Origin of the sequence: Campylobacter sp. RM12642, assembly GCF_020137635.1 — a bacterium.
Classification (GTDB): Bacteria; Campylobacterota; Campylobacteria; order Campylobacterales; family Campylobacteraceae; genus Campylobacter_E.
The window spans coordinates 1-56,046 of sequence record NZ_JACGAT010000008.1; the positions used below are offsets into that span (position 1 = coordinate 1).

Here is a 56,046-nt window from a genome sequence, read left to right on the forward strand (position 1 = left end):
CGAACCTACGACCAAGCGGTTAACAGCCGCCTACTCTACCGCTGAGCTAATCCGGAATAAGTAGTAATCGTTAAGTAAAAGCGTAATAATAGCCAAGAAAATTTTGTTTGTCAAGAGTTTTTTGAAAAAAATATAAAAAAATGTGAAATTTAATAAAAAATGCTTTTAGTCAAAATGATTTATTGACTTAAAAGCACTTATAAATTATAAGTTTTTAAATAGTTTATAAGCAGGATTTATAAGCAATGCAGCACAAAATGCTTTTGCAATATCAGTTACTATGAAAGGATATAACCCTATACTAAGTATTTTATCCTTAGGAACATAAAAGCTTAAAATAAATAAGCCACAAATATAAAGCACCGCAGTAGCTACTAGAGCATATAAACTTAACGCAAAGACATTGTTTATATCATGGTCTTTAGCTTTTCCCATAATATAACCCATAGCAATCAAACCAAAAATATACCCACCACTAGGGCTTAAAATTGCGTGCAAACCACCACCGCTAGCAAACACAGGAAAGCCACACAAACCTTCTAAAAACCATAAAATCAAACTAAATAAAGCTAGTCTTGAGCCTAAAGCATAAGATATAGTTAAAACCACCATAGTTTGCATAGTAAAGGGTATGATGTCTATGCTTATTTTTAAATTAGCAGCAAATGCTATTAAAATACTTGCTAGTAATACTTTAGCTGTATTGCTTGCGGTATTTTTCTTTAAGCAAAAACTTTTTAAAGCTGCTAACATAATCCCTCCTTTGTAAAATTAAAAAATGATTATATACTAAAAATAATATTTATAAAGGAAGAATTATGAAAAAACATTTAATAGCCACTAGAGTAGGGGCGTTTTATTTAGAAGATGATAAAATTACGCCTTTTATTTACGATGAAGCCCCGACTGATTTGATTAATCATTACACAAGCAGAATAAATCATAGCTCAAGAATTAAAAATCCTTGCGTTAGGCGTGGATTTTTAGATGGTTCTAAGGATAGATTAGATGATGAGTTTATAGAGATTTCTTGGGATAAGGCCTTTGAATTAATTGCAAATAATCTTAAAAAATATTATGAAGAATACGGCTCTAGCAGTATTTATGCTGAAAGTTACGAATGGGGTGGGGTAGGTAAAATCGGCTGGGGTAGAATGCTAATTCATAGACTTATCAATGCTCTTGGTGGCGGGGTCTTTGAGTTAGGAGATTATTCAACCGGCTCTGCAATAGCTAGTATGCCTTATGTTTTTGGCTCATCTTGTGTTTATGAAAGAGCAACTGATTATAAAGAAATAATCAAACACGCTAAAGTAGTCGTGTTTTGGGGAGCTAATCCTATTATTACAAGTAAAATTGCTCACGATGTTCCTATGCACGAACACGAAAAATATCTAAAACAAATGGCTGAAAATAAAGATATTGAAGTAATTTTTATAGATATTAGAGCTAATGAGAGTGCAAAAATGATGAATGCAACAACTCTAACTCCTAATTCAAATTCTGATATGGCAATGGCTATTGGAATGTGTAATTATCTTTATACTAATAATCTTTATGATAAAGAATTTATAGAGAGTAAAACCACAGGATTTGATACATTTAAAGACTATTTTCTAGGTATAAACGACGGGGTAAATAAGGACTTAGAATGGGCTAGTAAGATTTGTGGTATTAGCAAAACTGATTTAGAAAATCTAGCCTTAAAGCTTAAAAATAATCCTAGTAATATTTTATTAGGTAGGTCAATTCAAAGACAATTAAACGGAGAATTTAACTACCTAGCAATAATTTGCTTAGCTGCTATGTGCGGACATATAGGCAAAGATGGTTTAGGGATTGAGTTTAATTTAAGTAGTGGTTGCAAGGGTGAGAGTGCAAAAAATACAGAAAAATTAAGCGATATAAATGCACTTTTAGGCGAAATAAAAGGCAAAAATCATTATATCCCAAGCTCAAGGCTTAGCGAGTGCTTATTAAAGCCTAATACAAAAAGCACTTATAAAGATGAAGAAATCATCTATCCTGATATAAAATTAATGATAAATGCTTGTGGCTCATATCTTACCCATCAGCCAAATAGCAATGAGAGTTTAAAGGCTTTAAATAATCTTGAGTGCATTATCACACTTGAGCCTTTTTGGACGGCTCAAGCTAAGATGAGTGATATTGTTTTGCCTATTGCTATTGAAGGGGAGCGTTATGATATAGAGCAAAGCACGAATAAAGAAATAATTTTTGCACTAAAACCTATAAAAGAGCCTTTTTATAACGCAAAAAGTGATTTTGAAATATGCAAAGAAATAGCAAAAAGATTTAATAAATCTTATGAATTTTGCCGTGATTTAGATGAATTAGACCTAGTAAAATTGGCTTATTTAGATATTAAAGAAAGATATTTTAAAAAAGGAATAATTTTAAGTGAGTTTGATGAGTTTTTAGAAAAATCTTATGAAAAAGTGCAGGGCTTAAGCGAGTTAGAGCCTTTTACAAGATTTAAAAACATAAAAAATATTAATTTAAGTATAAAAAACAATATCGCAAAATACGAGCAAAAAGATGAGCTTTTAAGCGAATATCCTTTATTTTTAACTTCTGCACATAGTCCTTATAGACTTCATTCACAACTACATAATAGCGATATAAGAGATAGTGAAAATGATTTAGAGCCTGTTTATTTGCATAAAGATTTAGCTATTAAAAAGGGCATTAAGCAAGGAGATATTGTAAGAGTTTTTAATGATAGGGGCGAGATTTTAGTGGGGGCTAGAATAATTTGTGATATTAATCCTAATAATATTTTGATTTTTCAAGGTGCTTGGTGGCAAATTGATGGTAAAAGGTGCCTAAATGGAAATGTAAATGTGCTAACAAGCTCAAGCCCAAGTTCAGCAGTATCAAATAGCAACACAGCTCACACTTGTAAAGTAGATATAGAAAAATTTAATGGCATTAAAAACTGGGAGAAAGACTGCTTTAAAACTCCGAAAATTATTAAGAATTTATAATTTAAATTCTTATTTTAATTATCCTAAAAACTAGGATAATTAAAATTCTTTTTTGTTTAAATCATCTAAAATATTGCTAGCTAGACTATCTACGCTATTTGCAGCTTTATTTGTATCATTTGCAATATTATCATTTTCTTTACTTAGCTCATCAATTTCGCTTATGGTTGTATTGATTAGATTAATTGCTTGAGTTTGCTCATCTATACTCATACCAATATCGTGAATTTGTTGGACTAATAATTTTACATTAGCTTCTACTTGATTTAATGATGAGCTAGTGTTATTAGCTAATTTGCCAACTTCACTTGCAACCACGCTAAATCCACGCCCGTGCTCACCTGCACGCGCTGCTTCAATAGCAGCATTTAAAGCTAATAAATTTGTATCTTCTGCAATGCCTCTAATAACATCAATTACGCTTTTTATGCTATCGCTTTGTTGGATTATTTCTTGGCTTTTTTGAGCTACTGCAGTCATTGAACTTGACATTTGATTGATTGCTACTGCACTTTCTTCAAGGTTGTTTTTAGCCTTTTTGCTACCATCTAATAAAAGTTTCATATTTTCTTTTAAATTATTAGAATTTGATTTTAAAGTATTGCTTATATTTTCTTGAGAATAAAGCATATTTTTAATTTCTTGTTGCAAGGTATTTAGGCTATTTTCTATTTCTCCTATTGGGTTTTTTATATTATTTTTAAATTTCATATTTGAGTATTCTTTTAATAGCTCATCAATTTGGTTAATATCTTTTCCTATTTTTAGTTTTAGAGTTTGCAACATTTCTTTTAGAATTTCTTTTAATTCTTTTATTTTTGGATTGTAAGGTTCGCTGGTGATTTCATTATTTAAATTACCTTGTTTGATAGAATTTGTAATATTTGTAATTTCATTTATACAGGTTTGGTCTTTTTCATAATTTTGTTTTAGTTCTAATACGGTTGCATTTATTTGCATAGCCATTTTGCCAAATTCATCTTTATTATTTGTGATTATTTTATCTACATCATTGCTTTTATATCTTAAAAAATCAAAAAAGCTATTAAGACCAGTATTAATTAAGCTAAGATTTTTAATGATATTTTTAGATATTATATAAGCTAAAAACATATTTAAAATCTGTGCTAATAAGGCTATTATTATTTGAATAATTATTTCTTGTTGAGCTTCAGACTTATTTACATTTGCTTTATTTAGAATTTGATTTGTTATTTCGTTTTCTAATTTTTTATAATCTTCTATCACATTAGTAGCTACTTGGAAAAATTCATTTGCATTTATATTAAAATTACCATTTATATTATTATTCATAGCAGTTGATATAAATTCTTGAAGTTTTTTATAGCTTTCAAGATTTGAAAGATTTTTTAAATATTCATCAATAAAATTAATCTTTAGTTCTTTTAATTCTTGTAATTTTCCAGTAATGCTTGTATTTAGATAACTAATATTTGAAAAAGTATTAATATCCATAGTATTTGCATTAAATACTCCGTTTAAAGTCCCTCTTAATAATCCATATCTTTCTTTAGTAGTAGATACTAAATTAAGAGCATCGCTTAAACTAGCATAGCTTTCATCAAGACTTTGAGAAATATCTTTTACTTTTTTGATTTGTTGATTTATTAAATTGGTATAATTTTGTAATACTATAGCTCTATTGGCTTTATTATCAACCATATTTCTTAGATTATCAACTTCATTTTTTAATTCATTATTTAAAACAAATTTATTTCTATGTTCTATTAGTGCTTGCTTATTAGCACCAGCTAAAAATCCTACGCTAAGACCACGCTCTACTTGTAATAAATGAATTATTTCACTATTTGTTGATATGATTTTTACGCTATCTTGAGCAATTATTGAAGAATTATATGTTTCATAACTCTTTTTAATTAGCAAAATATTATAAATTAATAATATAATTAAAAATGTGCTTGTAAGCAATAAAAGTTTTTTAGAAATAGATATTTTAGAAATCATAAGTCCCCTTAATTAATAGATTTAGATTTTTATTTTAAAGTTTTTTAAAGAATTATATAAATTTTAGGAGAACGGATGAAATTTTTTTTAATTTTTTGTATGTTTTTTTCAACTTTACTTGGTAATTCATTTAAGGGTAGTGATTTTGATGAATTAAAAAGTATTGATGTAAGAGATTATTATGTGAGTGAATATCTTGATGGTATGGGTGCTAATTGGGATGGTAAAAAGTTATATAATAATCATAATCAAACTTATGAAATTAGCAAAGATTTTACAAAGGATTTTCCACCTTTTGAGATAAAAGGTCTTTTATTTTGTGGGACTGATTATTATGATACCTTTAATGATGTTATGTTAAATAAGCTTAAATGTGCTAAGTTTTATGTGGTTGATGTCCCTAATCAAAAGGGAGATTTAAAAGATAGGTTAAATTATTTAAGAGATTATTTAAAAGAACATCCTAATAAAAATATTACATTTGTAGTTCAAAATGAATTTAATAGCGAAGATGAGTTTATAGATTTTTTTAACGAAGTTATTTTAAAAGAATCAGAAGGTGTGTATTTACACAAAAAGAATACTGATTATGATGTTCCAAGACAAGATAAAATAGTGCAAATTAGAAAGTTTTATAAAGATAATTGCGTTATATCAAAAACTAATTTAAACAATGAAGGTAAGCTAATTAATTATGAATGCCAATGGAAAAAGATTAACGCTTTAAGAGCCCTTACTAAATTTACTGATGAAAAATTAAATAATAACGAACTTACAACTATTACTATAGGCAGTGGTTTTAATATTAACGAAATAAATAAACCATTAAACATAGGAACCAAAATTACATTTAAGTATTACAAACTTGATAAAGATGGAAAACCTATGCATAGCGTATTTATTAGAAGTTTTTAAGGAGTGGGTATGAAAAAATTATTATTTGTTGCTAGTTTTATTGCTTTATTTTTTAGTGCTTGCAACGATGAAGCTAAAACTACAAGTATTAAAACTGGAGATATATTAACTTTAAAAAGTTGGGATAATCAAGAAATAAAAATCAAAAGAGAAGAAAATGGCTTTAGTTTGGTTGATAGCAATAAAATTTTAATTATTGATATATTTGGGACTTTTTGTCAGCCTTGTAGAGCCGAAGCTCCAATGCTTTTTGATATACAATCAAAGCATTTAGATGATTTAGTGTTTGTTGGATTATCTTATGCAGAAGAAGCTGATAATGAAAAATTAAAAGAATTTGCAAAGAACTATAATGCGTATTATTTTTTAACAAATGATAAAAGAGCAGATTTGATAGTAGAAGCAATAACCGATGATATAAAATATAATACTCAGGTTCAATTACCTTTTAAGGTAATGTTAAAAGATGGTAAGTATCAAAAACTAGGCAATGAGTATTTTATTTTAGGTAAAGCTGATGAGGGATTACTAAGAGAGAGTATAAATAAAGCAAAGGAAAATAAATGAAAAAATCTTTAATATTATTAAGCGTATTAGCTTTTTTTGGTTGTGCGAATACTAACAATGTTGAGGTAGCAAAAGAAGTGAAAAAATTAGAAAATAAAGAATATAAAATATCAAAAATTATAGTTAAAGACACAAATAAAGAATATAGCAATTCTAGTAATTGGTCTTTAATAATTGAAGATAATAAATTAGGAATGTTTGTAGGTTGCAATAGAATTTTTAGTGCTATAAAACAAGAAAATAATAATATTTATTATAAAAATCCAGCAAGCACAAAAATGATGTGTCCTAATCAAGTAATGGAAGTAGAAAACGCAGTTGCTAGTAGTCTTACAAGTATGCAAATAATAGAAAATGGCTTAGAAAACGATAAAGTAAAAATTATTTTTGAATAATGATTTTTCTAGCAAACAAACCAATTAATATTAGCTCTAATTCTTACGCTTTAAAATTAGGTAAAAAATTAGGGCTAAAACTAGGATATTCAGGCACACTTGACCCATTTGCTAGCGGGGCATTACTCTGTGCTGATAAAAAACACGCAAAATTATTTCGCTTTTTAAATCTTGAGCCAAAAGTCTATGAAGCAACGATTTGGCTTGGTGCAGTTAGTCCTAGCTTAGATAATGAAAACATAAGCTTTTGTAGTGTTAAAGAGCCTAGTTTAGAGCAAATTATGCAAGCATTTGCTAAGTATCAAGGAGATATAACTTACACTCCGCCTATATTTTGTGCTAAAAAAATCAATGGTAAAAGAGCATATGAGTTAGCTAGAAATGGCGAAAAGGTTGAGCTAAATGAGTGTGTAATGAGTGTGAGAGCTAAGTTTTTGCATTATAATTTCCCATTTATAAGCTTTAGATTAAGTGCTAGTAAAGGCACTTATGTTCGTTCATACGCTAAGCTAATTTGCGATGAATTAGGCGTAAAAGGGACTTTAAGTGCTTTAAGAAGACTTAGTGAAGGCGGCTTTAAAGAATTTAAAAATTATGATGCTTTTAATAGTGTTGATTTAGAAGAAAATTTTTATTTAGGCGATATAAACGACTTGCTATTAGGCAAAAAATTAAGCTTAAGTGATTTTAAAAAACAAGATTATAAAACCTATAAAATAGATTTAGGAGATTGTTTTAGCATTATTAGGTTAGATGAAAAAATAGAATATATTTTAAATAAGGTGGAAAAATGTTAGTAGTATCAAGAAATGCAGGCGAAGGAATAGTTATTGATGGTGGGATTAAAATTAAGATTTTTGAAATAAAGGGCGATTCGGTAAAAATCGGTATAGAAGCTCCTAAACAAACTTTAATTTTAAGAGATGAATTAGTAGATTCTATAAAAGATGAAAATATCCAATCAGCTGCATCTTCAAGTGAATTGCTAGATAGTTTAGTAAGCTCACTTTCAATGTATAAAAAAGATAAATAATGAAAGCTTTTGCAAAGATTAATATCTTTTTAAAAATTACAGGCAAAAAAGATAATTATCATCAATTAATTTCAAGATTTTATAGAATTGATAATTTATATGATGAGCTTTATTTTATACCTAAAAGCGAAGCTAGGAATTTAGATAAAACTTTAATTCCTAATTCAAATTCTTTATTAAAAATCAATGGAATTACTTATGAAAATGAGTTTAAACAAGATGTTTTGATGGATAAATTTTATTTGATAAATGATAATTTAGTAAGTAATTTTTATTCTAAAAGCGATATTTTTTCAAAAGTTTTAAGTTTGATTGATGAGAATTTAAAACAAGAATTTCAAAATAATTTTGCTTTAGTTTTACACAAAAATATCCCTACTTTTGCAGGACTTGGCGGTGCTAGTTCTAATGCTGCTTGTTTTATAAAACTATTAAATGATATAAAGCCTTTTGATACTAAAGCAATTGCTAGGCTTAGTGGGGCTGATGTGAGCTTTTTTGAAAGTGGGTTAAAGAGTGCTAATGTTAGTGGATATGGTGAGATAATTGATGATTTTAGCGATGATTTATGTGATTTTTCATTAGAATTTAGCACACCTTGTAGCACAAAAGATGTTTTTAGTGAATTTGCAAAAGAGCCAAAATATTATGCAAATGATGAATTAAGTAAATTAAAGACAAAAGAGCTTTTAAATAATTTTACAAATTATGATTTAAACGATTTGCTAAAACCTTGCAATGCTTTATATTCTATTACTTTAGATTATGCTAATAAGGGCTTATTTTTAAGTGGTAGTGGTGGTAGTTTCTTTAAACTTAAATCATAATTTATCTAATTTGTTTTAGTTTAGAATTGTTTATTCTAAACATTTTTGATGAACTTTTTTGAGCTAAATCCAAATCCACAATCACATTAGCTATATTTTTTGCATAATTTATATCAAATTCATATCCGTGCAAATTTGCACTACTTGAGTATAAATATTTAAAATCTTTTAAAAATATACTATGTTTATTATCATTTACTAGCCTAAATGATATTTGGTTTTTATATATAAAGGTTGTTTTTTTAGCTTTTCTTACTTGATTTTTAAATTTATTTGGAACTCTTGCAAGGTTTTTAAGGCTAGTTAGATATGTGCTTGTGATTATGCAAGGTTTATTGATTTCTCTTTTTTTAGCTAAATTAATTTCTTTATAATCTTTACTTAAAAATCCAGCTGTAGTATCGGTTTGTGCTAGATAAATCATTTAACAAAACTTGGAATTTTATTTAATATCATAGTTGTAAAATCTATCATTTGATTCATCATCCAAGGCATTAAGAATATTATTATTACAACAACCAAAATGATTTTTGGTACAAAACTTAAAGTCATTTCGTTAATTTGCGTAGTCGCTTGGAATATACTTATTAAAAGTCCTGCAATAAGTCCAGCTAAGAGCATCGGAAGTGATAATAAAAGTGCTATTTTAAAAGTTGATACCCCAAGTGCAACTAAAGTGCTTTCCATATTAATCCTTATCATCAAAGTGTTAAACAATTTTAGGCAAAATTACTTAACTATAATTAAAACAAGGAAAAACAATTAAAAACGACTTTATTAAATTATTAAAAGAAATAGACATAAACCTTTGGCTACTTGTTTCTATATTTATTACACATTGTGTTTATTGTTTTTTGTTTTTAATTAATGGTATTTTTCCTATGGCTATTTTTAATATTTACTCAATAACGAGTTATTTTGTAGCAATTTGCTTTTATTTAAAAGACAAAATAACAGCAGCGTTTTTTGTAGCATTTGCCGAAATATTTTTACACCAAATTATGGGTTCTTATTATTTAGGGTTTGAAAGTGGATTTAGCACTATTATGATGTGCTTATTTTTCTTGCAATTTACATTTTTTAGCAAGTGGCTTTATAGAATATCAGTAAGTTTATTTTTGCTTTTTAGCATATATGGTTTATATTATTTTAGACATTATTTAGTAGGTGAATATAGTAATAGTCAAGATTTGTTTTTCTATATCAATACATTTTCAAGCTCTGTTTTTATGTTAATTTATGGTGGTCTTGCAACGGTTACTTCAAATAAAAAATTATCCGACTTAACTTATTTGGTTTATAGAGATTTTCTAACAGGTCTTTTTAATAGAAAATACTTTGAAGAAAAGATAATTCCTAACTTCAATAAAGATGAATCACTTTTAATAGCAATTTGTGATATAGATAATTTCAAAAGAATTAATGATACTTATGGTCATGATATAGGCGATATAGTTTTAAAAAGTGTAGCATCAGCAATTCATTATGAAATGTTAGGATTAAATGGTGTTGTTGCTAGATGGGGTGGTGAAGAATTTGTAGTGAAATTAAATGTAAAAAACAATCAAGAAGCAGAATACTATATGAATGTAGTAAAAAATTCGGTTTCAAAACAAGAATTGAAAAAATATAACATAAAACCAACTATAACAATTGGTGGTATTTTTATTAAAAATCCTTGTAAAGATAGTTTTGAGCATTATTTCAAAATTGCCGACCAAGAATTATATTTTGGTAAAAAAAGTGGCAAAAATTGTGTAAATATACAAGCTTCATAATTTTTTTTATAATTAAGTTTAATTTAAGAAAAAAAATATATAATTCTGTCTTTATTTCATAAGTGCGGGAATAGCTCAGTGGTAGAGCACAACCTTGCCAAGGTTGGGGTCGCGAGTTCGAACCTCGTTTCCCGCTCCATTATTTTACATATTTTGCCCAGATGGCGGAAATGGTAGACGCAAGGGACTTAAAATCCCTCGGTAGTTTTTACCGTGCCGGTTCAAGTCCGGCTCTGGGCACCATAAGGTGATATAGCCAAGCGGTAAGGCATGGGCCTGCAAAGCCTTGATCCTCGGTTCAAATCCGAGTATCACCTCCAATAAGGCTTTTGCAAAAAATCTTTTATCGCTTGTTTGATAATTTTTCGGGAGATGGCTGAGTGGTCGAAAGCGGCGGTCTTGAAAACCGTTGAGGTGCAAGCCTCCAGGGGTTCGAATCCCTTTCTCCCGGCCACTTCATTTTTAACAATCTTTTTCATTTTATATTTTTTTAAAAAAGTATTTTGTTCTAGCTTTTTTTAGCTCCTTTGTTAGAAGAAAATATTTTAATTGAGTGTTGAAAAACACTCAATATATTTTAATTAGAATTTAATTCCAAATTGATTTATTAATAAACCTTCAAGCATTCCATTAAATTGGTCTAAAAATCCCATTTCTTTTACTATTGTAAGTGCAAAATAAGATGAAGTGATAGGTCCAGCACTTGTGATTATGTTTTTACGAACCACTACAGGCTCATTTAATCTTGTTCCTTTAATTCCTTCTTCGCAACCTGGATAGCAAGTAAATTCATCACTTAAAACTCCAGCATTTGCTAAAACTATTGGAGAAGCACAAATTGCTGCTATTAATTTGTTTTGAGAATTTAAATCTTGCAAAATTGATTTGATTTTTTCACTATTTTTAAGGTTTGTCATACCACCAAAACCACCTGCTAATGCAATTGCATCAATGTTTTTAGTATCAACTTCGCTTAGTTTTACCTTAGCTTTTAAAACCATACCAGTATCTAGTGTAACTTCTAAATTATCATCTAAACTAGCACAAATTACATTTATATTAGCTCCATAATTTTTCGCCCTTAGAAGAATATCAATAATGCTAATTAATTCAATATCTTCAGCTCCATTTGCCATAGGCACTAAAATATTTTTCATTTTTACTCCTTTTAATTAGATTAGAGAATAATATTAATTAAAATTAAGTAATTAATTGTTAATATTCATTTTCAAATTTTTTAAAAAGGATATTGATGGATACAACAATTCAAGATGTAAAAGCCACAACCACAGAAACTCTGAATAAACTAATTGATTTGCAAAGTGCAGGTTTTGATTTTGAAGGATTTTTCTTAAAATATGGTTTTAAGATTTTAGGTTCAATTCTTATTATTGTTTTAGCATTGTTTTTAATGAAAGTTGTAGGAAAAATTTTAAGAGTTACTTTAATTAAAATTAGCACAGATGAGACTTTAACCAATTTCTTAGTTAAGCTTGTAAAAATTATAATTTTAGTTGTTGGAATTCTAGCAGCACTTAATAATGTTGGTGTTGATACGACTTCATTCGTTGCTTTATTTACAGCTACATCTTTTGCTATATCTTTTGCATTTAAAGAAACTTTATCAAATATAGCTGCGGGTGTTTTGGTTGTAGTGTTTAGACCTTTTAAAATAGGTGATTATGTAAAATTTGGTGCAGGAGAAGGATTTGTATCTGATATATGTTTATTTTCAGTTACGCTTAGAACATACGATAATACAAATATAATAGTTCCAAACTCAAAAGTTATAAGCGATAATATTTATAATTATTCTCGTGAAAAAACAAGAAGAATTGATTATTCTAAAGTAATTGACCCATCAACTTTATGTGATGTTAGAAAAGAAGTTGAAACAGCATTAGGTCAAAATGAATTAATTTTAAAAAATCCAGCAATTTATGTAGGGGTTAAAAATGTAAATGATGCTAATATAGAAATAGCAATTCAACTATGGGTAAAAAATGAAAATTACGAAAAAGCTTCAATGCAGGTAAATGAAGCACTTGCAAAGATATTTATAAAATAATTTTAGAATTTGAAATGAGCTTTATCTTATTTCAAATTCTTTTTTTCACAATAAAACTTAAAACATAAGCAATCATAAAGCAAAAACAAGCAAGTAAAATTATACAAGCTCCGCTACTTAATTCATAAGCAATACTTAAAATTAATCCACCTAAGCAAAAAAATAGCGATAATAATACAGAAATAATCATCATAGATGAGAGCTTGGTGCAAAACATAGAAGAAATATAGCTAGGAATACAAAGCAAAGCTAGTATTAAAACCATTCCAACTACTCTTAAACTAATCACTATACAAATAGCGGCTGCAATTATTAGCATATAATAAATTAGATTTGCATTAACACCATTTGCCTTGCAAAACTCACTATCAACGCTAACTCCTATTAATTGTCTATAAAATACAAAAGCCATTATGATAAAAGCTATATCAGCACCTAGCATAATATAAATATCACTTAATTCAACTGCCAAAATAGCTCCAAATAAATAGCTAAAAACTATGGAATTTGAATTAGGACTTAAATCGCTAAGCAATATCCCAACACTCATTCCAAAAGCCCATACTACACCAATTACAGCATCTTGATTTTTGTAATTTCTTGATAAATATGCAATCAAAACAGCACAAGCAATAACAAAGGCTAAAGTACTAAGCATAGTGCTAACTCCAAAATAAAGCGAAATCCCAAGCCCACCATAAGCTGCGTGAGAGATACCACCTACCATTGCTACAAGGCGATTTGTAAGAACAAGCGCTCCTATAATCCCACAAGCAATGCTTACTAAAACCGCTGCTAAAATTGCATTTTGAATAAAATTATAATTTAGATATTCCATAATTTTCCCATATATCAACTTCGCATAAATTATTTTTATGCGTTGCTAAGTGTAATAATTTGTTGCTATCAAGACCTTTTGTGATTTTGTGTAAATGTGCAGTCTTGCTAATATGAATTAATTTATTTGCATACGAAGAAATTAAAGCTATATCGTGGCAAACACAAATTATGCTAATTCCTTGATTATTAAGGCTTTTTAATAATTCAAACACTTCTATTTGTCCTTTTGCATCAATACTAGCAGTAGGCTCATCAAGTAATAATAATTCACAGCCACTAAGTATTGCTCTAGCTATTAAAACTCTTTGCTTTTGCCCGCCACTTAAACTTGCAAATCTTTTATTTGCATAATCTTTTAAGCCCAATTTTTCAAGTGCTAAAAGTGCATTTAATTTATCTTGTTTTGAATTAAAAAAGAATGAATTTCTTTTTAAAGTTCCCATCAAAACTACATCTAAAACATTGATAGGGAAACTAGGATTTATATTAGCAACTTGCGGAACATAACTTAATTTATTTGTATTTATAATAATTTCGCCTTTACTTGGTTTTAACAAACCCAATAAAAGCTTTAAAGTTGTGCTTTTGCCACCGCCGTTTGCTCCTATAATTCCTACGAATTCATTTTTTTCTACATTAAAACTAATATTGCTTAAAATCTCTTCCGTATCGTAAGAAAAGCTTACATTTTTTACTTCAATCATCCAAAAAATCCTATAAATAATCCAACGCATATTACAAATACAAGGCTTAAAATCTCTATTTTTGAGTTAAATTTAAATCTTGTTATTATAAATGCACTTAAAAATATAGCCAAACTCATACCTAATGCGATTAATAAAGCCGCTATAAAAGCTCTAGCACCTAAGCTACTTATAAAACCAATTACTAAAATAAGTCCAGGACAAGGTAATAAACCTATGCTAAATGCTAAGAAATTATCAAGAACTTTTTCTTTATTTACTACATTTAAAATTCTATTCTCATTAGCCACACTAAAGCTTTTTATATTATTTGGTGTTTTTGCAATTTGTGAAATTTGTGGTTTTTTTAGTTTTAAATAAAGCAAAATAAGTGCTAAGAAACTTATTAAAAATCCTGAAATTTTATTAAGATTTAAAAGATTAAATAAAGAGAAAAAACTAGCAATTATAAAGGCATTTACTAAGTGAATAAAACCTACTTTTAGACTAAAAAATAATATTTTTTTCTTAGAGTTCATAAAATAAGCTGCGGTTATGCTTTTTCCATGACTTGGTAATAAAGCGTGAAAAAAGCCATAAATTAGTGCAATAGGATATAAATATATGCTATTGTCTTTTAATAATTCAAGCATTTTGCTCTGTAATTTTGCTAATTTTTCTAATAAAATATCATAAAAAGATTTTGAAGTGTTGGTTTCAAATTCTTTTGATTTTTCTACTTTTTCATCTACTTTTTGAGCTATTTTTTCTATTACATTTGCTTTTTGAAATTCATAATAAACTGCATTTAGATTAATATTTTCATTAATGCTAAAACCATCTATTTTATAGGTATTTTCTTTTATTTTAAAATTAAAAAACCCATCTAAATCCTCTACCGAAAACATTAAAACTCTATCAATTTTAGGACTAAAATCATAATCTATAAAGTATTCTAAAAAAAGCTCCTTATCAAAACTTACTTTAATATCTTTAACAATAAATTTGATTTTTTTGCTTTCTCCGAATGGCAAATCATAATATTTTAAAGTAGTTAAAAAATCTCTAGGTAGTAAATAATCAAGCAAAGCAGCACGAACGGCTACTAATTCTTTTTCATCTAAATTCTTGTCATTATTTAAATCATAGCCGTCTAATAGTGTTTGTGAAAAATTAGAAGAAAATTCCCATGAAATGGAATTTCCTTTAAAGCTAACATGAGCAGTTGGCGTATATAAAGCACATAAAGCACAAGCGTATATATTAATGCTTAGAACAATTATCGTTAATAATTTTCGCAAAGTTTAAAAGCTCCTTAGATAATTCATTAGAAAGTTGATTAATTTCTACTAATTTTAATCCACTTTCCTTGTGAATGGTTTTTGCCAATTTATCATTAAATTGCGGTGCTTTTAAAACAAGGCAAGCTTTTTTATCTTTTGCAATTTCTATGATTTTTGCTAATTCACTAGGTTTTATTTCTTTACCTTCAAATTCTAAAGTATATTCAACAAGATTATATCTTTTAGCAAAATATCCCCACGATGGATGAGCGCTTATAAAACCTTTTACATTCACATTTTTCGTTAAATCATATATTTTTAAGTTTAATTCATCTAATTCTTTTTCATAATTTTTTAGATTTTCATCAATTGTTTTGCTTTCATTAGGAAAAGCTTCTTTTAAAGCATTAGCTGAATTTTGTGCAATTTGTTTTAATAAAATAGGGTCAGTCCAAATATGCACATCTAAGCCTGAATGCTCGTGATGATGTTCGTGATGATGGTGCTCTTCTTTATGATTTGAGCCTATGTGATGAATTAAGTCTTTTTTAATATCTTTTACGCTCATATTTTTAGGATAATAAGTTGGCCAATTATCCATTTCTTTTAGCAATTCTTCTTGACTAGAGTTGCCAAAAAATATATGAAAATGTTCTAAATCTTTTGTAGGAGCGATATTGTGGTCGCTAAATTGCACATATTTAAAAGCTGCATCTTTATTGGTAGCTTCAAATAAATATCTAACGCCTTTTTTACCTGATTCATAGGTTAATATTTTGTATCCAATATACTTATAATTTGATTTTTTACTTATACCATTTTGTATAAATTCCATACTATCTTTTGTAATGATTATGCTTTCTACATCGGTTTTATAGCCATTTAGATAATATTCTTTATATTCTTGCTCGGTTTTATCTTTTTTTGCCTTTGATTTTAATTTGTAATATTCATCAAAATCTCCATTTTTAGCGTAAGGATAAATTGATTTCCAATCACCAATCCAATCACTTAAATCTCTATTTTTTACATCATTATCATCAAAAATCCCATTATACACATCATCATTATGTTCGTGATGGTGCTCGTTTAATTCTTTATGAGAATAATTATTTTTTTGGATATTTTCATCAGTGTGAATTATTTTTATATTAGTATTTTCAGCAAGTCTTTTAAGCCATATATCTTCAATTTCAACCCCGATACCTAAAAATACTTTAGCCTTACTAAGCTCCATCATTTGCTTTGGTTTTGGCTCATAAGTATGTGGGTCAGCTCCTGCTGGCATAAGAGTTGTAATATTTGCATTTGGTAATAGTTTTTTAACAATTTCAACTTGTGGTAATATGCTAACTCCTACATTATTAGCTAATAAATATACGCTAGCTAATGAACTTAATAATATCTTTTTCATTGCAATTCCTTTTCATAAATGATTTATAGTTGCAAGTGTAGTAAATTGTTGCTTAAATGCAACTTAGTTGCAAAAAATAAATTAGGTTTAAATTTTAATTTTTTTTGCTATTATTAGCAGAATGAATTCAGTTAAATTATTAAAAAAGCACGATATCGGTATTACAGAACTTAGAATTTTATTATTAGATGAGCTTTTAGCTGCTAAAGAGCCTAAATGTTTTGATGATTTTAAAACAAAGGCAAATAAAACTACATTTTATAGGACGATGGAGCAGTTTCAAAAGGTTAAATTAGTAACTAAAATTGATTTAGATGGTAAAGGATATTATCAGATAAATAAAGGTAATCATGCTCTTTTTGTTTGTGATATTTGTCATCATACTAAAGATTTAGAATTTCCAAATATTGAAAAAATTCAAGTTAGCTCGGTTTTAGTAAAAGGAGTTTGTGAGGAATGCAAAGAAAATGATGAATAAGATTATATTTTTAATTACATTTGTTATTTGTGTTTTTGCAGAAGATAATATGTATAAACCTTTAGCTACCATACCTTATGATAAAAACTTAGCTTCAGTTGGTAAAAGATTATATTTTGATGTTAATTTAAGCCCTAATAAAGTATCTTGCAATACTTGCCATAATTTAAATTTAACAGGTAGCGGCTCAAATGATTCCGGTATAAATTCTGATAATTTGACAAATCCACCAACAATTTTAAATATTGCATATTCTAATTTATTTTTTAAAGACGCAAATATTACCGATTTAAAAGAACAAATTAAAAAGACATTAAGAGATGATATGAATATTACTCCTGATGAGTTTGATGATTGGGTTAAATTCAATGTAACATATCAAAGATGGTTTAATAATATAGGATTAGCTGCTAATTATGATAATTTAGTTAATGTGCTAGTGGAATTTGAAAAAGCATTAGTTACTCTGGATTCTCCTTTTGATTTATATTTAAAAGGAGATAAAGATGCTATTAGCATAAGAGCTAAAAGAGGGCTGAAATTATTTAATTTTTATGGCTGTTCGTCGTGTCATAATGGTAGTAATTTTGGAAGCAATATAATTGCTGATATAAATACTAGCTTTTCAGAAGGCTGTAAATTAGAAGATGGTAAAGTAAAAGTGCCTACTTTAAGAAATATTACAATAACTCAACCATATACTTATAAAGGAGCTTTTAAAAATTTAGAAGATATTGTTAGGTCTATGGCTGCTTGTCAGCTAGGAATAGTTATGCCAGATAAAGATGTTGATGATATAATAGAATTTTTAAAAACCCTTGAAGGAAAAAGACCTAAGATTTTGGAAGAAAGATGAATAGAGAATATAAAAACATAGAAATAAAAACATTCGTTCAAAAAATTTTACAAATATTTATTGCTGCTATGATGATTGGTATATTTGTTTGTACTGGTATATTTTTTACCAAACTTCATCAAATAGATATTAATTACGATATAAACAACCATATACACGAAATTATGTTAGATAATCAAGAATTAATGCTAAATATAGAAAGACCAAGTATTTATGCAAATTTTGAAAGTAGTGGTAAAAAATTAAGCGAAATTGATATTAAAACTAGTGAATTAATTCAAATTCTTAAAAACAATAATCAGTTGAGTATGGCTGAAGAAGAAAAAATTAAAAAAAGTATAGAACAATTAAAGCAATATATAAAAGATTTTAATAGTTTATTAGGAACTAGTGGAAGTGATTTTAAAAGCTTTAATGTGCTTTATTCTCAATCAAAATTGGTTGATGTAAAACAAAATGTTTTAGAGTATATATTTGCTACTAAAATTAGCGTGAGTTCAATAAAAGGATATATTGAATTTTTAGACTCATTAATAGAAAATAATACAAAACAAATTATTGATTATAAAACACAATTAATTGAACTAAAACAAAATTATGCAAAAACCAAATTAGATAAAGATAAAGAATATATAGAGCTTTTAGAAGATAAAATTGCAACTATTGATGATGAAAAAACATATTTAATTTTAAGTAGAAAATTATTAAGTGATGTGAAGCAATTGCACGAAGAAAAGAATGAGATTAAGAATTTTACAGATTTTGAAAATATTCTAACTCAATTAAAATTACAAATTCTAACGAAAATTGAATGCTTAGAAAAAACAAATGACCAATTAGTATTAGTTGGTGCAATTTTTGCAGTTTTATTAATATTTACTACTTTTATTATTTTTAAATATAGCTCTGATTTAACAAATGCTTTAAATATTTTATATAAAGCATTTTTAAATTCTCCAATTCAACAAGTTTTAATTAATACAAAAAATAAAAAGAATTTATATGCTGAATATGTAAATGATACCTTTACATTTAATGTCCATGCACCAACCGAACAAAGTGAAAGCATAAGAAAAGCACAAGCTGTGAATTTTTATGATTCGTTAGATGGGATTATTGATTTAAGTGATAGTGCTAAGGGGTTTGATTATGGAACTTTAATTCAAGAAAGTCATAGTAAAATCCAAGCTTATAATGAAAATGATATTACAAGTAGAAAAGAAACTAGATTTTTCTCTGTGTTTAGAAAAAATTTAGGTGATAATATTGAGCTGATTAATAAGGTTGATGTAACTAAAAAAATCTTACAAATTAAAGATTATAAAACCAAGCTTGATAATATGCAAAAGAAATTAGATACAGATAGCTTAACAGGTTTATTATCTTTACAGGCTTTACAAGATAGGGAATTAAAAGACGATAAAGCTAATAAAAATAATATTTTCTTATATTTAAAAATTGATAATTTCAATGATTTAAGGCTAAATTATTCAACTATTATGATTGATGAAATTATAAAGATTTTTGCAAATTCTTTAAAAAATGCTTTAAATGTGAAAAATAACGATGAGGTATTAAAAAGCACCAGTATTTATCATTTGCAACTAGACGAGTTTTGTATAGTTTATAAAAACCACGAAGAAGCTATGGCAGCAGCTGATTTGATACAAAATCATTTTAAAACTCAAACAATCAACTCTACAAGGGGTAAAAAAAATAAATTTGAGTTAAAAATAAATTCTGGTATGGAACTTAAAGACTTAGAATTAAATATCGGAATTTCAAGTGAGCGTGATATTAGAAAGTCAAATCAAGAGATTATTAATAGACTTGCACAAGCAATCTTAGCAAGTTATGAGACTATTAAAACAAAAGAGCCTTATTGTGTTTATAAAGAAGGTTTAAGTATAGAAAAACAACACGCAGAGCAACAAAGAGTAGTAGGTCAGATAAGATATGCTTTAGAAAATGATAAAATATTTGTGGTTTGTCAAGGTGTGCATAATTCTATTACAAAAGAAGTTTCTTATTATGAAGTATTAGTTAGGTTAAGAGATGAACATAATAATATAGTATCACCGGGACTTTTCTTAGATGTAGCAAGAAAAGTGGGTCTTTATAAAGATATTCAAGAAGTAGTAATTAATAAGGTTTTTGATTTGATAGAGCAATATCCTAATGCGAATTTTAGTATAAACCTAGCTAACTCTGATATTATCAATAAAGAAACTAGAGATGTATTTGAAGGTAGATTAGAAAAATGCTCTCGCCCAGAAGCTTTATGTGTTGAGATATTAGAAAGCGAAAGTATTGATAAATACGATGATTTATCAAATTTCTTAAAATCAATTTCGTTTAGGGGTTGTAAGATAGCAATAGATGATTTTGGTAGTGGATATTCAAATTTTTATAGATTATTAAAAATTAAGTTTGATTATTTAAAAATTGATGGCTCAATTATTGAAAGTTTAGTAATTGATAATAATGCTAGAACCGTTCTTGAAACTCTAGTAGGATTTGCTCATAAGCAAGGTTATGAAGTTGTGGCTGAGTTTGTAAAAAATCAAGAAATTTTAAAAATAGTTCAAGATTATGGAATAGAAAAAGCTCAAGGGTATGAGCTAAGCAAACCTGAAGAACCACATAATATTTTTATTTAGAATTTAAAATAGGAATTTGAAAATCTATTAATATATAAAAAGGAGCAATAATGAGAAGTGATACTATTAAAAAAGGTTATACAAAAGCACCAAGTAGGTCATTATTAAGAGCCGTTGGGCTAAAAGATGAAGATTTTGCAAAGCCATTTATTGGGGTTTGTAATAGTTTTATAGAGATTATTCCAGGGCATTTTTATCTAAACAAATATGCTGAAATTATCAAAGATGAAATACGCAAAAACGGCTGTGTGCCATTTGAGTTTAACTGCATTGGTGTTGATGATGGTATTGCTATGGGACATAGTGGAATGCTTTATTCGTTGCCAAGTCGTGAATTAATAGCAAGTAGTGTTGAGACGGTTATGAACGCACATAGCCTAGATGCAATGATAGCTATTCCAAACTGCGATAAAATTACTCCAGGTATGATTATGGGGGCTTTAAGAGTGAATGTGCCTACTATTTTTGTAAGTGGTGGAGCGATGGCTGCAGGTAAGCTTAAAGATGGTTCTCAAATTGATTTAAATACAGCGTTTGAAGCGGTTGGCGAATACGAAGTTGGTAAAATTGATGAAGCGAAATTAAAAGAAATTGAATGTGCCGCATGTCCTGGAGCTGGAAGTTGCAGTGGAATGTTTACTGCAAATTCAATGAATTCTTTAATGGAAAGCCTTGGTATTGCACTTAAAGGAAATGGAACTATTTTAGCTTTAACTTCTGAAAGAGAAGAATTATTAAGAAGTGCTGCAAGAAGAATTTGTGAGATTGCAAAGAGCGAAGAGCTAAGCGAAAAATACAAAATTAGAAATATTTTAAATAATAAGAGTTTAAAAAATGCTCTTGTTTGTGATATGGCAATGGGTGGTAGCACGAATACAATTTTACACACTTTAGCAATTGCAAAAGAAGCTTATGCTTATGAGATTGATTTAAAATTAATGCACGAAATCGCTCAAGATACACCACATATAGCTAAGGTTAGCCCAAGTCTGCCAGGAACTCATATGCAAGATGTAGGAAGTAGTGGTGGAATATATGCAATAATGAATGAAGTTAGCAAAAAAAGTAAATTCTTTAGCAAAGATGCACTTACTATTAGTGGAGATAGCATAGGAGAACTGATTAAAGATAGTAATCCTGATGGAAAGGCTATAAAAACTTTAAATAATCCATACTCTGAGCGTGGTGGATTATGCGTATTATTTGGCAATATCGCAAGAGAAGGTGCGGTAATAAAGGTAGCCGGTATCGTTGGTGATAAGGTTTTCCGTGGTAAATGTGTTTGCTTTAATTCTCAAGATGAAGCAATAGCAGGGATTAGCAGTGGAAAAGTGGTTGCTGGAGATTGTGTAGTAATTCGCTATGAAGGTCCAAAAGGTGGTCCTGGAATGCAAGAAATGTTAAGCCCAACAAGTCTTATTATGGGTAGGGGCTTAGGTGTGTCTGTTGCATTGCTTACTGATGGTAGATTTAGCGGGGCGACTCGTGGTTTTAGTGTAGGGCATTGCTCACCTGAAGCTGCTGAAGGTGGCGAAATAGGGCTTATTAAAGATGGAGATTTAATAGAAATTGACACTATTAAATGCACTATAAATCTATTAATTGATGATGAAGAAATGGCTAGAAGAAGAGCAGAATTTAAGCCTATTAAAAAAGAGCTTAATTCAAGATGGCTTAGAATGTATCAAAAGCTAGTTAGTAATGCTAGTAGTGGCGGTGTTTTAGACCTTGATGGTTTGAATGAAATTAAATAATTTTTAGGGATTTCTTAAGGAAATTCCTAGTTTTATATTTGAAATTTTTGTAGAATTTGAAATTGCTTTTTTACTTTAAATAAATTAATAAAAATCTCTTATTTTATTAGACTTGGTACGGAAAACCTAGAAAATCAAGTACAAAAAGGTGCAATTGATTTAGATATAGCTAGACAAACTAAAGATGATAAAATCGCACAAGAGCAAATAAAAACTGCAAACGATATGGAAACCCTAAAGCAAAATCAATTCGCTACAAAAACACAACCTGAAAATTTAAAATGCAACAACAAAGCCATAAAGCAAATATAAACAATATTTATTCAACGATAGCCGAGCGTAAGCAAAATATGTTCTTTAAAGACCAAGTTTATAAAGAACAAGAAGAAGCTAAAAAAGTAATGAGTGATTTTAATGAGTTTTCACTCAAGTTTCCTAACTTAAAAGGAGATGATTTAAAGAATGCTTATTTTAAAAACTTAGATTATAAGATGATATCATCTTTTAATGACCCACTAGCTGATAATACTACTCAAATAGCAAACGCTCAAAAATATTTAGATATGAAAACCCAAGCTACGAAACATTTAGGTTATGTATCTTCAGGCTATAATGCAATAGAAAGTAATTTTAACCCTATTCCTAAAGGTAGTGGTAATGGTGCAAATAGCGTGAGAAATAATGGCGTTTCTAATGTAGATTTAGCTATGTTTAATAAAGCACAAGAGCAAAATAAAGCTATAGAGCAGGAGTTTCTAAATAATGCAAGTAAGATAAAACAATTAGCCACTAGTTTAACAACTGCCGCATCAAACCTAGAAGACCCAGAAATAATTAGGCAAGAATTAGCAAAGCTACAAGAAAGACAAAAAGAACTAGAAAATATAAAAAATCAAAATAAAGCTTATATTAATAGCAATACTTCAGGTATTTATACTATGCTTAAGGATACTTTAGCAAGACAAGGATTTTCTAAACCTGAAGAAGAAATACAAGAAATACAAGATTTATTATTGTTATCTAAAGGCTTAAATGATATATATGATGTATTAGAAAATGGCAAAGGTAAGGATTTTAATGTAGGCTATACAGGTAATATTGGTAGATTTTTTACTAGAGTTGGTGGTAATTCTCATCCTGTAGACTTGCTAGAAAATAGAACAAAAACATTTATGAAGATATATCAAAATTCAGGCACTAAGCTAAAATCACAATATGAAGATATAAGGTCAGTATTCCCTGATTATACAGGTTTTTGGCAAAGTAAAGGCAAAGTAGCAAGTGATTTAAGAGATATTGAAGAGAGTATAAGAAATCAAATAAATAATAAATTATCAGCTTATAATAATGAGAGTAAAGAATTAATTAAGTCTTTAGTGGATAATATCTATACGAGTAAATATTCACTAAAGGCAACACAATAATGAAAAAAATATTAATTATTATAATGAGCCTTGTATATTCACAAGGCTTACAAATTAATCTAAGCGATGAAGAACTAATAAAGCAATTACCACAAGAATGGCACAATGATTATAAAATTAAAACAATTGAAAATTATAAAAAGTATGGCAAAGCAAATCAGAGCATAAAAGACTATTCAGAAAAAGTTGTTAATAATCTTCAAGCTATAAAAATACCTTTAAGTGAAAGTAATATAAAAAAATATTTTAATACCACTAAAGGTTATACACCTTTTACAAGTGATTATATAGATAAAGAAATGGAAAGGCATAAATTATTATCTAAAGCTAGTGAAGAGTATTTTAAATATGTAGATGAAGTAGCACCTACAGGAGAAAGAATATTAAGTGAAGATGAATGGATAGAAAAAAGAGCTTATAAGTTAGAGAATTTAGGTTCAAAATTGCAAAGTTATTATACAATGCTTAATGCGATAGATACGAAACAAAGCTATGAAAAAAATGCAAAAGAGCTAGGGCTTGAACTAACAAAAGAAAGTTTTATAAATACAATGCTATCATCTCATTTTAATGAATATGAATTAAGTAAAAATAACGATAATGAAACAATAGTAAAGGATAAAATACTTAATATTAATAAAAATGTAGGCGATATAGAAAGCTTTAATTACTACACCCTAAAGGCATTTATTCTAAACTATCTAGTAAGTTTTTTAGGATTAATCACAGGTATAATTCTATGCATAAAATATAAGGATAAGACATTAGTATATATAAGTCCGTTTGTATTATTAGCTTTAGGTTTAGTGATTGATTATTTTGTAATCGGAATAAAATTACTTAAATATGTATAAACCCTAGCAAAACACGGCTAATTTGCTAGGGTTAGGTGAATTGCTTTAAGCTTAGGCTAAGCCGTGCTTTACTATAATTTAGTTAGTTTGAAAAAATAAATGGTTTTACTAGAACTTTTTTAAAGTTCTTAGTAAAGCTATGATTAAAACGATTAAAATAATTGTTTCTCCCATATTACCACCTTTCCACCCTAACAAGCCTAAGGCAAAAAGCAAATCATATTATAAATTAATTTTTATTAAAAACATTTTAAATAATTATTTAAATTAAATAATTTTAAAACTATATTAATTTATAATTTTCATAAAACTACTTAAAATCTTGATTTAAATTATTTTAGGATAATTTTTGTATGATTAACATTTCTATTAACTTTTAACATTTATAATTTTTTAACAAATAAAAATTATTAATAAGGAGACAAATTATGTTAGTTACAAAAAAAGCACCAGATTTTACAGCTCCAGCTGTATTAGGAAACAATACAATAGATAACAATTTTAATCTATACAAAAATATGGGTAAAAAAGGAACAGTAGTATTCTTTTATCCAAAAGATTTTACATTCGTATGTCCAAGTGAAATTATCGCATTTGATAAAAGATTTAAAGATTTCCAAGATAGAGGAATTAATGTAATCGGAATTAGCGGTGATAACGAATTCTGCCATTTTGCTTGGAAAAACACTCCAGTGAATCAAGGTGGTATTGGCAATGTACAATTTCCTTTAGTAGCAGACCTTACAAAAGAAATCGCTCGTGGTTTTGATGTATTATTTGATGAAGCAGTAGCTTTAAGAGGTTCATTCTTATTAGATGCTGATGGCACAGTTCGCCACGCAGTAATTAATGACCTACCATTAGGAAGAAATATTGATGAAATGATTAGAATGGTAGATACAATGCTATTTACAAATGAGCATGGTGAAGTATGTCCAGCAGGCTGGCATAAAGGCGAAAAAGGTATGAAAGCTGATCCAAAAGGTGTTGCTGATTACCTAGCTAACAATAGCGAAAAACTATAATTTAAAGGCTAGGATTTTCCTAGCCTACTTAAAATTAAATAATTTTTTAAATATTGATTTTTTCACTTCTGTTTTCTTACTTATAAAATTTACTTTTATATTATTTATATTATTTGGTATAAAGTCTTTGTTGATTTTGTGATTATTTATATAAAAATATTTTTTGCTAATATTATTTGCGAATGGAATTTCGTTAAAAGATACATTGCCATCTCCAAGTGCTTTAAAAATCTCATCTTTTCTACTTTTTCTAAAATCATAAAACCTAAAGCCTTGCTTAATGCAGTTTAAATAAAATTCCACTTCTTTATCTATATCAAAATCTAACTCATTTGGGCTAAAAATACTATGATTTTTGGGTTTGAAATTATATAAAAACTCACAATTTTGATTAAATATTTTTATAAAATCTTGAGTGTATATAAATCTTAAAAATCTAGTTTTTTTACCCTTGAAATATCTTAAATCAGATTTTAAAAATCCGTTTGCAATAATTTTTGCATTTTTTGGAAAATTTATATTTTTTAAAAATGATAAATTTTCAATGAAAATATAATCAAAATATTTCAATTTTTTAACTTGTAAAATCGCTAAATCATTAAAAATATCTATGTGATAAATATTTTTATTTAAGCCTTTTGTATCAGTATTACAAATATATAAAACTAGATTATTTTTGCTTAGATTATTTGCTAATTCTTTTAAAAGAATTTCAATTTCGCTATTTTTAGAATATATATAAAATCCATCAAAATTCTGTGAAAACACATTATTAAGTGATGGATTTTTAAACATTTTAAAGCTTTAAAACGCCTTCTTCAATTAAAGAAATTGAGTGCGGCTCAACCACTCTTGTATGCACTTCTTCTCCATTTTTTAAAAAAAGTATCGTAGGAATATGGCGAATACCCAAATCAGCTCTTATATTTTCATCTTTATCAACATTTACATGGTAAAAATTTATATTAGTATATTTTTGACTAAGCTCTACCAAAAACGGCTCAGCAATCTTACAATCCCTACACCAAGGTGCTCCAAAAGCTATAACACAAGTTGCATTATCTTTAATATTTAAATATTCTTGATAATTAATCTCTTTCATTGTTTAAATCCTTATATTCATCTTTATTTAATGTTTTTAACTCGCTATCAGTCGCAATCGCTGCAATCATAGCACCATTTACATTGCTCATAGTTCTTACCATATCTATAATAGGGTCAATTGCAAAAATTACACCTAGTAAATAAAACTTATCCCCAAGTCCAAGCCCTGTAATCATAATAGAAGCTGCTACAATTGAAATTCCAGGAATTCCTGCGATGCTTAAAGACCCAACAATAGTAATTATGATAATTAAAACCGCACTAGATAAATCAATGCTAAGCCCTGCACTATGCATAATAAATGCAGCCACAAGCCCTACATAATACCCAGCACAGCCACTCATTCCTATAGTAGCACCTAGCCCTGCTACGAAGTTTGCATTGTTTTCACTAACGCCTAATTTAGTATGAAGTGTACGAATGGTAATCGGTAAAACACCCGCTGAACTTCTTGAAGTAAAAGCTAATAATAGCACTTCAAACGCTTTTTTATAATACACCATAGGAGATAAGCCGTGAAATGCTAAAATGATAGAAAATACAACAATCATTAAAATTCCACTTGCATAAGTTAATATTATAAATAACCCAGCTTCTTTCATAGCTGCAACTCCATTTGCTATTAGCACATTTGCAATCATTGCGACAACAGCATAAGGCATTAGTTGGATTATATTTGTAATTACATTCATAATAATTTTGTTTATAAAAATTACTAGGTTTTTATAGGTGCTAAATATTTCTTTATTTTCTTCTTTTGTGCCTATTTTTCTTGCACCAAGAGTGAATAAAAATGCTACTAAAATTACTCCTAAAATATTATTATTTGCAAAAGAATCTATGATATTATTTGGCATTAAACCTAATAAAATTGAGCTTAGAGTTCTAGCTTCTTTTATAGTTTTTGAAGTTTGCACTACAACATCACTTCCTAGATTAAATATTACACCTAAACTAAGACCTATAGCACTTGCAATTGCAGTAGTTATTAAAAGCCAAAAAATACTTCTACTAAGAATTGATGAAATCTTTACTCCACCTTCAAGCTTTAATAAAGATGATGAAATTCCAAAAAATACAATAGGAACTATCATAAGTTTTAACAAGCTAATAAAAATACTTACAACGAAAGAATACCAAATTCTAGTTTGCTCAAGCCATAAAATTTCTTTAGAATTTGCAGGATAATTTGCCAAATATTGAGCTAATACACCCAAAATAACACCTAAAAATAGTGCCAATGTCATTCTTTTTGCAAAACTTATAGTATATGCTAAGCGGTTTAGCCAAAAGCATAATATTAGATAAACTAATACAAAAGTAATTGATAAAGGCTCTGAAAGTGTAAAAAAGTTAATGAAAAAATCTTTCATAATTCTCCTTTAATATTTTTTTTAAGAGATAGATTTTATCCTAAATAAATTAAGAAATAAAAATATTAAAGGAGAGAACTATTGTTTAAATTTTTAAAAGAAAGGGAAATGGCGCGGCGGACGGGGCTCGAACCCGCGACCTCCGGCGTGACAGGCCGATATTCTAACCAGCTGAACTACCGCCGCAACCTAGTTTAAGAAATGGTGGTCGCTATAAGACTCGAACTTATGACATCCACCTTGTAAGGGTGGCGCTCTACCAACTGAGCTAAGCGACCAAGATTGATGGTGTCCTGTGCTGGATTCGAACCAGCGGCCCCCTCATTAAAAGTGAGATGCTCTACCTGCTGAGCTAACAAGACATTAAAATATTTGTGAAAGGTTGAATAATACAAAAAAAATTTTTAATTGTCAAGAAAAATCTAAAAAATTATATTTTAATTCAAGAATTTGGCATAAAAAATAAAAAGAATTTAAATTCCGATAATTTAAAATAAAATATATTATAATTTTATAATTTAATTAAAATTTTTAAGTATAATTTAATTAAATACTTTGAAAGTATTTGTATTTTAAGGAGTATTAATGCAAAGAAGGGAATTTTTAAAAGGCTCTGCATTTTTAGGTTCATTAGCCTGTATTAATCCAGTTTTGAGTGCTAATGCCTTTACAAACGGGGATAAAAAAAGTGTTTTTTCGGTTTGCGAGATGTGTTCTACTCGCTGTCCTATTGAAATAAGCGTTAAAGATAATAAAGGTGTATTTATTAATGGTAATCCAAAATTTAGCACAAATAAAACTAGCGTATGTGCAAGGGGTGGAGCAGGAATTAATCAATTATATGATAAAAACCGCCTTATTAAGCCTTTAATTCGTGTAGGTAAGCGTGGGGAAAACAAATGGCGTGAAGCTAGTTGGGACGAAGCTTTAAACCTAGTTGCAACAAAGTTAAACGAAATAAAAGAAAAGCACGGAGCTAGTAGCGTAATATTTACAAGCAAAGCCGGAGAATCTCACACTCATATGAGTAATTTTGCCTGTGCTTACGGCAGTCCTAATATATTTTCACATTATTCAAGCTGTCCGATTACTTATAATATGGTTTTAGAGCATACTTATGGTGGCGGCTTATCAAGAGATTTTGCTAATGCAAAATATATTGTAAATTTCGGACATAATTTATTTGAAGGTATAGTAATAAGTGATGCTAAAAAACTAGCTAAATTTGCAGCTGCAAGTGATACAAAACTACTTGTCCTTGAGCCTAGATTTAGCGTAGTTGCTGCTAAGGCTGATGAGTGGCTACCTATTAAGCCAGGAACTGATGTGGCGTTTTTAATGGCATTAATTCATATTTGGCTAAGAGATGAAAAATACGATAAAGAATTTGTAAATGAATATTGCATAGGACTTGATGAACTTAAAGCTAGTGTAAAAGATACAAGCCCTAAATGGCAAGAAAGTATCACTGGAATTAGTGCTGATACTATTGAGCGAATTGCCGATGAAATCTATAAAGCTGCTCCTAAAGTAGTAATTGATTGGGGACATAAAACCACTACTACTTATGCAGAATATCAACGCACAAGAGCTATTGCAATAGCAAACGCTTTAATGGGAAATTACGAGAAAAAAGGTGGCATTCACACTAGCAAAAATACAAATACTTTAAATAAAATCATAGGCGAAGATATTTTCCCTACTCTTGATAATCCTAGCAATGTTTTTAAGGTTCCTAACACTCCTAGAATTGATGGTGCAGGTGAAGTTGGAAATAAAAATTATTTTGTATCCAGAAAACACGGAGTTTTAATGGATATTGCCCCTGCAATACTTAGCAAAAAGCCATATCCTATTAAAGCTTGGGTAAATACTAGGTTTAATCACTTAGTAAATGTAGCAAATGTAAATGAGAGTTTAAAGGCTATAAATGAGCTAGATTTTATAGTAAGTATTGATATATATTTAAATGATTTTAGCAATTTAGCTGATGTGGTATTACCAGAAAGCTCATATTTAGAGCGAGATGAGAGCATTGCAACTATAGGAAATGGCTATTATATGAGAAATAAAGCCGTAGAAGTTATAGGCGATACAAAAAGTGGTTTTGATATTTTTAGAAAACTAGCAAGTATGATGAAAATTGATGAGCTTTATACTTATACGACAATAGATGAGTATAGAATGCAGCAAGCTAAAGGCAATGTAGATTTACTAGCAAATCTTAAAAAAGATGGCATAGTAACTTATAAAGTCCCTAGTCTTTATTTAAGAGAGCCAAAAACCATAAAAGAATTTGCTAAAACTTATCCGCAAATTAAAGATAAAATTAATAGTAACGGCGAACTTAGTTCGCTAATTAGTTTTAAGACACCTAGTAAAAAAATAGAGCTTTTCATAGAAAAAGTTGAAAACTTATTCCCAACTCACGGCTGTTTAAATACAACTGATTATGATGTGTTTAAAAATCATGAATTTTGTCTAACGAGTGGTAAAACTCCAATTCATACAAACGCTCATACTCAAAATATCCCAATTTTAAATGAATTAATGAGTGAAAGTCCTGTGTGGATAAATGAAACTAAGGCTAAAGAATTAGGCTTTAAAGATGGCGATTTAGTATATTTAGAAAATGAATTTGGCAAAATCCAAGTAAAACTTATGCTAACTCAAGGAATTCGTCCTGATACATTGTTTATTTATCACGGATTTGGTCGTAATACTCCAGCACTTAAAAACATTCACGAAATAGGTGCAAATGATAGCATAGTGCTAGGTTCAAGAAGTGGTTATGTTTGTAGCACAATGGTTACAAATATAGGCGTAGATATTAAAAGGGCTTAAAGATGAAAAAGTTTGTAATGATTCACGATGAAAATTTATGTATAGGTTGCGAGGCTTGTAGCGTAGCTTGTAAAAACGAAAATCAAATTCCAAGTGGGGTTTTTAGAGTGCAAGTTCATGCGAAAATGAAGGGAGTTTTTCCAAATCTTCAAACAGATTTTACAAGGGCAAGTTGTGTAATGTGCGAAGATAGCCCGTGTGTAAGCGTATGTCCTACGGGAGCTAGTTTTAAACTAGCAAATGGAATAACATTAATTGATGAAAATTTATGTGTATCTTGCAAATACTGCATATTAGCCTGTCCTTATAATGCAAGATTTCTTAATCCTATCACAAAAGCAATTGATAAATGCACTTTTTGTTATCCAAATAGAGTAAGCGATGGTTTAACCCCTGCTTGTGTTAGCGTATGTCCTACTGATGCACTAATTTTTGGGGATATAAATGATAGCAATTCAGAAGTTAATAAAGTCTTAGCAAGTAAAAGCGTTGAATATCCTAAAGCTCATTTAGGCACTAAACCAAAACTAGGTTTTATAAAAAATACAAAAGGAGGACGCTATGAATAATATGGCAGGGAGTTTAATGCAATATAATGAGATTTATTGGCCTTGGCCTATTGCACTATATTTGTTTTTAGCAGGGCTTAGTGCTGGGTGTTTGATGGTTTCATTAATAGTAAAATTTAATAGATTTACACATAATACTAATAGTATTTGGGACGCAACGATTAAAGCAGGAGCGTTAATTTCTCCACTTGCTATTAGCTTGGGGCTTTTGCTTTTGATAATTGATTTAGGCAAACCACTTACATTTTATTTATTGCTAATAAAATACAATTTTACTTCGGTTATGACTTTAGGTGTTTTATTTTTATTAGTTTATACACCTTTAGCATTTTTATACGCATTAATTATTTTTGAGCGTGAAATAGGGCTTTATTTTAGGTTCTTAATTCCTATTACAAATTCCATAAGAAAAATGGCTAATTTTGCAAAGATGATTGAATATGTATTGTTTTTCTTAGCTTTATGTGTTGGTGCTTATACGGGATTTTTATTAAGTGCGATTTCTAAAATCCCTTTATGGAATACTCCTATTTTACCATTGCTTTTTGTGGTTTCTGCGTTTTCTTGTGGAATAGCTGCAAATATACTTGTGGGAATTTTATTTTTTAAAGCTCACTTAAATAAAGAAAACATAAAGTATTTATTAGTTTTAGATTTAAGAGCAATAATGCTTGAAATCCCTATCTTGCTTTTACTTTTTGTAGGAATGTATTATAGCGGGGGCGAGAGTTTAATATCGCTTAAGGCTATTTTTTCTCATGAGTTTTATTCAAAATTATTTTGGTTTGGAGTGTTAGGAACGGGGCTTGTTTTACCTATTTTAATAGCCCTAACCGCACTTAAAAACCACGCCTATAAACCTGCATTCATAATAATAAACTCTCTTGCTGTGCTAGTTGGTGTAGTAATGTTAAGATTTTTTATCGTTTATGCAGGACAAGTTTGCATTAGCTAAAGGTTTTTCCTTTAGCTAATAATAGATTTTGGAATTTATCTAAGATAAATTCCAATAAACCTTAAGCCGTAATCATTAAAATTACTTATTATATACATACATATACCAATTATTACCTACTTTTTTAAGTTCGTTTGTTAATTTATGAATTTCACCATTATTAGCCGTCATTATCGCTTGAATCTCAGCAGTTTGAATTCCATTATCATCTTTAAATTCACGCAATATACTTGCTTCTACTGATTTAATGCCACCTACTCCAGCAATCATTTTTCTACTCCTATTAATATTGGAGATTAGGTCTTCCATATGTTTTTGTTTTACATCTTCTGATTTAAAATAAAAACATTGGGTATATTTATTTAAATCTCCTTCAAAATATGCTTTATGACAATTTTTAGCCACAACATCAGGGGTATTACTTCCGCAAGCAACAAACATAGTAGCAACAGCTACAAAACTAAATAATTTTTTCATATTTTCTCCTTTTGATTTGGTTTAAAGCCTAATGCTTTGCATTATGCTTTTTGTAAAATCAGTATAATACCCCCCCCCATTCTTAAGTTTTACTTAATTTGTATTAGCTACATATAATTTATTTAGCTAAGCTAATTGTTTAATGAGTGTTTTTATACTATTTGCTGAATATTTTTTAAGGAGAATTTATGAATAAGTTAATTTTAAGTGTTGCTTTAGCTTCATCGCTTTTTGCTGCTACATCGTGTGATAAGGTTTTAAATAAACTTGATGAGCAAATCACAAAAGTTCAAAATCAAAAAAAGGCAAATCCAGAAAGGTTAGAATATTTAAAAACACAAAAACAAGAAATCAGCAAAAATTGTGTAGATGGTAAAATAGATAATGAAAAATTAAAAACCATCAAAGCTGAAACTAAATATGATTACGAGAGTAAAAAATTAGAAAAAAGCCAAGCAAAACTAAATGCTAAAAAAGAAAAAGTTGAAGATAAATACAAAGATGATTTAGAAAAAATCAAAGCTAAAAAAGATAAAGAAGCTAAAAAATTAGCTGATAAAGAAGAAAAAGAATTAAAAAATAAAGCTAAAAAAGAAGCTAAAGAATTAGAAAATAAAGTTGATGATAAAGTAGAAAAAGTTGAAAAAGAGCATAAAAAATCAGAAAAAAAGCTTAAAAAACTTGAAGAAAAACTAAAAGAACAAACAAATAATTAAAACTTTTCCTAAATACTATTAAGTATTTAGGTTTAACTAATTATTGTAAAAACACTAATTGCCAAGCTAAACAATTAAAATAGCTAATTAGAATATTTTGTAGTTGATTAGGCAAGGCAGATTATTAAAATAATTTATTTTTTATAAGATTTTGCTATGTATTGATTAAATATCTTATCGTTTTCTTACTTTCAAGTCTTTTAAATACTATTAAATCTATCTATATAGTTTTTATAATTTAAACTCACTAATTAGCTTAATATTTCTTAAAATATTACAAATTTATTAGCAAAATAATTTAGCCTAATTTCCTTAATTTTGCTATGAAAAAGCCAGAATGTGTGTTGCTTGGCTTTATGCGATAAGTTTTAGCAAGTCTAATATCGCTATATTTTTCATCGTAATTACTTAGTCCTTGTAAATATTCGCAAGGCAAATGAATTTCTAAAAGTTCTATATTAAATTTAGAATTAAGCGCATTATAAATCACTGCTTCGTTTTCATAAAAATTATGCGTGCAAGTGCTATAAACTAGCTCCCCACCAACCTGTAAAGCTGTTAGGGCAGAGTTTAAAAGCTTTTTTTGAGTAGTGGCGATTTGCTTTATTTCTTTATGGCTTTTTGTGATAGAAAAATCGTGCATAAATGTGCTACAAGGAGCATCAAGCAATATTTTGCTAAATCTCTCGGGTGTCTTGCGACCTATCAAAACGCCATCGTGATTATATGTTTTTGCCTTTACGCCGTAGTTTGCTAGGATTGTTTTAAGCTTATGAAATCTTTTGCTATTTAGCTCATTTGAGCTTAGATTTTCACAATTGTCGCTAAAATTAGCTAGATTTATACTCTTACCCCCTGGAGCAGCACACATATCCAAAATAATATCGCTTGAGCTAACATTTAAAGCCTTAGCGCATAAATAACTTGAATAATCTTGTATATAAATACCGCCATTTATTGCTAAATCGTGAGTTGAAATTCTTATTTTAAATTCTTGATTAAAAATATAAAAACTATCATCTAACTTTGTAGGCGAATACTTACTAAATACACTTAAAAACTCTTCTTCACCATATTTAATAGAGTTTATAAATACTCCGAAATACTCCAAATCAATTGGCTTTTTAAAGCCATAAATCTCGTTAAAATGCTCGGTATGATTAAATATCATTAATATCCTTGTTCATTTAGTTTTCTATACTCATCGCAACCGCCCTGATAACCTAAATCACAAGCTTTGTTAAAGTATTCTTGAGCTTTTATTTTGTCTTTTTTCACACCTTTGCCATTACTATATAAAGCCCCTACCATAGAACAACTTACACCGAATTTATTATTACAAGATTTGATATATAGATTGATAGCTTTTGTATAATTTTGTGTAACTCCAAATCCTTGTTCATATAAAAATCCTAAAACAAAGCAACCTAAGGCATCTCCACCATCACAAGCTTTAGTGTAAAGTTCGCTTGCTTTTACCAAGTCTTGTTTAACACCTCTTCCATCTGCATAAAATTTTCCTAGACCGGTACATCCCAAAGCATAACCACCATCGCAAGCTTTTTTAAAAAATTCAATAGATTTTTGATAGTTTTGTTCGTTAAAATATATTTCACCTAATTTTACACAAGCTACCAAATCGCCTTTATTACATTTACTCTCAAGCTCATTCGCACCTAAAATACCAGCGCCTAAAAACACTAAAAATAATAATTTTTTCATTTTACTTCCTGATTAAAGATTTCTTCTTCATTTATTTCTAATTCTTCGCAGTACTTAGGGCTATAACGACAAACATCGGCTAAATATTTTTTTGCTAAATTTAAATCTTGCTTTACCCTATCGCCATTTTTATACATCAAAAACAAACGCTCACAGCTTGGGAAATATCCGTTATCACAGGTTTTTTTATAAATCTTAATCGCTTCTTTATAATCTTTTATTTTTTCATATTCGTATATTAATTCCTCACATTGATATGGTCGGTCATATTCACAAGCTTTTTTATAATATTCAATCGCTTTTTTATGATCTTGCTTAACCCAAAAACCTGTAGAATACTTATTGCCTAAACTTTTGCAAGCATTCGCTACTCTATTGTCACAAGCTATTTCATAAAACTGCATAGCTTTTTTAATATCTCGCTTTATACCACGAGCTTGTTCATAAAAAAAACCTAAATAATCACAGCTTGAAAAATACCCACCATCGCATGCTTTTGTGTGTAGTTTAAAGGCTTTTTTATATTTTTTATGATCTTCATACTGCCCAGCTAGTTCGTAGCAACTTTCTAAATCATTTTGAGCGCATAATTTTTCATATTTTAGCGTATCTAAAAGATAGCAAGATGGGTGATCTTTTTTATCACATTTGCTTTTTAATTCGGCTTCATTAAGTTTAAAGCAGGTTTTATAATCTATATTTAAGCATTCGTTATTGTTTTCATTTGCAACTAAAATACTTATACTAAAAAATACCAAAGATAATAATTTTTTCATATTTTATCCTACATATTTATTTTATAATTTCTTGTTGGTTTAACATTTCTAGTTTATCACAAGTTATGCCGCCTTTATATCGGCATGTAAGACTATAATATTTTTTTGCCATATTTATATCCTGCTCTATATTTTCGCCGTTTTCATACATTATTCCTAAGCGTAAGCAGGCATTATTATTTTTAGCATCACAAGAAATTTCATAAGCCTTAATAGCATTTTTGAAATCATCTATTTTTTCATATTGCCAAGCTAATTTTTCACATCTTCCTTTATTATACTCGCAAGCTTTTTTATAATATTCAATCGCTTTTTTATGATTTTGCATAAGCCAAAAACCTTCAGAATATATATAACCTATGCTTTCACATGCTAAATATCCCTTGTTATCACAAGCTATTTTATAAAAATGTATCGCCTTAGCAATATCTCGCTTTACCCCACGAGCATGTTCATAAAAAAAGCCTAAAAAATCACAACTTTGAAAATATCCACCATTACACGCCTTTGTATGCAATTCTATAGCTTTTTTAAATTTCCAATCACTCTCATATTCGTTAGCTAGTTTATGACAAGATTCATAATCGTTTTTGTTGCAATTGTTATCTAACTCAATTAGTGTTAATAAAAAACAAGCATGATAATCTTTATTGTCACATTTAATTTCTAAATTCTTATCATTTATCTCGTAGCAAGTTTTATAATCCATATTTAAACATTCTTTATTGGTTTTATTTGCAAATAAACTCATACCTACAAGCACTAAACATAATAATTTTTTCATAAAATTTCCTTAAAATTTCTTATTATTAATACCCTTGCTCGTTTAATTTTCTATACCAATAACAACTATTCTGACCGCCTAAATCACAAGCTTTGCCAAAATATTCCTTAGCCTTTGTTTTATCTTGTTTTACACCTTTGCCTTTATAATACAAACTGCCTAAATTAAAACAACCATTAGGTAACCCATCTTCACAGGCTTTAGTAAAAAGCTCTTTTGCCTTAATAGGATCTTGTTTTACTCCATACCCACTGCTATATAAAACACCTAAATTATAACAACCAACACTTTCTCCACCATCACAAGATTTAGTATAAAATTCGCTTGCCTTTAAATAATCTTCGCTTGTTCTAATCACCCCTTTGCTATATAATAATCCTAAACCATAACAACCTTCAGTAAATTCATCATTACAAGCTTTAGTAAAAAGCTCTTTTGCTTTATCATTATCTTGCTTTACACCATTTCCGTTAGCATATAAATTTCCTAAATTAACACAGCCAACAACACTTCCTGCATCACAAGCTTTGGTAAATAACTCTTTTGCTTTTATATAATCTTGTCTTACTCCAAACCCTTCACTATATAACAACCCTAGATCAGAGCAAGTCGTAGCATCTTCATCACAAGCCTTAATAAAATATTCTTTTGCTTTAGCATAATCTTGATTTATAAAAAAGTAAAATTCACCCAAGCTAAGGCAACTAAGAATTTGTCCGTTATCACAAGCCTTAGTAAAATATTCTTTTGCTTCAGCATAATCTTGATTTTTAGCATATTCTACTCCTAAATTAAAACAAGCTTCCAAATCCCCTTGATTACACTTATTCTCAAGCTCATTTGCACTTAAAATACCAGCACCTAAAAGCATTAAACATAATAATTTTTTCACTTTACTTCCTTTAAATTTATCATTGTTATTTATCAAAACCCTTGCTCATCTAATATTTCATAATGACTACAGCCGTTGTGTTCGCCTAAATTACAAGCTTTTCTTAAGTATTCTTTAGCTTTTATTTTATTTTCTCTAACGCCTTGCCCGTTATTATATAAAGCTCCCAAATTATAACAACCCATAGCATCGTTACCATCACAACCTTTAGCATAAAGTTCTATTGCTTTTGCATAATCTTGTTTTGCTCCAAATCCGTTTGCATACACAACCCCTAAATTAGAGCAACCACTAGCGTTTTCACCATCGCAAGCTTTAGTAAAATATTCTTTTGCTTTTATGTAATCTTTTTTTACTCCAAATCCATTTGCATATAAAATTCCTAAATTAAAGCAACCCGTAGCATTTCCGTTATTGCAAGCTTTGGCATAAAACTCTCTTGCTTTAAAATAATCTTGCTTTATTCCAAGTCCTTTTTCGTATAAAAACCCTAAATTAGAGCAACCCATAGTATCCCCATTATCACAAGCTTTAGCATAAAACTCTCTTGCTTTTGTATAGTCTTGTTTTACTCCAAATTCATTCGCATAAACAACCCCTAAATTATTGCAACCCGTAGCATTTCCGCTATCACAAGCCTTAGTAAAATATTCTTTTGCTTTAGCATAATCTTGATTTTTAGCATATTCTACTCCTAAATCTGAACAAGCTTCAAAATCCCCTTGATTACACTGACTTTCAAGCTCATTTGCACCTAAAATACCAGCACCTAAAAGTGCTAAACATAATAATTTTTTCATTTTACTTCCTTTAATGTCATTGCTTGTTTATTTTTTTATACAGCAAACAACTAGTATGTTCTCCATAATCACAAGCTTTTTTAATTAATTCAATAGACTTTTTAATATCATTTTCATATAAACTTGATAAAGCTAAACAGCTTTCTCCATTTTTATTATCGCAAGCTTTAGTCCATAATTCTTTTGTTTTTTCAATATCTTTTGCAACGCCAATTCCAGAATAATACATAAAGCCTAAAAATCCACAAGCACCAAAATCTTGTAGTTCGCAACTTTTAGTATAAAATTCTCTCGCCTTATTTAAATCTTGTTTTATGCCATCTCCTTCAAAATACATAGAACCTAAATTTGTGCAAGCAAAAGTATGTCCACCATCACAAGCTTTTGTGTAAAACTCACTTGCTTTTTTTAAATCTTGTTTTACTCCGTTTCCTTGTTCGTAAGATAATCCTATATTAAAACAAGAAGAAGCATCTTTACCTTTACAAGCCTTAATCCATAATTTATTTGCTTTTTTAAAATCCTGCTCTACATCTTCGCCACTTGCATATAAATATCCAAGAGCATCACAAGCTTTATAATCGTTTTTATTGCAAGCTTTTTCTAATTCCTTAATATCAACTGCACCTAAAACACTTGCACCTAAAAGTGCTAAACATAATAATTTTTTCACCTTACTTCCTTTAAATTTCTAATTTAATTTTTTAAATTCTCAATACTTTTACAAGCTCTTTCATCACCTAAATCACAAGCTTTTTTTAAATATTCTTTAGCTTTTTTATCCTTATATAAAAATGATAAAAAATAACACCCAACAGCATAATTATGATTACAAGATTTAGTATAGAATTTAATAGCTTTTTTCTTGTTTTGTTGCGTTCTAATCCCATAAGCATTCATAAAACCTACTGCATAACAAGCTTCATATAAGTTATTTTCACAAGCTTTAGTATAAAGATTTATGGCTTTAGTATAATTTTGCTTAGTTCCTATTCCGCTCTCATATAAAAACCCTAAATCATAACAAGCTTGCATATTTTTATTCTTACAAGCTTTAGACCATAAATTATAAACTTGTTTTAAATCATTTTCGTATTCAATTGGCTCTTTTGTAAAATCAATATTTTTAAAAATCTCAAATCCTAAGTCATAATCATTTGCTAACAAAACTTTAAATATAAGCAAACAAACGAGCTTTTTCAATTTAAATTCCTAAATAATCCTTAAGCAATAAAAATGCTGCAATGCTATCTTGTTTGCCATCTTTTTTTTTGCTACTAATAATTTTTGCTGCTTGTTTGCTTGTAAAACTTTCATCGTGATAGACTATATTACTAAACTCAATTAGTTTTGAAAAATGCTCCACTCTTCTTCTCATCTCATCTTCAGCACTACCACCCATTGGAATGCCTATTACAATTTTAGTGATTTTGTGCTTTTTGATTAGTTCTTTTACTTCTGTGGCTGCTTGGTTGCGATTTATTCTAATTATTGCAGGTTGTGGCATAGGAATTTTCATTATGCTAATTGCAACGCCAATTCGTTTAAGCCCTAAATCAAGTGCAAGTATATTTTCCATTAAACACTCCTAACTAAAACTCCATCAATTATTATTTTTCCATCAAGTTCATAATCATATACTAATTCGCCGTATCGCTCTAAGGCTTCATCAAGATTTGCTCCGTTTTTACAAAATTCTAAAAACTCATCGTAGTTTTGAGTGTAGCATTTTTGAACGCTGAAGTATTCTTGCATTTGTGCTACGAAAATATCAATATCATAAATTATTTTTGCCTTATAGTTTGCGATTAGCTCGTTTGTGCCATCACTTTCTCCTATTCTTTGGGCTAATACATAAATATCTTTTCCATATTCTAGGGCGTGTTTTGCTGAGTTTAATGAACCGCTTTTAAGGTCTGCTTGGGTGATGATTAAAATATCTCCAAGAGTTACTACAAGGCGATTTCTAGCTAAAAAATCGTGTTTTAATGGGATATGATTTGGCTCGTTTTCGCTTAGTGCTAGGGCGTTTTCATATATTTGTTTGATGATTAATTCATTGCTTTTTGGATAGATTTTATTAAGCCCGTTTGCAAAAAATCCTATATGATAAGGCAGACTTGCTTTTGCACTTTCAATATCTACTCCAATTGCTCCACCACTTACTATGCAAATACCTATTTGGCTTAGTTTTTGTGCTAGTTTAAAGGTTAGATTTTTTGTATAAACGCTCATTTTTCTAGAGCCTACTATACTTATTTTAGGCATTTTTAAAAGTTCTAAATTGCCTTTATAATAAATCTTATCAGGCGGGTTTTTAAGAGTATTAAACTCATTTATAATCGTTGTATATATCATCTATATAAACTAGCTCAACTTTAGAAAAGTCATATTCGCTAATTGCTTTTAGGCTATTTTTGTGTGGGTGTGCTATGGCTATTGCTCTTTTGTGTTTTAGGGCAAATTCCACTGCTTCATCTAGCTTTTTGCGAATATCATTTAAATCTTGTGAATTATCTAAAAATACATTTCTGTGGATATAAAATTGATTAAATTCTTTTGCAATTGTAGGTGCTTTTGTGTTGGCACTAGTCCTTGAATCAACGAAAATCAAATCATATTTTTTCAATGCTTTAAATAAATTTCTCATAGCGTTTTCATCTTCGCTAAATAATGAGCCTGTATGATTGTTTAGATATTTTAGATTTGGAAAAGCGATTTTGATATTTTTAATCCTATTTTCAATCACTTGATAACTATCATTTGGAGTAAGGGTTAGTGGCTCTTCTTTATTAAACTTTAAAGCCCTTAAAGGAAGGTGTATCATAAAAGATTTAAATTCTTTTGAATATTTATTAGTATCTGGGTGATTGTTTGTGTTAGGAAAAAAGCTCGGAGTGATTTTTTTACCATTTTTAATAATTTTTTTGATTTCTTCGCTTTGTTCTTTTGTCGCAACATCATCAATAATAATTGCTAATTTTGCCTTAATATTAGTAGCACTTGCTAAAGAACCAAAGGCTGAAGTTTCTTTGGTATCAAAACAAGTTACGCTAGTTACCTTACAATTATCATCATTTTTTTCTAAATCCATATTAGCAAATATATCACTAAAATTTTGATTTAAATTCTTTTCTTTATCAATGCTTTTTTCATTTTTATAATTATTTATAGCATTTACTATTGTTTGCGGTTTTGGTTTTTGAATTTCTTTTTGAGTTTTTATCTCTTTAGTTTCGCTAATTTGCTCTTTGCTTTCGTATATATTTAAATATACCAAAAGCCCTATGCCAAATAATAATAAAAATAAAAAAATTATTTTAAGAGTTTTAGCAAAGCTAGAATTAGCTTTGCTTTTTTGCTTTTTTTTAGCCATTAATTTTTATCTTGTTGAACTAATTTGCTTTTTTCAATCCAAGGCATCATTTTGCGTAATTTAACGCCAGTTTGTTCTAAAAGGCTGTTTTTAGTAATATTGCGTCTTGCATTCATTTTTGGATAATTTGCACGGCTTTCTAAGATGAAATCTTTTGCAAATGTGCCATCTTGAATATCTTTTAATACTTTTTTCATAGCTTTTTTGCTATCTTCATTTATAACTTTTTCGCCTGTAATATAATCGCCGTATTCAGCTGTATTTGAAATAGAATATCTCATATCAGCAATTCCGCCTTGATACATTAAATCAACGATTAATTTCATTTCGTGTAAGCACTCAAAATATGCCATTTCAGGTTCATATCCAGCTTCTACAAGTGTATTAAATCCTGCTTCAATAAGTGCAGTCAAACCTCCACAAAGCACTGCTTGTTCGCCGAAAAGGTCTGTTTCTGTTTCGTCTTTAAATGTAGTTTCAATTATAGCTGTGCGTCCGCCACCAATTGCACTTGCATAGCTTAGTGCTAGAGCTTTTGCATTACCGCTTTCATCTTGAGCAACTGCTATTAAATCAGGAACACCGCCACCAATTACAAATTCATTTCTTACCGTATGACCTGGTGCTTTAGGTGCTATCATTATAATATCTACTCCTTTTGGAGCTACAATTTGTCCGTAATGAACATTAAATCCGTGAGCAAATGCTATAGCTTTTCCTTCGCTTAAGTTTGGTTTAATTTCGCTATTAAAAATTTGAGCTTGAAACTCATCAGGAGTTAAAATCATAATAACATCAGCTTTTTTAGTCGCATCAGCTACGCTTAAAACTTCAAAACCTTTAGCACGAGCTTTATTAGCCGAGCTTCCTTCTCTTAGACCAATTACAACTTTTACACCACTATCTCTTAAGTTTTCAGCGTGAGCGTGTCCTTGTGAGCCAAAACCAATAATCGCAACTATTTTGCTTTTAATTAAACCTAAATCGCAATCACGATCATAATAAACATTTACTGCCATATTTTTCCTTTTTCTTTTGATTTAATTAAGCAAATTATAACTATTTTAGTTACAATCTAATAAAAAAATATCAAATTTTATTTACTTAAAAGGTTTATTATGCAAGATTTTATTAGTAAAAGAATAAAAAGCCTACCTCCGCTTAATGAAAGCACTTTAGAAATTCAAAGAATTTGTAATGACGAAAACTCATCTTTAAAAGATTTAGCAAAAATAGTTGAAAAAGACCCAATGCTAACTGCAAATATTTTAAAATCAGCAAATTCGCCTTTATACGGATTTTCAAGAGAAATTAGTAGTGTTGATAGGGCTGTTAATTTGTTTGGAATGACAACTATTAAAGGATTTGCTTTAAATGCAGCTGTTAAAAACTCTTTTAAAATCAATTTAAGTGCTTACAATATGAATGAAGCAATGTTTGCAAAAATCTCAACTATGCAAAATTCATTAGCAATTAATTGGCTTAATAGAAGTGCAGACAATACTAAAAAAGTCGTAATTCCAGCATCGTTTTTGCTAGAAATTGGCAAGATAATTATATCTTCTGAATTAGTTGAAACAAATAAAGCAGAAGAATTTAAAAATGGATTAAGTGATTTAAGAAATATTAAAGAATTAAGTGATTATGAAAAGCAGTTTTTAGGAATGAGTAGCGAAGAAGTAACTTCTATGATATTTGATAAATGGAATCTTGAAGTTGATATGATTGATGCTATTTTTTATAGTGTAAATCCAGAAAACGCAAGTAATGATATAAAAAAGAATGCAATTGCATTAAATATAGTTTCAAATCTTATTAATATTTTTGGATTTTTTAATGAAGAAATGATAGTTCAATGTGTATTAGACGCTAAAAATAATGGCTTATTAGGAGATAAATTAATAGACGCTATTAAAGTAGTAGAACAAGATGCTTGAGTTTTTAGAAAACATTAGGCAAGGTTTTAATAAGCTTAATGCTAATTCAAAACAAAAAGAAATAATTAAAGTCTTATTAACAGAAAAAATAGTAAGCGAATACAATAATAAAATCTATTTTAATAATGGATTTTATTATGGCAAAATGGATATAAATTCTAAAGGCGATGGATTTTTACAAGCGTCGTTTTTAGAGCGAGATTTACTCATAAAATCAAAAGACTTACATTCAGCAAGATACGGCGATATTGTAATTGCAAAAAAGATTAAAAAGCAAAAAGGTCGCCCGAGTGCTGCTGTAATACTTGTCTTAAAAAGAGAAGAAGAATTTTCTTTAGTTATTACTCAAATGCTAAAAAATGTAGTATTTGGAAAATGCTTTAAAACAGGACTTTTAAGACAACTTAGCGTATCTCAAAAATCATTAAAAGCCTTACCTGTTGGCACTATTTTAAAGATTGATAATGCAAGTTCAAATGTAGTAGAAGTGCTAGGGCATATTAGTGATGAAAAAGTAGATGAAAAAATCTCTATGGCTTTATTTAATAAAACTGAAGAATTTGATAAAGCGTGTTTAGATGAAGCAAATGCTTATAGTGGCAGTGTTGATGCTAGTTTTTATCCTGATAGACTTGATTTAAGGCATTTGCCATTTTGCACGATAGACCCAATTCACGCAAAAGATTTTGATGATGCTATTTATTTTGATGAAAAAAATCAGATTTTATATGTAGCAATTGCTGATGTAAGCGAATATGTAAGGGCTTTTAGTGCTTTAGATAACGAAGCTTTAAAGCGTGGATTTAGTATATATTTTCCACATAAAAGCATTCCTATGTTGCCAAGAGTTTTAAGTGAAGGAATTTGTTCTTTAAACCCAAATGAAGACAGGCTTTGTTTTGGTTTTAAAATATATTTTGAAGGTGCAAAAGTAATAAAAGAAGAAATCTATGAAGGCATAATTAATTCAAAAAGAAGATTTAATTACGATGAAGTAGATGAATATTTAGACAAAAAAACTGATTTAAAAGAATGCAATTATTTATATTCTTTAAATGAGCTTACAAAAAAGATAAGAAACGCTAGATTAAATAAAGGTTTTAATTTTTTAACAGAAGAGCTAAGAATGGAGATTGATAGCGACTGGCAAATTACTAAGACATATTACGAGCAATCAACAAGGTCTCATCAATTGATTGAGGATTGTATGCTACTTGCTAATAAAGCAGCGGCTAAAATGTGCCCTGATTTAGCTATTTTTAGAAATCATCAAAGCCCAAATTACAATAAAATCGCTGCTATGTATGAAGAATTGCAATTATTAGGACTTGATTTTAGTGGTGGAGAAAATATCTATGAAAATATCAAAAATATTCAGAGCTTAGCAGATGAATTAAATATCCGTGCTGAAGTAGATAAAATCATCATTCGTTCATTTAAAAAAGCTGAATATGGACATGAAAATAAAGGGCATTTTGCATTAGGATTTGAAAGGTATTCGCATTTTACAAGTCCTATTAGAAGATATTCGGATTTGATTTTGCATAGATTATTAAAAGCTCTTATGAAAAATCAAGATAAACTATTTACATACCTTAGCACGAACCTTGAGAATAAATGTTTTGAAGTTAGTAATCTTGAAAGAGAAGCTGATAAGGTGGCAATGGATTTTTGTGATAGGGTTTATGCAAGGTATTTTCACAAAAATATTGGCAAAAGATTTTATGTAAAAATCACTAAAAACGAAGATATTACAATAGGTGTTTTAGATGATGAGTTTAAGGGTGCAAGGATATTTATTGCAAATCCTAATGTAACTTTATTTTCTAGGGTTTTAGTTGAGATTTATGAAGTAGATTTAATAAGCGCTAAGGTTTTTGCTAGGATAGTTAAAGATGTATGAAGCAGAATTTAACAAAATAAAAAACAATCTTCCTAATGCCTTTATGCTTTATGGGGCGTGTAGATTAAGTATATTTATAAACTTAGAAATCATAAAAAGTCTGAAAAAATACGATGAAAGGCTGATTTTAAGAGATAGCGATTATAAATTAAATAAAGCTGTTGATTTTTTAAGTGAGAGTTCGTTATTTGCTAGTTCTAAGCAATTGATTTTAGAATTTGAAAAAGGAATTTCAAGTAAGGATTTAAAAGAAATTCTAAAGCATATTAATAGTGAAAATCAATTAATATTAGCTATTTATGATGGAAAAGCTTTAAAAGATTTAGAATTAAGTATTAATAATAATTTTGTTAGATTTTTTGAGAAAAAGACTAGCTTTGAGCAAATTGCTTTATTAAAAGAAATTACTAATTTTTATAAAATAAATGCTAGTGAAGAAGCCTTGCAATATCTTCAAAAAAATTATGAATTTGATATATTTAAAGCAGGTTGTGAGCTTTTAAAATATAAAAATCAAACACTAGATTTAAGCACTATTAAAGAGCATTTAGAAAGCGATAATGCTTTAGGGTTTGATGATTTTTTGAGTAATTTTTTAAAGACAAAAGAGCCAAATGAATATATTTATAAAATATTAGAAAATGAAGATGAAATCGCTTTAATTAATAAACTTTATTCAAGTTTAATAAGACTTTTTACAATAAGTGCAAATCTAAAAACAAATGGTAGAATTGATTATAAAATAGCCTTTGGTTACACTCCACCAAGACAAGTTTGCGTAGAATTAGAAAATCAAGCGAGAAAATTATCTAATTTTTACGAAGAAATTTTCGCAATTTTATTAAACGCTGAATATGAATTAAAACTAAATAACAATAATTCTTCAAAAGAAATAGCATATTCAAATCTTTTAAAAATATATTTTTTAATAAACTCATAAAATATTAAGATTAAACTGCTAAAATCAAGCCTTGCTTTATGCAAAATTCCTTGCTTAGTAAATCTAGGCTTAATATCCAAAAGGAGAATCATGAGACATTATGAGGTTTTATTCATCGCAAAGCCAACGCTAACTGATGAAGAATTAAAAGCAAGAGTTGAGTTTGTTAAAGAAACTCTAGTAAAAAATGGTGCTGAAATTGCAAATACTATTGAAATGGGTACTAGAAAATTAGCTTACCAAATTGATAAATATGAGCGTGGCGTATATTATGTAATATATTTTAAAGCTCCAGGTTCATTAATTAAAGAACTTGAGCGTGTTTTAAAAATCACTGAAGATGTAATTAGATTTTTAATCGTTAAATACGAAAACAGACGCGAAATCGCTGCGTGGGAAATACTTTCTCAAGGCAAAAGATTAGGTAAAAAAGAAAGCAAAAAAGAAACTAAGGCTGAAACTCCAGCAGAATAAAGGATAAGATATGAATAAGGTTATTCTAATAGGTCGTTTGGTAAGAGATGTAGAAATAAAAACTATTAGTACAACAGGTAGTGCGGTAGTAAATAATGCAATGGCTGTTAGTAGATATAGAAGCTCAAACACAGGCGAAAGAATAGAAGAAACTTTATTTATAGATGTAGTGTTTTATGCTAGATTAGCAGAAATTGTAGGGCAATATTTAAGAAAAGGTTCAAAACTAATGGTTGAAGGCTATTTACAACAACAAACTTGGGTAGATACAGCAACCAATCAAAATCGTTCAAAAATTCAACTTGTAGTTGAAAATATGGAAATGTTAGACAACAAACCTGATGAAATGCAAAATAATAATGCTCCTAGAAACAATTATCAAGCAAATAATAACTACAATAGACCTACTCAAAATAATTATCAACAAAATAATTATGCAAGAGAAGAGCAGAATTATCAAAGACAAAATAATTTTGCTGAAGAAAGAAATAATTATAATTATAACTCGGCAGATGATGCAGAGATACCATTTTAAAGGATAAATTATGGCAGAAAAAAGAAAGTATTCAAGAAAATATTGCAAATTTACAGAAGCAAAAGTTGATTTTATTGATTATAAAGATACAGCATTATTAAAACACGCATTATCAGAGCGTTTTAAAATAATGCCAAGAAGATTAACAGGAACAAGCAAAAAACACCAAGAAATGGTTGAGCTAGCTATTAAAAGAGCAAGAGCAGTTGCTTTAATTCCTTATGTATGCGACCGCAAAAACGTAGTTACAAATCCGTTTGAAGGTCTATAATTCTTAGGCTAGATTTTCTAGCCTAATTCTTTTATCATATACAAAAATCAAAATAAATATAGCCAAAGTAATAAACAACTCACTTAAAGCATTTATCACACCTTCACTGCTTGCAAAGTAACTATGTGCAAACTCTATAAAATAATGAAGTATCAAAGGCATTGATAATAAAAATAAATAAATACTTCTAAGCCTTATATAAATTGAAATTATAAGTAAAATCAAAAAAGAAACTAAAATATAAAAAATATCTATGAGCTCATAAAGAAGTAGCGAGCAAGTAAGATATAAAATAATGCTAAAAAAATAATATAAATTATCTTTAGCAATTATAAATAATAATATAGATATAAACACAAATGCCGTTAAACAAATAAAGAAAAGCTCATTAGATTGGCTAATAAAACTTAAGGCACAAAATATGCAAAATACAAATATAAACGCATAAAATAAAGCCTTGAAAAAATCTTCTAATTCACAAGCAAGATTGATTTTATCTTTATCAATTAATAAGCTAAATAAAACCACTATAAAAGATGGGATAAATATCACAAAAGAAATAATCTGAAGTCCTGTAAAAGGAATTAATAAAAATATATCATCATATACTGCTTTTTCATCTATAAATACACGAAATATTTTAGTAATATTATCAGGTTTTATAAGCAAGTATAAAGCAAAAAATAAATAATAATAAATATTTAATTTTTTAGTAGAAAAAGAAAAAGCTATGAAAGATTTTTCATTTGATTTAATCTCACTTATTAGCCAGTTTAAAAATATTTTCATATTTTATTCTTTAATTCCTATTAAAATATCACTCGCTTTTATTAAAACATTTACATTATCACTTATATTTAAATCCATCTTATTTGCACTATCATTGGTTATGCTAGCTGTAATTAAAATTCCATTACAATTAATTTCTATTATGCTATATACCGAACCATTTTTTATACTTACGATTTTGCCATTTAGTTCATTTGCACTACTTAAGCGAGTAGCACATTCGTTTTTGCTAACAATTACAGAATTTGCTTTAAATACTGCTATAGCATTATCATTTATTTTTAGATTTAAATCATCTACACTTTCTGTAGTTATTAAAGATTTGATTGTTTTATTATTTTCTAATTTTGCGGTAACTAATGAAATAATAGGCGAACTCTCAACTTTAGTTATTTGTATTTTTAATATATTTCTTGCACTTAACATAATCTTCCTTTAAATTCATAAATTTCATCTAATAATAAAATAAAACCTATATTAAAAATTAAATGTATAATAGTTAAAAATCATAAAAAGGATATGAATGGGACTAAAAAGTGATGCTTGGATAAAAGAAATGGCATTAAAACACGAAATGATAACTCCATTTTGTGAAGAGAATGTAGGTAAAAATGTGGTTAGCTATGGACTTTCTAGTTATGGGTATGATATTCGTGTTGGGCGTGAGTTTAAAATATTTACAAATGTAAATAGCACTATGATTGACCCTAAGGATTTTAATGATAAAAATGTAGTTGATTTCGTAGGTGATGAGTGTATTGTTCCTGCGAATTCATTTGCACTTGCAAGAACGGTTGAATATTTTAAAATGCCAAGAGATGTATTAGCAATTTGTCTTGGTAAAAGCACATATGCAAGATGTGGAATTATTGTAAATGTTACACCTTTTGAGCCTGGATTTTGCGGTCATATTACAATAGAAATTAGCAACACCACTCCACTACCTGCAAAAATATATGCAAATGAAGGTATAGCTCAAGTGTTGTTTTTACAAGGTGATGAGCCTTGCATTACTTCTTATGCTGATAAAAAAGGTAAATATCAAAATCAAACAGGCATAACTCTTCCAAAAGTTTTAAAGTAATTTATCTTCAAGAATTTGAAAGTGATTTTTCAAATTCTTAAGTTTTATTATTATTCCAAATAATATTTGCATTCTAAAATTATTCTTAGCAAGCACCTTAATCTAAGGCAAATTAAATATTCAATAAAATATTTTATGAATAAAAATTATTTACTATTTAGTGCAATAATTTTATAATTTTTAACAAGTTTTAAAAATTAATTTTTATTTAAGGAGATTTATGAAAAAGATTTTTTTAAGCTGTGCTTTAGCGGCTTCAGTATTTGCTGCAGAGCAATTTAGCGGTAAAATTATTAATCTTTACACTTCAGTAGATGCGAAAAAAGCAGAAGGAAAACTACTTCCAACTAATGCTTTTGAGATAGTAAAAGACGGCGATTTAGCTGAACTTAAAATTAAAGGATATTACAATCCTAATCAAGGTAATATTTTATATTTTAATGACAAAAATAGAATTTTAGTAGCAGCATTTGGTAAAAATGCTAAAGTAGATTTTAAAGTTGAAAAAGAATTAAAAAATGGTTTTAAATTAGCTAGTATTAAAGTATTTGCTAAAAAAGATGAGCTAGTGGATTTAGAAAAATCAGCAAAACCACTTTTTGAAAAAGGTAAAGCTATGTTTGAAGAAAATTGTGGCATTTGTCATCCACTTCATCCTGTTAGTGAATTTAATGCAAATCAATGGCCAGCTACATTTAAGGCAATGGAGACTAGAACAGGAATTGATAAAGCTGATAGACAATTAGTGGTGCAATATCTACAAAAACACGCAAAAGATATGAAATAAAGGAGACATTATGCTAAATAGAAGAAGTTTTTTAAAAGGTTCAGCTGCAGTTGGTGCTATGAGTTTTGCACCTATAAATGTATTAGGAGCTGAAAGTAAAGCAGTTGCTAGTGGTTTAGTAAAAAATGGCGAAGTTGTAACGGGTGCACATTGGGGTATTTTAAAACTTACTATAAAAGATGGTAAGGTAGTAAAAAGTGAGCCATTTGATGCAAATCAAACTAAGAATTTAAAAAATGATTTACAACACTACACACCTGATTTAGTATATGCTAATCGTGTTAAATATCCTTATGTTAGAAAAAGTTTCTTAGAAAATCCACTAGATAATAAACCTGAACTTCGTGGTAAAGATGAGTGGGTTAGGGTAAGCTGGGATAAAGCTTTAAAATTAGTTGCAGAGAGTTTAAAAAGAACTTATGATGAAAAAGGAGCTAATGGGATTTTTGCAGGTAGCTATGGCTGGAAATCAAGCGGAAATGTGCATAATTCAAGAATATTACTTCATAGATTTATGAACTTAACGGGCGGATTTGTAGGCTCATTAGGAGATTATTCTACTGGTGCATCACAAGTTATTATGCCTCATGTTGTTGGCTCTATTGAAGTTTATGAGCAACAAACTAACTTGGATTTAGTATTAGAAAATACAAAAGTTATAGTTATTTGGGGTGCAAATCCTATTGATACTTTAAAAATTGCTTGGACTGTAACTGATGGCGAAGGTCGTGCATATATGGAAAAAATTAAAGAAAGTAAAATAAAAGTAATTTGCATAGACCCAAGAGCTAGTTCAACTGTTAAATTTTTTGAAGGTAAAGGCGAATGGTTAGCTCCACGCCCAAATACTGATGTGGCAATGATGATGGGTATGGCTACATATTTAATTGATAATAAGCTTTATGATGCTGAATTTATGGAGAATTACACAATAGGATTTGATAAATTTAGTGATTATTTAATGGGTAAAACTGATGGCGTTAAAAAAGATAGCAAATGGGCTGAAAATATTTGCGGAATTAAAGCAAGTGTAATTGAGAATTTAGCTAAGGAATTAAGAGAAAATCTAAGCTTAGTAATGAGTGGTTGGGGTATGCAAAGAGCTCATCACGGAGAGCAACCTCATTGGATGCTTGTAACTTTATGTGCAATGCTAGGTCATATTGGTAAAGATGGTGGCGGATTTGGTTTAAGCTATCATTATTCAAATGGTGGCGTTGCTACAACTAATGCTCCAATAGTAGGCGGAATTAACGCTAGTATGAATGGTCTTTGGGATAAAGGTGTATTTAAGGGCGTTAAACAAGGAACATTTGATAAAAATGGTAAATTTATACCTGGAAATAGTGGTGCAGGCGAAAATCTACCTGAGTGGTTATCAAAGACAAGTGATAATGAAATTCCTGTGGCAAGAATTGCTGATATGCTATTAAACCCAGGTAAAACAATAGACCACAATGGTAAAAAAATTACTTATAGTGATATAGATTTTGTTTATTGGGTAGGTGGTAACCCATTCGTTCATCATCAAGATTTAAAAACTCTAAAAAAAGCTTGGCAAAAGCTAAAAACCGTTGTAGTAAATGAGATTTACTGGACTCCAACTGCTAGAATGGCTGATATATTATTACCTACAACTAGCCAATATGAAAGAAATGATATTTCTATGAGTGGGGATTATTCTAATATGCATATAGTTCCTATGAAAGCTGCTGTTATGCCTGTTGAAGAGAGTAAAGATGATATGCAAATCTTTGTTGAACTTGCTAAAGTTTATGGAACTCTTTGTGCGATTAGCAAGGGTGCAAGTGAAAAAGATGCAGCAATGTTAGCTACAAAATTAGTAAATGCTTATACAGAAAATCAAACTCCAGAGCAAATGATAGAAAAATACTATAACGCTGCTAAGAAAAGCACAAGCGTAGAAATGCCTGAATTTAAAGAGTTTTGGGAAAATAATAAAGCATTGAAATTTGAAGCTTCTCAAGATGCTTATGAGTTCGTTAGATTTAAAGACTTCGTAGAAGACCCTATCTTAAATTCATTAGGAACTCCGAGTGGTTTGATTGAGATTTATAGTGAAACTATTGAAAAAATGAACTATAAAGATTGTAAAGCCCATCCTATGTGGTTTGAACCAATTGAATGGCTTGGTATGAAAGAAAAGAGCGCAGAATTTCATATGATTAGCCCACACCCAACGAGCCGCTTACATTCACAACTATGCCACACAAGTTTAAGAGAAACTTATGCTGTAAATGGACACGAGCCTATTTTAATTAATAGCGAAGATGCTAAGGCTAAAGGTATTAAAAATGGAGATTTAGTTGAGGTTTTCAATGCTCGTGGTAAAGTTATTGCAGGAGCAGTTGTAAGCAATGATGTATTAAAAGGCGTAGTAGTGTTACAAGAAGGTGGCTGGTATGACCCTGATGATAATAATGATTGCAAATACGGATGTGCGAATGTGCTAACAATAGATATTCCAACAAGTGAGCTTGCAAATGGAAATATCTCTCATACAGCTTTAGTAAATATCAAAAAATTTGAAGGCGAAAAACCTGAAATCGTAGTATTCACTGAACCTGTAAAAGCATAATATTAGGGGCATTTGCCCCTAGAATTTAATTTTAATTATTCATTATTTTTTCAAAATCAAAAAACCATTCTAATTCTTCAATATCATTAAATTTATCGGATAAATTTGATAATTTAACTATTTTAAAACCACATTTATTAACATAAAAATGGATATTTCTTATTTCAAAATAAGGTGTTGTTGTAGTCCAAACTTTAGTTTTAGGAAAAGTTTTTTCCACCATTTGCCAAGTTTTAAAACCATAGCCTTTATTATGAAATTCTTCAAGTATATAAAATAAATCAAGATTATTATGTTGAGTATTCTCATCTATTAAAAGGCATACTCCACCTATTTTTACACCATTGTCATATACATAAAAATTTTTAGCATTTTTATTCTCTAAAGATTTGAAAATCTCATCGATGGTGATTACATTTTCATCAGTTTTATCTCTAAGACTTATTTGAAAAGTATTTTGCACATCTTTTGCGAAATTACAAAACTCATCACTAGAAATTTCTATTAATTTCATAATCTTCCCTTAATTTAGATTAAAATTTTTAATTTTATAAATTTATAAAAATTATATGAAAATTTTTTAATTAGCTTATTGAAAAGTTTTTATAGTGATTAACCACTTGGTATTTAATTGTTATCTTGATGGTTGTATTCAATCTAACAATCAAAGAGTAAAAAATTCACTCAAGATTTGTCATTCTTTTTAGTGGTGTTGCTAAGCAAGTGGGTTGATTAGCATTTTTTTATAAAGAAGTCTTTGCGATAAATATGAGATAAATTTTTTATATTACTAAGTTTTAAATTCCTTAAAATTAATAATTACAAGTGAAGTTATAATTTAAATTTGAATATTAAAAACTCATATTATTTAATGAGCCTATGAAAGCATAGTTAAGGGGATTTTCCCCTTTTTAATAATTATTTAATTTAACACAACCCTCTTTTGAGCCGAACGAACACGCAAGATTATATAGTTGTTTTATTTTGTCTAAGTTTTCTTTAGAATTTGAGTTTTTAGCTAATTCATCAGCGACTTTAATACAAGAATTTGCATCTTTATCTTTTATACATTTTGCTTGATTGCTTATTAAATCAGGGTTTGATAAAAGCTCCATAGGGTTTAAATTACTTAATTTAAAATCATTACAAGCACTAAAAACTAATGCAACTAAAATAGCAAGGGTTTTTTTCATTATATCTCCTTATTTGTAATTAGATAATAATTATACCCCCCCCTAAGTTAATGTATGATAAATATTTTTAGAAAACTGATTTATTAAAAAATACAAATTCTATTATCGTTTTTCTTTACAACTCTAGCAAAGGCGTAGGCGTTTATGTTTGCATTTTGTAAAATATCTAAAGCTTTTTGAGTGTCTTTTTCGTTAATGCTAAGGATTAATCCACCGCTTGTTTCTGGAGAATATAAAAGTAAATCATCTTCAATAAATGATTTTACAAGTCCTTTTAAACTATTTTTGTTTGTATAACTAGCTGCTCCAAAAAGTCCTAAATTAGCGTAATTTAAAGTATTTTTATAATACTTTATCGCATCAGAATTGATTTCAATTGATATTTTATCATTTAGCATTTCGCTCAAATGCCCAATAAGTCCAAAGCCTGTAATATCAGTACAAGCATTTATTTTTATGCCATTTAAAAGTTCTAAAGCTTTATTGTTTAGACTTTTCATACCATTTATACATTCGCTAAAATCATCGTCTAAATTAGCCTTAATAGCCATAGCATTAAGACTTGTTCCTAGTGGTTTTGTAGCTATTAAAACATCATTTTCTAAGGACTTATTATTGCTTAAAAAACTATCTTTTTTAACATAACCAGTAACGCTAAGCCCTAAAAATACTTCACTAGAATTTAAAGTATGCCCACCAGCACAAAATCCACCCGCTAAATTAATAGTATCATTAAGCCCTGCTATCATTTGTTTTAAAATATCTTGAGATAAGCATTCGCTAAATGCAACTATATTCATAGCACTCATAACTTTTGCACCCATTGCAAAAATATCGCTTAATGAATTTGCTGCAGCAATTACAGCGTAATCATAAGCATCATTTACGATTGGGGTAATAAAATCAAGTGTTTGAACTAAGGCAAAATCTTCTAAATTAGTAGAAATTACCTTAGGATAATCAATAACACAAGCATCTTCATTACTAGTAGTTGAGCTTAATATAAATTCGCTAGGTTTAATATTAGCTAATGCGTTGTGTAAGTCAGCCTGACTTAGCTTAGCTCCTCAACCTGCGTGCTTGCTAAATTGAGTAAGTTTCATAGATTTACCATTTTTGTTTCAAATAAAGTATCTATTATCTCAACTGCGTTTGAACTTCTACCAATTTTTGGACTAACTTGAAAATAATTTAAGCAATTCGCACAACATAAAATATCAACTCCATCATCACTTAAAGCTTTTAAAGCATTAAATGCTGGATGGGTATCATCACAAGCTATAAAAACTGCTTCGTTT

General features: G+C 28.8%; 59 protein-coding genes, 7 tRNA genes and 2 pseudogenes (1 of these 68 only partly in view). 33 read left to right on the plus strand and 35 right to left on the minus strand.

What is annotated here, in order from left to right; genetic code table 11:
- Nucleotides 1-204: 204 nt before the first annotated feature.
- Nucleotides 205-753, minus strand: a complete 549-nt coding sequence (locus AVBRAN12642_RS04385) for a biotin transporter BioY (protein ID WP_214116243.1) — start codon at nt 751-753, stop codon at nt 205-207.
- Between the two features lie 65 nt (nt 754-818).
- Between AVBRAN12642_RS04385 and AVBRAN12642_RS04390 the strand changes: the two genes are divergently transcribed.
- Nucleotides 819-3,008, plus strand: a complete 2,190-nt coding sequence (locus tag AVBRAN12642_RS04390) for a molybdopterin-dependent oxidoreductase (protein WP_336607998.1) — start codon at nt 819-821, stop codon at nt 3,006-3,008.
- 39 nt (nt 3,009-3,047) lie between these two features.
- Here AVBRAN12642_RS04390 and AVBRAN12642_RS09885 read toward each other — a convergent pair whose 3' ends face one another.
- Nucleotides 3,048-4,121: a methyl-accepting chemotaxis protein gene (locus AVBRAN12642_RS09885; RefSeq protein ID WP_442862358.1), complete on the minus strand. Its 1,074-nt coding sequence runs from the start codon at nt 4,119-4,121 to the stop codon at nt 3,048-3,050.
- Between the two features lie 99 nt (nt 4,122-4,220).
- Nucleotides 4,221-4,994: pseudogene (locus AVBRAN12642_RS09890) on the minus strand (nitrate- and nitrite sensing domain-containing protein); the annotation flags it as partial.
- Between the two features lie 75 nt (nt 4,995-5,069).
- Here AVBRAN12642_RS09890 and AVBRAN12642_RS04400 point away from each other — a divergent pair.
- Genes AVBRAN12642_RS04400 through AVBRAN12642_RS04425 form a run of 6 tightly spaced genes read left to right on the plus strand, consistent with a single transcriptional unit; the run spans nt 5,070 to nt 8,731 of the window.
- A complete protein-coding gene (locus tag AVBRAN12642_RS04400) occupies nt 5,070-5,909 on the plus strand; it encodes a hypothetical protein (RefSeq protein ID WP_336607999.1) in 840 nt (279 codons plus the stop codon).
- Between the two features lie 9 nt (nt 5,910-5,918).
- Nucleotides 5,919-6,476 carry a TlpA family protein disulfide reductase gene (locus AVBRAN12642_RS04405; RefSeq protein ID WP_214119653.1) on the plus strand — a complete coding sequence of 186 codons (558 nt, stop codon included), beginning with the start codon at nt 5,919-5,921 and terminating at the stop codon, nt 6,474-6,476.
- Nucleotides 6,473-6,871, plus strand: coding sequence for an META domain-containing protein (locus tag AVBRAN12642_RS04410; protein WP_336608000.1), 399 nt, complete (start codon nt 6,473-6,475; stop codon nt 6,869-6,871). Before AVBRAN12642_RS04405 ends, AVBRAN12642_RS04410 begins: the two co-directional genes overlap by 4 nt.
- A complete protein-coding gene (gene truB / locus AVBRAN12642_RS04415; protein ID WP_336608001.1) occupies nt 6,871-7,668 on the plus strand; it encodes a tRNA pseudouridine(55) synthase TruB in 798 nt (265 codons plus the stop codon). Before AVBRAN12642_RS04410 ends, truB begins: the two co-directional genes overlap by 1 nt.
- The gene (csrA, locus tag AVBRAN12642_RS04420; RefSeq protein WP_214116264.1) at nt 7,662-7,904 is read left to right on the plus strand and encodes a carbon storage regulator CsrA; all 243 of its coding nucleotides are present in this window, start codon (nt 7,662-7,664) and stop codon (nt 7,902-7,904) included. Before truB ends, csrA begins: the two co-directional genes overlap by 7 nt.
- On the plus strand, nt 7,904-8,731 hold the full coding sequence (locus AVBRAN12642_RS04425; RefSeq protein WP_336608002.1) for a GHMP family kinase ATP-binding protein: 828 nt from the start codon (nt 7,904-7,906) through the stop codon (nt 8,729-8,731). Before csrA ends, AVBRAN12642_RS04425 begins: the two co-directional genes overlap by 1 nt.
- A 1-nt stretch (nt 8,732) precedes the next feature.
- Here the strand turns inward: AVBRAN12642_RS04425 and AVBRAN12642_RS04430 are convergent, their stop codons facing one another.
- Together AVBRAN12642_RS04430 and fliQ are read right to left on the minus strand one after the other, a co-directional pair.
- Nucleotides 8,733-9,155, minus strand: a complete 423-nt coding sequence (locus tag AVBRAN12642_RS04430; protein WP_336608003.1) for a Sua5 YciO YrdC YwlC family protein — start codon at nt 9,153-9,155, stop codon at nt 8,733-8,735.
- Complete coding sequence (fliQ, locus tag AVBRAN12642_RS04435) at nt 9,152-9,418, minus strand: flagellar biosynthesis protein FliQ (protein ID WP_214116269.1); 267 nt, start codon at nt 9,416-9,418, stop codon at nt 9,152-9,154. Before fliQ ends, AVBRAN12642_RS04430 begins: the two co-directional genes overlap by 4 nt.
- A gap of 194 nt (nt 9,419-9,612) precedes the next feature.
- On the opposite strand from fliQ, the gene AVBRAN12642_RS04440 reads away from it, so the two are divergent.
- The 5 genes from AVBRAN12642_RS04440 (at nt 9,613) to AVBRAN12642_RS04460 (ending at nt 10,963) form a co-directional block, all read left to right on the plus strand.
- Nucleotides 9,613-10,509, plus strand: coding sequence for a GGDEF domain-containing protein (locus AVBRAN12642_RS04440; protein WP_336608004.1), 897 nt, complete (start codon nt 9,613-9,615; stop codon nt 10,507-10,509).
- 64 nt (nt 10,510-10,573) lie between these two features.
- Nucleotides 10,574-10,648: transfer RNA gene (locus AVBRAN12642_RS04445), tRNA-Gly, on the plus strand.
- Nucleotides 10,649-10,664: 16 nt separating this feature from the next.
- Nucleotides 10,665-10,752, plus strand: a tRNA-Leu gene (locus AVBRAN12642_RS04450).
- A gap of 3 nt (nt 10,753-10,755) precedes the next feature.
- Nucleotides 10,756-10,829 (plus strand) — tRNA-Cys (locus tag AVBRAN12642_RS04455).
- Nucleotides 10,830-10,875: 46 nt separating this feature from the next.
- Nucleotides 10,876-10,963: transfer RNA gene (locus AVBRAN12642_RS04460), tRNA-Ser, on the plus strand.
- Nucleotides 10,964-11,090: 127 nt separating this feature from the next.
- On the opposite strand, the gene AVBRAN12642_RS04465 is transcribed toward AVBRAN12642_RS04460, so the two are convergent.
- Nucleotides 11,091-11,666: a DJ-1 family glyoxalase III gene (locus AVBRAN12642_RS04465; RefSeq protein WP_336608005.1), complete on the minus strand. Its 576-nt coding sequence runs from the start codon at nt 11,664-11,666 to the stop codon at nt 11,091-11,093.
- Nucleotides 11,667-11,761: 95 nt separating this feature from the next.
- Here AVBRAN12642_RS04465 and AVBRAN12642_RS04470 point away from each other — a divergent pair, with 95 nt between their 5' ends.
- Nucleotides 11,762-12,577, plus strand: a complete 816-nt coding sequence (locus AVBRAN12642_RS04470) for a mechanosensitive ion channel family protein (RefSeq protein ID WP_336608006.1) — start codon at nt 11,762-11,764, stop codon at nt 12,575-12,577.
- 31 nt (nt 12,578-12,608) lie between these two features.
- Here AVBRAN12642_RS04470 and AVBRAN12642_RS04475 read toward each other — a convergent pair whose 3' ends face one another.
- Genes AVBRAN12642_RS04475 through AVBRAN12642_RS04490 form a run of 4 tightly spaced genes read right to left on the minus strand, consistent with a single transcriptional unit; the run spans nt 12,609 to nt 16,797 of the window.
- Nucleotides 12,609-13,415 (minus strand): metal ABC transporter permease, encoded by an 807-nt coding sequence (locus AVBRAN12642_RS04475; protein WP_442862357.1) that lies wholly within the window; start codon nt 13,413-13,415, stop codon nt 12,609-12,611.
- Nucleotides 13,396-14,121, minus strand: coding sequence for a metal ABC transporter ATP-binding protein (locus AVBRAN12642_RS04480; RefSeq protein ID WP_214116301.1), 726 nt, complete (start codon nt 14,119-14,121; stop codon nt 13,396-13,398). Before AVBRAN12642_RS04480 ends, AVBRAN12642_RS04475 begins: the two co-directional genes overlap by 20 nt.
- The gene (locus tag AVBRAN12642_RS04485; RefSeq protein WP_336608007.1) at nt 14,118-15,401 is read right to left on the minus strand and encodes a hypothetical protein; all 1,284 of its coding nucleotides are present in this window, start codon (nt 15,399-15,401) and stop codon (nt 14,118-14,120) included. Before AVBRAN12642_RS04485 ends, AVBRAN12642_RS04480 begins: the two co-directional genes overlap by 4 nt.
- Nucleotides 15,364-16,797 (minus strand): metal ABC transporter solute-binding protein, Zn/Mn family, encoded by a 1,434-nt coding sequence (locus tag AVBRAN12642_RS04490; RefSeq protein WP_336608008.1) that lies wholly within the window; start codon nt 16,795-16,797, stop codon nt 15,364-15,366. Before AVBRAN12642_RS04490 ends, AVBRAN12642_RS04485 begins: the two co-directional genes overlap by 38 nt.
- Before the next feature lie 121 nt (nt 16,798-16,918).
- Here AVBRAN12642_RS04490 and AVBRAN12642_RS04495 point away from each other — a divergent pair, with 121 nt between their 5' ends.
- The 7 genes from AVBRAN12642_RS04495 (at nt 16,919) to AVBRAN12642_RS04525 (ending at nt 25,848) form a co-directional block, all read left to right on the plus strand.
- Nucleotides 16,919-17,275, plus strand: coding sequence for a transcriptional repressor (locus AVBRAN12642_RS04495; RefSeq protein WP_336608009.1), 357 nt, complete (start codon nt 16,919-16,921; stop codon nt 17,273-17,275).
- The gene (locus AVBRAN12642_RS04500; protein WP_336608010.1) at nt 17,268-18,131 is read left to right on the plus strand and encodes a cytochrome-c peroxidase; all 864 of its coding nucleotides are present in this window, start codon (nt 17,268-17,270) and stop codon (nt 18,129-18,131) included. Before AVBRAN12642_RS04495 ends, AVBRAN12642_RS04500 begins: the two co-directional genes overlap by 8 nt.
- Nucleotides 18,128-20,791 carry an EAL domain-containing protein gene (locus AVBRAN12642_RS04505; protein ID WP_336608011.1) on the plus strand — a complete coding sequence of 888 codons (2,664 nt, stop codon included), beginning with the start codon at nt 18,128-18,130 and terminating at the stop codon, nt 20,789-20,791. Before AVBRAN12642_RS04500 ends, AVBRAN12642_RS04505 begins: the two co-directional genes overlap by 4 nt.
- 50 nt (nt 20,792-20,841) lie before the next feature.
- Nucleotides 20,842-22,545 carry a dihydroxy-acid dehydratase gene (ilvD, locus tag AVBRAN12642_RS04510; RefSeq protein WP_336608012.1) on the plus strand — a complete coding sequence of 568 codons (1,704 nt, stop codon included), beginning with the start codon at nt 20,842-20,844 and terminating at the stop codon, nt 22,543-22,545.
- Nucleotides 22,546-22,826: 281 nt separating this feature from the next.
- The gene (locus AVBRAN12642_RS04515) at nt 22,827-23,969 is read left to right on the plus strand and encodes a hypothetical protein (RefSeq protein WP_336606966.1); all 1,143 of its coding nucleotides are present in this window, start codon (nt 22,827-22,829) and stop codon (nt 23,967-23,969) included.
- Nucleotides 23,969-24,823, plus strand: a complete 855-nt coding sequence (locus AVBRAN12642_RS04520) for a hypothetical protein (protein ID WP_336606965.1) — start codon at nt 23,969-23,971, stop codon at nt 24,821-24,823. Before AVBRAN12642_RS04515 ends, AVBRAN12642_RS04520 begins: the two co-directional genes overlap by 1 nt.
- A gap of 428 nt (nt 24,824-25,251) precedes the next feature.
- Entirely contained in the window at nt 25,252-25,848 is a 597-nt protein-coding gene (locus AVBRAN12642_RS04525) for a peroxiredoxin (RefSeq protein WP_214116319.1), read from the plus strand.
- A 24-nt stretch (nt 25,849-25,872) separates the two neighbouring features.
- Here the strand turns inward: AVBRAN12642_RS04525 and AVBRAN12642_RS04530 are convergent, their stop codons facing one another.
- The 6 genes from AVBRAN12642_RS04530 to AVBRAN12642_RS04555 all read right to left on the minus strand — a co-directional run bounded on the left by AVBRAN12642_RS04530 (nt 25,873) and on the right by AVBRAN12642_RS04555 (nt 28,687).
- Nucleotides 25,873-26,643 (minus strand): hypothetical protein, encoded by a 771-nt coding sequence (locus AVBRAN12642_RS04530; RefSeq protein ID WP_336606964.1) that lies wholly within the window; start codon nt 26,641-26,643, stop codon nt 25,873-25,875.
- Nucleotide 26,644: 1 nt separating this feature from the next.
- Complete coding sequence (locus AVBRAN12642_RS04535) at nt 26,645-26,950, minus strand: thioredoxin family protein (protein WP_336606963.1); 306 nt, start codon at nt 26,948-26,950, stop codon at nt 26,645-26,647.
- Nucleotides 26,937-28,325, minus strand: a complete 1,389-nt coding sequence (locus AVBRAN12642_RS04540; protein ID WP_336608013.1) for a cation:dicarboxylate symporter family transporter — start codon at nt 28,323-28,325, stop codon at nt 26,937-26,939. The genes AVBRAN12642_RS04535 and AVBRAN12642_RS04540 overlap by 14 nt, the downstream gene beginning before the upstream one ends.
- Before the next feature lie 109 nt (nt 28,326-28,434).
- Nucleotides 28,435-28,511, minus strand: a tRNA-Asp gene (locus AVBRAN12642_RS04545).
- A 16-nt stretch (nt 28,512-28,527) separates the two neighbouring features.
- A tRNA-Val gene (locus AVBRAN12642_RS04550) sits at nt 28,528-28,603 on the minus strand.
- 8 nt (nt 28,604-28,611) lie between these two features.
- Nucleotides 28,612-28,687 (minus strand) — tRNA-Lys (locus AVBRAN12642_RS04555).
- 223 nt (nt 28,688-28,910) lie between these two features.
- On the opposite strand from AVBRAN12642_RS04555, the gene phsA reads away from it, so the two are divergent.
- From phsA to nrfD, 3 genes are read left to right on the plus strand one after another with little or no spacing between them, the layout of a single operon-like run.
- Nucleotides 28,911-31,169 (plus strand): thiosulfate reductase PhsA, encoded by a 2,259-nt coding sequence (gene phsA, locus AVBRAN12642_RS04560; RefSeq protein ID WP_336608014.1) that lies wholly within the window; start codon nt 28,911-28,913, stop codon nt 31,167-31,169.
- 2 nt (nt 31,170-31,171) lie between these two features.
- On the plus strand, nt 31,172-31,738 hold the full coding sequence (locus tag AVBRAN12642_RS04565) for a 4Fe-4S dicluster domain-containing protein (protein ID WP_214150087.1): 567 nt from the start codon (nt 31,172-31,174) through the stop codon (nt 31,736-31,738).
- Nucleotides 31,731-32,693 carry an NrfD/PsrC family molybdoenzyme membrane anchor subunit gene (gene nrfD, locus AVBRAN12642_RS04570; RefSeq protein ID WP_336608015.1) on the plus strand — a complete coding sequence of 321 codons (963 nt, stop codon included), beginning with the start codon at nt 31,731-31,733 and terminating at the stop codon, nt 32,691-32,693. The genes AVBRAN12642_RS04565 and nrfD overlap by 8 nt, the downstream gene beginning before the upstream one ends.
- An 81-nt stretch (nt 32,694-32,774) precedes the next feature.
- Here the strand turns inward: nrfD and AVBRAN12642_RS04575 are convergent, their stop codons facing one another.
- Nucleotides 32,775-33,170, minus strand: a complete 396-nt coding sequence (locus tag AVBRAN12642_RS04575) for a hypothetical protein (protein ID WP_336608016.1) — start codon at nt 33,168-33,170, stop codon at nt 32,775-32,777.
- A 188-nt stretch (nt 33,171-33,358) separates the two neighbouring features.
- On the opposite strand from AVBRAN12642_RS04575, the gene AVBRAN12642_RS04580 reads away from it, so the two are divergent.
- Nucleotides 33,359-33,886, plus strand: coding sequence for a hypothetical protein (locus AVBRAN12642_RS04580; protein WP_214119628.1), 528 nt, complete (start codon nt 33,359-33,361; stop codon nt 33,884-33,886).
- A gap of 298 nt (nt 33,887-34,184) precedes the next feature.
- Here AVBRAN12642_RS04580 and AVBRAN12642_RS04585 read toward each other — a convergent pair whose 3' ends face one another.
- The 12 genes from AVBRAN12642_RS04585 to ilvC are packed head-to-tail and all read right to left on the minus strand — an operon-like array spanning nt 34,185 to nt 43,255.
- Nucleotides 34,185-35,057, minus strand: a complete 873-nt coding sequence (locus AVBRAN12642_RS04585) for an RsmB/NOP family class I SAM-dependent RNA methyltransferase (RefSeq protein ID WP_336608017.1) — start codon at nt 35,055-35,057, stop codon at nt 34,185-34,187.
- Nucleotides 35,057-35,608 (minus strand): tetratricopeptide repeat protein, encoded by a 552-nt coding sequence (locus tag AVBRAN12642_RS04590; protein ID WP_336608018.1) that lies wholly within the window; start codon nt 35,606-35,608, stop codon nt 35,057-35,059. The genes AVBRAN12642_RS04585 and AVBRAN12642_RS04590 overlap by 1 nt, the downstream gene beginning before the upstream one ends.
- Nucleotides 35,605-36,384, minus strand: coding sequence for a tetratricopeptide repeat protein (locus AVBRAN12642_RS04595; protein ID WP_336608019.1), 780 nt, complete (start codon nt 36,382-36,384; stop codon nt 35,605-35,607). Before AVBRAN12642_RS04595 ends, AVBRAN12642_RS04590 begins: the two co-directional genes overlap by 4 nt.
- A gap of 16 nt (nt 36,385-36,400) precedes the next feature.
- The gene (locus AVBRAN12642_RS04600; RefSeq protein WP_336608020.1) at nt 36,401-37,168 is read right to left on the minus strand and encodes a tetratricopeptide repeat protein; all 768 of its coding nucleotides are present in this window, start codon (nt 37,166-37,168) and stop codon (nt 36,401-36,403) included.
- A 25-nt stretch (nt 37,169-37,193) separates the two neighbouring features.
- A complete protein-coding gene (locus AVBRAN12642_RS04605; protein WP_336608021.1) occupies nt 37,194-38,060 on the minus strand; it encodes a tetratricopeptide repeat protein in 867 nt (288 codons plus the stop codon).
- Nucleotides 38,061-38,092: 32 nt separating this feature from the next.
- On the minus strand, nt 38,093-38,860 hold the full coding sequence (locus AVBRAN12642_RS04610; RefSeq protein ID WP_336608022.1) for a tetratricopeptide repeat protein: 768 nt from the start codon (nt 38,858-38,860) through the stop codon (nt 38,093-38,095).
- Nucleotides 38,861-38,876: 16 nt separating this feature from the next.
- Complete coding sequence (locus tag AVBRAN12642_RS04615) at nt 38,877-39,533, minus strand: tetratricopeptide repeat protein (RefSeq protein WP_336606953.1); 657 nt, start codon at nt 39,531-39,533, stop codon at nt 38,877-38,879.
- Between the two features lie 23 nt (nt 39,534-39,556).
- Nucleotides 39,557-40,063: a tetratricopeptide repeat protein gene (locus AVBRAN12642_RS04620; protein WP_336606952.1), complete on the minus strand. Its 507-nt coding sequence runs from the start codon at nt 40,061-40,063 to the stop codon at nt 39,557-39,559.
- 1 nt (nt 40,064) lies between these two features.
- Nucleotides 40,065-40,439, minus strand: coding sequence for a Holliday junction resolvase RuvX (ruvX, locus tag AVBRAN12642_RS04625; protein WP_214119608.1), 375 nt, complete (start codon nt 40,437-40,439; stop codon nt 40,065-40,067).
- A complete protein-coding gene (locus AVBRAN12642_RS04630; protein WP_336608023.1) occupies nt 40,439-41,218 on the minus strand; it encodes a DNA-processing protein DprA in 780 nt (259 codons plus the stop codon). The genes ruvX and AVBRAN12642_RS04630 overlap by 1 nt, the downstream gene beginning before the upstream one ends.
- The gene (locus AVBRAN12642_RS04635; protein ID WP_336608024.1) at nt 41,193-42,236 is read right to left on the minus strand and encodes a divergent polysaccharide deacetylase family protein; all 1,044 of its coding nucleotides are present in this window, start codon (nt 42,234-42,236) and stop codon (nt 41,193-41,195) included. The genes AVBRAN12642_RS04630 and AVBRAN12642_RS04635 overlap by 26 nt, the downstream gene beginning before the upstream one ends.
- Nucleotides 42,236-43,255, minus strand: coding sequence for a ketol-acid reductoisomerase (gene ilvC / locus AVBRAN12642_RS04640; protein ID WP_214150100.1), 1,020 nt, complete (start codon nt 43,253-43,255; stop codon nt 42,236-42,238). The genes AVBRAN12642_RS04635 and ilvC overlap by 1 nt, the downstream gene beginning before the upstream one ends.
- Before the next feature lie 99 nt (nt 43,256-43,354).
- Here ilvC and AVBRAN12642_RS04645 point away from each other — a divergent pair, with 99 nt between their 5' ends.
- From AVBRAN12642_RS04645 to rpsR, 6 genes are all read left to right on the plus strand, one after another.
- Nucleotides 43,355-44,173, plus strand: a complete 819-nt coding sequence (locus tag AVBRAN12642_RS04645) for an HDOD domain-containing protein (RefSeq protein WP_214116357.1) — start codon at nt 43,355-43,357, stop codon at nt 44,171-44,173.
- A complete protein-coding gene (locus AVBRAN12642_RS04650) occupies nt 44,166-46,076 on the plus strand; it encodes an RNB domain-containing ribonuclease (protein ID WP_214119601.1) in 1,911 nt (636 codons plus the stop codon). The genes AVBRAN12642_RS04645 and AVBRAN12642_RS04650 overlap by 8 nt, the downstream gene beginning before the upstream one ends.
- Nucleotides 46,069-47,016, plus strand: coding sequence for a hypothetical protein (locus tag AVBRAN12642_RS04655; RefSeq protein WP_214119599.1), 948 nt, complete (start codon nt 46,069-46,071; stop codon nt 47,014-47,016). Before AVBRAN12642_RS04650 ends, AVBRAN12642_RS04655 begins: the two co-directional genes overlap by 8 nt.
- Before the next feature lie 90 nt (nt 47,017-47,106).
- A complete protein-coding gene (rpsF, locus tag AVBRAN12642_RS04660) occupies nt 47,107-47,490 on the plus strand; it encodes a 30S ribosomal protein S6 (RefSeq protein ID WP_214116362.1) in 384 nt (127 codons plus the stop codon).
- A gap of 10 nt (nt 47,491-47,500) precedes the next feature.
- Complete coding sequence (gene ssb / locus AVBRAN12642_RS04665; protein ID WP_214116364.1) at nt 47,501-48,025, plus strand: single-stranded DNA-binding protein; 525 nt, start codon at nt 47,501-47,503, stop codon at nt 48,023-48,025.
- A 10-nt stretch (nt 48,026-48,035) separates the two neighbouring features.
- Complete coding sequence (gene rpsR / locus AVBRAN12642_RS04670; protein WP_214116366.1) at nt 48,036-48,296, plus strand: 30S ribosomal protein S18; 261 nt, start codon at nt 48,036-48,038, stop codon at nt 48,294-48,296.
- A 3-nt stretch (nt 48,297-48,299) separates the two neighbouring features.
- Here rpsR and AVBRAN12642_RS04675 read toward each other — a convergent pair whose 3' ends face one another.
- Complete coding sequence (locus AVBRAN12642_RS04675) at nt 48,300-49,085, minus strand: hypothetical protein (RefSeq protein ID WP_336606949.1); 786 nt, start codon at nt 49,083-49,085, stop codon at nt 48,300-48,302.
- 3 nt (nt 49,086-49,088) lie between these two features.
- Nucleotides 49,089-49,511, minus strand: coding sequence for a TOBE domain-containing protein (locus AVBRAN12642_RS04680; RefSeq protein WP_214116375.1), 423 nt, complete (start codon nt 49,509-49,511; stop codon nt 49,089-49,091).
- A 97-nt stretch (nt 49,512-49,608) separates the two neighbouring features.
- Between AVBRAN12642_RS04680 and dcd the strand changes: the two genes are divergently transcribed.
- The 3 genes from dcd to AVBRAN12642_RS04695 all read left to right on the plus strand — a co-directional run bounded on the left by dcd (nt 49,609) and on the right by AVBRAN12642_RS04695 (nt 53,555).
- On the plus strand, nt 49,609-50,169 hold the full coding sequence (dcd, locus tag AVBRAN12642_RS04685) for a dCTP deaminase (RefSeq protein ID WP_214116378.1): 561 nt from the start codon (nt 49,609-49,611) through the stop codon (nt 50,167-50,169).
- A gap of 220 nt (nt 50,170-50,389) precedes the next feature.
- Nucleotides 50,390-50,956, plus strand: coding sequence for a cytochrome C (locus AVBRAN12642_RS04690; protein ID WP_214116380.1), 567 nt, complete (start codon nt 50,390-50,392; stop codon nt 50,954-50,956).
- 10 nt (nt 50,957-50,966) lie between these two features.
- Complete coding sequence (locus tag AVBRAN12642_RS04695; protein ID WP_336608025.1) at nt 50,967-53,555, plus strand: molybdopterin-dependent oxidoreductase; 2,589 nt, start codon at nt 50,967-50,969, stop codon at nt 53,553-53,555.
- Between the two features lie 31 nt (nt 53,556-53,586).
- Here the strand turns inward: AVBRAN12642_RS04695 and AVBRAN12642_RS04700 are convergent, their stop codons facing one another.
- From AVBRAN12642_RS04700 to yedF, 4 genes and pseudogenes are all read right to left on the minus strand, one after another.
- The gene (locus tag AVBRAN12642_RS04700) at nt 53,587-54,069 is read right to left on the minus strand and encodes a GNAT family N-acetyltransferase (RefSeq protein WP_336606948.1); all 483 of its coding nucleotides are present in this window, start codon (nt 54,067-54,069) and stop codon (nt 53,587-53,589) included.
- 397 nt (nt 54,070-54,466) lie between these two features.
- Nucleotides 54,467-54,748 carry a hypothetical protein gene (locus AVBRAN12642_RS04705; RefSeq protein ID WP_214119593.1) on the minus strand — a complete coding sequence of 94 codons (282 nt, stop codon included), beginning with the start codon at nt 54,746-54,748 and terminating at the stop codon, nt 54,467-54,469.
- An 83-nt stretch (nt 54,749-54,831) separates the two neighbouring features.
- Nucleotides 54,832-55,803: pseudogene (selD, locus tag AVBRAN12642_RS04710) on the minus strand (selenide, water dikinase SelD); the annotation flags it as partial.
- Nucleotides 55,804-55,847: 44 nt separating this feature from the next.
- Nucleotides 55,848-56,046: the 3' end of a sulfurtransferase-like selenium metabolism protein YedF gene (yedF, locus tag AVBRAN12642_RS04715; protein WP_214149899.1), read on the minus strand. The gene runs 347 nt beyond the window's last position; only the last 199 of its 546 coding nucleotides appear in the window; its start codon lies off the right edge, out of view; it ends in the stop codon at nt 55,848-55,850.

Excerpts from the sequence above, each read along its gene's own strand:
- AVBRAN12642_RS04385 (WP_214116243.1), bottom strand. The coding sequence starts at position 753 with ATGTTAGCAGCTTTAAAAAGTTTTTGCTTAAAGAAAAATACCGCAAGC.
- AVBRAN12642_RS04390 (WP_336607998.1), top strand. The coding sequence starts at position 819 with ATGAAAAAACATTTAATAGCCACTAGAGTAGGGGCGTTTTATTTAGAA.
- AVBRAN12642_RS09885 (WP_442862358.1), bottom strand. The coding sequence starts at position 4,121 with ATGTTTTTAGCTTATATAATATCTAAAAATATCATTAAAAATCTTAGC.
- AVBRAN12642_RS04400 (WP_336607999.1), top strand. The coding sequence starts at position 5,070 with ATGAAATTTTTTTTAATTTTTTGTATGTTTTTTTCAACTTTACTTGGT.
- AVBRAN12642_RS04405 (WP_214119653.1), top strand. The coding sequence starts at position 5,919 with ATGAAAAAATTATTATTTGTTGCTAGTTTTATTGCTTTATTTTTTAGT.
- AVBRAN12642_RS04410 (WP_336608000.1), top strand. The coding sequence starts at position 6,473 with ATGAAAAAATCTTTAATATTATTAAGCGTATTAGCTTTTTTTGGTTGT.
- truB (WP_336608001.1), top strand. The coding sequence starts at position 6,871 with ATGATTTTTCTAGCAAACAAACCAATTAATATTAGCTCTAATTCTTAC.
- csrA (WP_214116264.1), top strand. The coding sequence starts at position 7,662 with ATGTTAGTAGTATCAAGAAATGCAGGCGAAGGAATAGTTATTGATGGT.
- AVBRAN12642_RS04425 (WP_336608002.1), top strand. The coding sequence starts at position 7,904 with ATGAAAGCTTTTGCAAAGATTAATATCTTTTTAAAAATTACAGGCAAA.
- AVBRAN12642_RS04430 (WP_336608003.1), bottom strand. The coding sequence starts at position 9,155 with ATGATTTATCTAGCACAAACCGATACTACAGCTGGATTTTTAAGTAAA.
- fliQ (WP_214116269.1), bottom strand. The coding sequence starts at position 9,418 with ATGGAAAGCACTTTAGTTGCACTTGGGGTATCAACTTTTAAAATAGCA.
- AVBRAN12642_RS04440 (WP_336608004.1), top strand. The coding sequence starts at position 9,613 with ATGGCTATTTTTAATATTTACTCAATAACGAGTTATTTTGTAGCAATT.
- AVBRAN12642_RS04465 (WP_336608005.1), bottom strand. The coding sequence starts at position 11,666 with ATGAAAAATATTTTAGTGCCTATGGCAAATGGAGCTGAAGATATTGAA.
- AVBRAN12642_RS04470 (WP_336608006.1), top strand. The coding sequence starts at position 11,762 with ATGGATACAACAATTCAAGATGTAAAAGCCACAACCACAGAAACTCTG.
- AVBRAN12642_RS04475 (WP_442862357.1), bottom strand. The coding sequence starts at position 13,415 with ATGGAATATCTAAATTATAATTTTATTCAAAATGCAATTTTAGCAGCG.
- AVBRAN12642_RS04480 (WP_214116301.1), bottom strand. The coding sequence starts at position 14,121 with ATGATTGAAGTAAAAAATGTAAGCTTTTCTTACGATACGGAAGAGATT.
- AVBRAN12642_RS04490 (WP_336608008.1), bottom strand. The coding sequence starts at position 16,797 with ATGAAAAAGATATTATTAAGTTCATTAGCTAGCGTATATTTATTAGCT.
- AVBRAN12642_RS04495 (WP_336608009.1), top strand. The coding sequence starts at position 16,919 with ATGAATTCAGTTAAATTATTAAAAAAGCACGATATCGGTATTACAGAA.
- AVBRAN12642_RS04500 (WP_336608010.1), top strand. The coding sequence starts at position 17,268 with ATGAATAAGATTATATTTTTAATTACATTTGTTATTTGTGTTTTTGCA.
- AVBRAN12642_RS04505 (WP_336608011.1), top strand. The coding sequence starts at position 18,128 with ATGAATAGAGAATATAAAAACATAGAAATAAAAACATTCGTTCAAAAA.
- ilvD (WP_336608012.1), top strand. The coding sequence starts at position 20,842 with ATGAGAAGTGATACTATTAAAAAAGGTTATACAAAAGCACCAAGTAGG.
- AVBRAN12642_RS04515 (WP_336606966.1), top strand. The coding sequence starts at position 22,827 with ATGCAACAACAAAGCCATAAAGCAAATATAAACAATATTTATTCAACG.
- AVBRAN12642_RS04520 (WP_336606965.1), top strand. The coding sequence starts at position 23,969 with ATGAAAAAAATATTAATTATTATAATGAGCCTTGTATATTCACAAGGC.
- AVBRAN12642_RS04525 (WP_214116319.1), top strand. The coding sequence starts at position 25,252 with ATGTTAGTTACAAAAAAAGCACCAGATTTTACAGCTCCAGCTGTATTA.
- AVBRAN12642_RS04530 (WP_336606964.1), bottom strand. The coding sequence starts at position 26,643 with ATGTTTAAAAATCCATCACTTAATAATGTGTTTTCACAGAATTTTGAT.
- AVBRAN12642_RS04535 (WP_336606963.1), bottom strand. The coding sequence starts at position 26,950 with ATGAAAGAGATTAATTATCAAGAATATTTAAATATTAAAGATAATGCA.
- AVBRAN12642_RS04540 (WP_336608013.1), bottom strand. The coding sequence starts at position 28,325 with ATGAAAGATTTTTTCATTAACTTTTTTACACTTTCAGAGCCTTTATCA.
- phsA (WP_336608014.1), top strand. The coding sequence starts at position 28,911 with ATGCAAAGAAGGGAATTTTTAAAAGGCTCTGCATTTTTAGGTTCATTA.
- AVBRAN12642_RS04565 (WP_214150087.1), top strand. The coding sequence starts at position 31,172 with ATGAAAAAGTTTGTAATGATTCACGATGAAAATTTATGTATAGGTTGC.
- nrfD (WP_336608015.1), top strand. The coding sequence starts at position 31,731 with ATGAATAATATGGCAGGGAGTTTAATGCAATATAATGAGATTTATTGG.
- AVBRAN12642_RS04575 (WP_336608016.1), bottom strand. The coding sequence starts at position 33,170 with ATGAAAAAATTATTTAGTTTTGTAGCTGTTGCTACTATGTTTGTTGCT.
- AVBRAN12642_RS04580 (WP_214119628.1), top strand. The coding sequence starts at position 33,359 with ATGAATAAGTTAATTTTAAGTGTTGCTTTAGCTTCATCGCTTTTTGCT.
- AVBRAN12642_RS04585 (WP_336608017.1), bottom strand. The coding sequence starts at position 35,057 with ATGATATTTAATCATACCGAGCATTTTAACGAGATTTATGGCTTTAAA.
- AVBRAN12642_RS04590 (WP_336608018.1), bottom strand. The coding sequence starts at position 35,608 with ATGAAAAAATTATTATTTTTAGTGTTTTTAGGCGCTGGTATTTTAGGT.
- AVBRAN12642_RS04595 (WP_336608019.1), bottom strand. The coding sequence starts at position 36,384 with ATGAAAAAATTATTATCTTTGGTATTTTTTAGTATAAGTATTTTAGTT.
- AVBRAN12642_RS04600 (WP_336608020.1), bottom strand. The coding sequence starts at position 37,168 with ATGAAAAAATTATTATGTTTAGTGCTTGTAGGTATGAGTTTATTTGCA.
- AVBRAN12642_RS04610 (WP_336608022.1), bottom strand. The coding sequence starts at position 38,860 with ATGAAAAAATTATTATGTTTAGCACTTTTAGGTGCTGGTATTTTAGGT.
- ruvX (WP_214119608.1), bottom strand. The coding sequence starts at position 40,439 with ATGGAAAATATACTTGCACTTGATTTAGGGCTTAAACGAATTGGCGTT.
- AVBRAN12642_RS04630 (WP_336608023.1), bottom strand. The coding sequence starts at position 41,218 with ATGATATATACAACGATTATAAATGAGTTTAATACTCTTAAAAACCCG.
- AVBRAN12642_RS04635 (WP_336608024.1), bottom strand. The coding sequence starts at position 42,236 with ATGGCTAAAAAAAAGCAAAAAAGCAAAGCTAATTCTAGCTTTGCTAAA.
- ilvC (WP_214150100.1), bottom strand. The coding sequence starts at position 43,255 with ATGGCAGTAAATGTTTATTATGATCGTGATTGCGATTTAGGTTTAATT.
- AVBRAN12642_RS04645 (WP_214116357.1), top strand. The coding sequence starts at position 43,355 with ATGCAAGATTTTATTAGTAAAAGAATAAAAAGCCTACCTCCGCTTAAT.
- AVBRAN12642_RS04650 (WP_214119601.1), top strand. The coding sequence starts at position 44,166 with ATGCTTGAGTTTTTAGAAAACATTAGGCAAGGTTTTAATAAGCTTAAT.
- AVBRAN12642_RS04655 (WP_214119599.1), top strand. The coding sequence starts at position 46,069 with ATGTATGAAGCAGAATTTAACAAAATAAAAAACAATCTTCCTAATGCC.
- rpsF (WP_214116362.1), top strand. The coding sequence starts at position 47,107 with ATGAGACATTATGAGGTTTTATTCATCGCAAAGCCAACGCTAACTGAT.
- ssb (WP_214116364.1), top strand. The coding sequence starts at position 47,501 with ATGAATAAGGTTATTCTAATAGGTCGTTTGGTAAGAGATGTAGAAATA.
- rpsR (WP_214116366.1), top strand. The coding sequence starts at position 48,036 with ATGGCAGAAAAAAGAAAGTATTCAAGAAAATATTGCAAATTTACAGAA.
- AVBRAN12642_RS04675 (WP_336606949.1), bottom strand. The coding sequence starts at position 49,085 with ATGAAAATATTTTTAAACTGGCTAATAAGTGAGATTAAATCAAATGAA.
- AVBRAN12642_RS04680 (WP_214116375.1), bottom strand. The coding sequence starts at position 49,511 with ATGTTAAGTGCAAGAAATATATTAAAAATACAAATAACTAAAGTTGAG.
- dcd (WP_214116378.1), top strand. The coding sequence starts at position 49,609 with ATGGGACTAAAAAGTGATGCTTGGATAAAAGAAATGGCATTAAAACAC.
- AVBRAN12642_RS04690 (WP_214116380.1), top strand. The coding sequence starts at position 50,390 with ATGAAAAAGATTTTTTTAAGCTGTGCTTTAGCGGCTTCAGTATTTGCT.
- AVBRAN12642_RS04695 (WP_336608025.1), top strand. The coding sequence starts at position 50,967 with ATGCTAAATAGAAGAAGTTTTTTAAAAGGTTCAGCTGCAGTTGGTGCT.
- AVBRAN12642_RS04700 (WP_336606948.1), bottom strand. The coding sequence starts at position 54,069 with ATGAAATTAATAGAAATTTCTAGTGATGAGTTTTGTAATTTCGCAAAA.
- AVBRAN12642_RS04705 (WP_214119593.1), bottom strand. The coding sequence starts at position 54,748 with ATGAAAAAAACCCTTGCTATTTTAGTTGCATTAGTTTTTAGTGCTTGT.